A 57,671-nucleotide genomic window follows, 5' to 3' on the forward strand; every position below is an offset into this window, starting at 1 on the left:
GTTCGTCAGTGGGGTTTTCGTGGGCGAAGCGTGCTGCCTGTGGTGCGATGGCCGCTGCGAATGGGCACCCCGGGTCGGTGAGGTCGAATGGTGGCGGGTTGGCTGTGGTGTGCATCAGGTCCCCCTGGGCTGATGTGACAGAGCTAGATGTGACAGAGCTGGTTCAGTTGTGGAGTGAGTGAGTTGATCCCCGTGTTTTCCCGATCAACTCGCTTGCGTGTTCGAGGCTAGTGTGTTTGTGCAGTTCACGCAATAGGAAAATGGAGATTCCTCGAAAAGGCGTGCGAGGGAACTGAATCGAGGGGCGTACGCTCGGGGACATGACATTGAGCCATGACTTCGCCGACGCACTTCCGGAGTTGGCGGTTGAGCAGGTCCCAGAGACTCCGATTGACCCTCAACTGCTGATGCTGAACGAACCCCTGGCCAAGGAACTCGGATTCGATCCTGAGTGGTTGAAGACCGAAGAGGGGGTGTTGTCCCTCCTAGGGCAGAACCTGCCGGAGAACGCAAAGCCAGTTGCCCAAGCCTACGCAGGCCACCAGTTCGGCCAGTTCAACCCCATGATGGGAGACGGCCGTGCGGTCCTTCTTGGAGAGCGCACAGGCACTGACGGGCACCTCTACGATCTGCACCTAAAAGGGTCAGGACCAACGGTGTTCGCCAAGCGCGGCGATGGTCGGGCGCCATTGGGCCCAGTGCTGCGTGAGCACCTAGTCAGTGAGGCGATGCACCATTACGGTGTCCCCACGACCCGTTCCTTGGCTGCCATTTCCACCGGTCACACGGCAATTCGTGAACGCGCTTTGCCTGCGGGGGCGACGGTGCGGGTGGCGCGAAGTCATCTGAGAGTCGGGACCTTGCAACTGGCTTTATCGCGCAACAGCGAAGAAGTGCTCGGCAAGATTGCGGACCATGCGGCGAAACGTTTCGACCTTGATTCAAGGCGGGAGCTGTTCGAGTACACGCTGGATGCGCAGGCCAAGCTTCTGGCGAAATGGATCGGGTTGGGGTTCGTACATGGGGTGATGAATACGGACAATATGTCGTTGTCGGGAGAGACGATTGACTACGGCCCATGTGCGTTCCTCGACGATCACGAGCCGAAGGCGTGCTTCAGCTCCATCGATATTGGCGGCCGGTACGCCTACAACCGCCAGCAAAAAATCGCGCAGTGGAACATGTACCGATTCGCCGAGGCGATGGTCCCGATCCTCACCGATAATCCAGACGACGCCATCGCCTACGCCAGCCCCATCCTCGAGCGCTATGAAGAAAAGCAGAATTCACTGATCATGGCGGAATTTGGGCGCAAACTTGGACTCAATCCTGCCACTGGATTTCAGGAATCAACCACTGAACTCATTAACGAGTGGCGCGCCATACTCGTCGAATTTTCTCCGGATCACACTCAGGTCCACCGCAGCCTTACTGACGGCGACATCTTCGACCATCTCCCGGACAATGAGCGCGTTCGGAACTGGCTGAGCGAATGGAGGAGCATGGACCCGGATGCTGACCTGATGAAGCGAACGAACCCCATCTACATTCCCCGCAATCATCACGTACAGCACGCGGTCGACCGCGCGGTGGAGGGAGACCTAAAAGATTACGAAACGCTTTACGACGTCCTCCTCACCCCCTTCACCCGACGCGCTGGAATGGACCATCTCGAAGGCCCTGGTGCGGGACCAGATGCCACATTCATCACCTTCTGTGGCACCTAAGCCACATTTCGGCGGGTTTTAGGTGAGGACGCGGATCGGCTGACCTGCCATCCAGGCGGCGACATTCTCAACGGCCTGGCTATAGAAGACGGAGTAGGTATCGCGAGTGACGTAACCCAAATGCGGAGTGAGGACCGTGCGTGGTGCCGTGCGCAGGGGATGGTCTGCGGGAACCGGTTCGGTGTCGTAAACGTCGATGCCAGCACCACCGATAGAGCCGGCTTCTAGGGCGTCGATGAGTGCGTCAGTGTCCACGAGGGGGCCACGCGAGGTGTTGATCAGCACTGCAGTGTTTTTCATCAGATCCAGTTCAGCGGCGCCAACGATGCCGCAGCTGCGGTCACTGAGTTTGTAGTGGATGGTCAGGACGTCTGAGGTAGAGAACAACTCCTCCTTCGACACCGCCTGCACCCCCAGCGACTCGGCATCGGCTGGATCCAAGTTCTGACTCCAGGCGACGACATCCATATCGAAGGCCTGACCAATCCTCGCCATCCGACCGCCCAGTCGGCCGAGTCCAATGATTCCCAGCCGATGGCCGGCTAGGTCAGTGCCAACGGTGCTCTGCCAGCCTCCGTCGCGCATCGCCTGGTTCTCTGTAGGTATCGAACGCAGAACCGACAGAATCAGACCCCAGGCCAATTCTGGAGTCGACGAGGCCGGAGACTCCGTGCCACACACAACGATCCCATGGTCACGGGCAGCGTCCAGGTCGATCGAAGCATTTGCTTTGCCCGTACTGACCAGCAGTTTTAATTGCGGAAGCGAAGCCAAAAGAGATCGGGTGAATGGGGTGCGTTCGCGCATGGCGATGATGATGGGGGCGTCGTACAGCAGATCTTTTAGGTCCTTCTCACCGGTCACGTGCCTGGTGACGGTGTGGACCTCGGCGCCCAGCGAATCCCAGTCGGCGAACTCACCGGCGACGTCCTGGTAGTCGTCTAGAACCACAATCTTCATGTAAGGCCCCTTCAGATTGGATGCCGTTGGCTACCGGGGATCGTACGGCCTGAGGCTCTCCAAGAGATGGGCGACACGGCGCATTCGGGCCGAGTCCTCCTGCGAGCGGGCGATATCGACCGCGTCACGCAGGGTGTCCAGGATGTCCTTGTCGACGGGAAGCTTCGGGACCCCATATCCGGTCGGCCGCAAGCGCCAACGCAGATCATCTCCGAGATACGGCTCGAGGCCACGGCCGAACGCGGTATCCCTGAGCTGTTGCTCAGCCTTAGGCACTGAGGTGCAGGTGTCATGCGCGAGGCGAGATGTCGTCGGAGGCGAGTCGATGACAGAGAGGAGGAGGCGGTCGGCGTCGTCGGGATGCCGGTGGCCACGTTGATCTCGGTCTGGTTCAAGGTCTCGTAGGAGCTCACCGATGGTGGTGGACTCGGCTGAACACGTGACCGCGACCCCGCAGAGCACCGAACCGACTGGCAGCATGCCCAAATCCGCAGGCAGATGCAGCACGACATCCCGATCACCGATATGCGAGCGCACCTCATAGCGATGTCCACCCCCGATGCCCTCGGTGAGTTCAACCTCAACCTGGCGCACCGATTCCACTTGGCAGCAGATCGGAAGATGAGTCCCGAACGTCAGCGGCGCCGAGGCGACGGTAGCGATCGAATAGGAGGTCTCGCTGTCGATGTCGAGGCCCCATAAGCTCTCAAGCGTCGCTGCATCGGGCGTGACCACACAGTCGATCGCTGCTAGATGGAGCACCTGATCCTTCATCGGATCGCGGTCGAGGTACACCGCCCAATCCCCGCTAGGCAGGGATCTGGCGACGCTCGCGCCGTCAATGCCTTGCCTCCCGACGGTTACCCGCGTCCCCACCGGAAACAGCACACCGGACTCATCCTCGTCCGTATCGAGATATTCGGTGGTCTCCCAGCCGGCCGAGCGAGGCGCGCCGGAAATCGCCTCCCACACCGCTGCCCCACCGTTGAATCGCAGTCCCAGGCAGGTCGCGATATCAGTATCGATCACCGCGCCGACCGGACCGTGCGTCACCGGCGGCCGCAGATCCGGTTCCTGCCCGCCGACGATCCACAGCGGGTCGGCCAAAACGATCGGATGTGCCTCCGGGGAGAGGAATCTGCCAGTGAGCACGGCGTCACCACTGACGGTGGTGCCGACGGGGTAAGGATTCTCTGGACGCAACACTCCCCTCGCAGCCGGGTGGTGGACCCGGGCAACCTTCATGTCTGGGGCACAAGCGTCGACAACAGACCCGTCCGCGAGCCGGATGGTCAGATACCAGAATGGCGTTCCTACCAGTACGTTCAGATACTTCCGAGCGCTCTCGACGGTGGCAACAACTCGACGGGGTTCACCGTGAGTTGGGCGACCGGTGGGGACCTGGCCGTCAGCGGCAATGATGACGTCGTCAGCAAAAACGACCGTCAGCTGAAGCCGTCCGTCAGCGTCCTTGGCGATGACTCCACCACGCTCATCAGCCGGGGGCCCGACCCACAGCCCCCGCGGATCAGTGACGTGGAATCGCAGGGGAACGGGGACTGTCTCCTTCTTCCCCGGGGAGAAGGAGATCTGGTCTGGTTCAAGATCCGGATTCAGTGCCGATGCCGAGGTCAGAAAACTGACGCCTAGGCCTTCGCTGTTCTGCGGAACGTACGCGGCGCCAGCGGGGATATTAGTACCGCCATCGAAACCGAAGGCCAAGGTATCCGGCCCGATCAGCACGACCGCACCTGAGAAATCCCGCACCCTGCGCACCAACTCCGGGCCGGCTGGCCCCTTCGACACTTCCACTGCCCGATGGTCGCGGAGCACTTCCGAGAATTCTTTGAGCACTCCGCCTGGGGTGGCATCGCCGAAATCGAAGCCGAGGGAGCGCTGGAAGCGGGTCCAGTCGAGGCTCTCGCGGCCATCAGCGAATTCGGTCATGGACACTGAGGTTACGACGGGAATGCCGGTTCCGCATGTCGGGCAATACCGATCACTACTGACAGAGCCTGGAAACTATTTTGGGGGTATCGGGGGTAACCGACGCTACCCACACAGCAAACACTGTAAGCGTGTTGGATACAGCAATCACTACCTAATGACGGGTGGGACCGAAGCCCCCCTTAGCCGCTCTACACCACCGATAGCCCCAGTCGGATCGCCCTCAGGTTTAAGCGGGCGATCCGTTACTCAACGAGTCGACGCAGCTCAACGGACCAAGCCGAATCCACCGAGGCCTGCTATCCAGGGCGCCATCCGCTGACCTACAATCCGTCCGTTATCCACTACCTGCACGTGCGGGGGCCCAACCCTAGCGCCCCGTGCGCCCGCTGACGCCCGACCAGGCACCCCGGCTTCGCGCCACAACTTTCGCTAAGCCTCCGGCCAGCGCCGGACATTGCCGAAAATAGGAATATTTTCAGCAAAACCACACATACCGACGGTTACAGATTTATTAATAGATCTACCGCGTTCCACGAATCGTGGTTCACATCTCATAAACAATCTGCAAGCAAGCCGCAAGCACCCGAATCAGGAGACAAGAGTGCGAATCGGAGTTCCCATAGAACCGGGCGCTGAGCAACCGCTAGTTGCCGCGACACCGGACACCGTGGCCAAGCTGATCAAGCTCGGCTATGACGTTGATGTCCAGACCGGAGCAGGCGCACGCGCCAACTTCCCTGACGCCCAGTTCGAGGCCGCAGGCGCGAACCTCGTAGGCGAAGAGGTTTGGCAGGCGGACATCATCACCACCCTCGACACCCCGCCGGCGGAATACCGCGCGAAGATGCGCTCCGGCGCCACGCTGATCACTCGCATGGCACCGGCCCGCAATGCCGACCTCATCGAAGAGCTTGCCGCATCCGGCATCACCTCGATGGCAATGGACACGGTCCCGCGTATCTCCCGTGCACAGTCGATGGACGTCTTGTCCTCGATGGCCAACATCGCCGGTTACCGCGCGATCATCGAAGCTGCCGGCGCATACGGCCGTCTCTTCACCGGTCAGGTCACCGCCGCCGGCAAGATGCCCCCGGCCACCGTGTACGTCATCGGTGCCGGTGTCGCAGGCCTTGCCGCGATCGGTACCGCAAACTCCATGGGCGCCATCGTCAAGGCAACGGACCTTCGTCCGGAAGCCGGCGAGCAGGTCGAGTCCATGGGTGCAGAGTTCGTCGAGATCCCGGCTGAGACTCAGAAGTCCGAAGACGGCTACGCCAAGGAAATGACCGCCGACCAGGCTGTCGCCGCCGCGAAGCTCTACTCGGAGCAGTCCGCTCTGGCTGACATCGTTGTCACCACCGCGAACATCCCAGGCCGCACCTCCCCGATTCTGCTGACCGCAGCTGACGTCGCGAAGATGAAGCCCGGCTCGGTCATCGTCGATATGGCGGCTGCCAACGGCGGAAACTGTGAGCTCACCGTCGCCGGCGAGACCACCGTTACTGACAACGGCGTGATCATTATCGGTAACACCGACCTGGCCGGCTCGCTGCCGACCCAGGCATCGCAGCTGTACGGCCAGAACGTGGTCAACCTGTTCAAGTTGCTGACCCCGAACAAGGACGGTCAGACGGTTGTCGACTTGGATGACGAGATCATCCGCGGCATCACCGTCACCAACAACGCTGACGGTGCCACCTCAATCCTGTGGCCGCCGCCGCCGGTGAAGGTCTCTGCCGCCCCGGCCGCAGCTGCCCCGGAAGCCGCAGCCGCAGAAGAGGCGGAGGAGAAAAAGAGCAACAGCAAGCTGTGGCTCGGCGTTGCTGCTGTCCTCGGTGTCGCCCTGGTGCTGTTCTCCCCGGTCGCTGTCAGCCCGCTGTACATGGTGCTGATGCTCGCCGTCGTCGTCGGTTTCTACGTCATCACCGCGGTTACGCACTCGCTGCACACCCCGCTGATGTCTGAGACCAACGCCGTCTCCGGAATCATCCTGGTTGGTGCTGTCCTTCAGGTCGGCTCCAGCAATTTGGCGGTGTCGATCTTGGCGTTCATCGCGATCGTTGTCGCGTCCATCAACATCTTCGGTGGCTTCACGGTGACGCACCGGATGCTCCAGATGTTCAAGAAGGAGGCGTAAGCGATGACTACTTTGAATCTCGCTATCGCGGATGTTGTCCTCATCGAGGAGACCTCCCCCCTGCTGGAGTGGACCACCCGCTTCACTAACCTGGCGTACATCGCCGCCGCGCTTCTCTTCATCCTGGCCCTGGCCGGACTGTCGAAGAACGACACTGCACAGCGCGGTAACACCTTCGGTGCGACCGGTATGGCCGTCGCTCTGATTGCCACGATCATTACCGCAGTCGTTCAGTCCATTGAGGACCCGGAGGCCTACCGTTCCGGTTTCGCCACTCTGATCCTCATTGCACTGGCAATGCTCATCGGTGCTGCCATTGGTATCCCGCGTGCCAAGAAGGTCGAAATGACCGGCATGCCGGAGCTCATCGCGATGCTGCACAGCTTCGTGGGTCTGGCCGCAGTCCTCATCGGTTTCAACTCTTACCTCGCAGCGCCTGACTACGGCCTGGATGGATTCCACTCCGGTGAGATCTTCCTCGGTATCTTCATCGGTGCGGTCACCTTCACCGGTTCGATCATCGCCTTCCTGAAGCTCTCAGGCCGCATGGACGGCAAGCCGCTGATGCTCCCGGGTCGCCACCTGCTGAACCTGCTGATCATCGTCAGCTCCGTCGTCCTGATGTTCGTCTTCGCTTTCACGGACAACGTGACCGTCGAGTGGATCTGCCTCGGTGTCATGACTGCTCTGTCGCTGTTCCTGGGCTTCCACCTCGTTGCCGCCATCGGTGGCGGAGACATGCCGGTGGTCGTCTCGATGCTGAACTCCTACTCCGGTTGGGCTGCAGCAGCTGCAGGTTTCATGCTGTCCAACAACCTGCTGATCATCGTCGGTGCCCTCGTTGGTTCTTCCGGTGCGTACCTGTCCTACATCATGTGTAAGGCCATGAACCGCTCGTTCGTGTCCGTCATCCTCGGCGGATTCGGTGGCGACACCCCGTCCGCAGGTTCTGATGACACCGACTACGGCACGCACACCGAGGTCAACATCGCTGAGACCGTCGAGGCTCTCAAGGGTGCTCGCAAGATCATGATCACCCCGGGCTATGGCATGGCCGTTTCCCAGGCGCAGTACCCGGTCGCGAACCTCACCTCGAAGCTGCGTGAAGCCGGCAAGGATGTCACATTCGGAATCCACCCGGTCGCCGGCCGTCTGCCGGGTCACATGAACGTGCTCCTGGCCGAGGCCAAGGTCCCCTACGACCTGGCTCTGGAGATGGACGAGGTCAACGACGACTTCGGTGAGGTCGACGTCGTCCTGGTCATCGGCGCCAACGACACGGTCAACCCGATCGCTGAGCAGCCCGGCTCCCCCATCGCCGGTATGCCGGTGCTGAAGGTCTGGGAGGCTGAGCGCGTGATCGTGTTCAAGCGTTCCATGGCTTCCGGTTACGCCGGTGTTCCCAACCCGTTGTTCTTCAAGGACAACACGGACATGCTCCTCGGTGACGCGAAGGCCACCGTCGAGGAGATCGTCGCGGGTCTGTAAAGACACTCGCTTCCCGACGTCCCCAGCCCCGACCCATCCCACCGGATGTGTCGGGGTTTCGTCGTACGTAAGGAACCACCGCAGCTACGCCTTTACGGGCACTTCTTCCGCACCAACATCGAGGTGACGAGTGACCGAGTTCCTCATCGTGGCGTAGTACAGCAGGCCACCGAGCGTCGCACCGATCAGCCACGCGAATCCGGAGAGACCGTGCAACGCCGGCACCCAGACGGTGCAGATGGCGAAGACTGCAGCAACGCCGACTGCCACCAGCGCCTTGGTATTCCAGCCGTTCTTGTAGTGGTACGGGCTATCGGAGTCCATGGTGAATACGTCCGGGATATGGACCTGCTTCTTGCGGATGAAGTAGTAGTCAACGATCAGCACGCCATACAGCGGAGCAAGGATCGCGCCGAGGGTATCAACGAACGTCGGCAGTCCGATGTCGTTAATGACCGCGACCCACATGCCACCGATGATGAAGCCGAAGACGGCGGTCACGATTCCGCCAGCTTGGAAGCTGAGTTTGGACGGGGACATGTTGGCGACGTCGTAAGCAGCGGGGATGAAGTTCGCCACGAGGTTCACACCGATCGTGGCGACGAGGAACGTTGCTGCAGCGATAAGAGACAGAATGACGGACTCGGTCTGACCGACGATATCCGCCGGATTGTCCATCGGAGTACCTTCACCATTCTGGAACACGACGTACGCGCCTGCAGTGATGAATAGCGACAAGAAGGTGAAGAACGCCAGCGACAGCGGCAACCCGGTGAAGTTGCCGAGCTTCATTGCCTTCTCGGACTTGGTGAACCTGGAGAAGTCACCGAAGTTGATGATGACAGCAGAGAAGTACGCGACCATCGTTCCCACAACTCCAATGAATGCACTGACCGTTGCCCAGCCGGTGACCTCATCATTATTGAAGATGTCGCGCACTGCCGGGAGCATGTCCGAGCCAGCCCGGACCCAGATCACGACCAGCAGGATGATCATCACCACATACACAGCCGGGCCCGCGAAATTGAGGAACTTCGCGATCGCATCGATGCCACGGGTGAACAGGTAGACCTGCAGCGCGGTGACGATCACGTAGGAAATCCAATCGACCATGTTCATGCCGAGGAACGTGCCGGATTCGGGATAACCGAACATGGCGTTGATCGCTAGTGCGACAGCGGTAGAAGCGAAGTATGTCTGTGCGCCGTACCAGAACATCGCGACGATTCCGCGGACCAGCGCAGGGAATCGGGCGCCGAGGACGCCCATCGACATGCGGGCCATCACCGCGTACGGGACGCCGAGTTTCACACCAGGGGCACCGGAGAGATTCACCAGGAAGTTGACGATGATGCCGGCGAGAACAATCGCCGCAAATACATACCAGCCGCTGATGCCAGCACTGATGAATAGGGACGCGGCCAGGGTGTAACCAGCGAGCGACTGGATGTCATTGGTCCAGACGTTGAAGATCTCGAAGGCACCCCACTTCCGATTCTCCTTCGGGACCGGTGCCAGGTCGGGGTTGTACAGGGCTGGATCTGCAGTAGCGGCGAGGTTCGCCGGATTCTCGGACAAGGCGTCCACCGATCTCTAGAAGTGAAAGTTCTTCTGCAGCCTAAACCTTAAATTTGCCTAAATTTCCTGCTAAACAATGTTTTTACGCTTCCCGACGTTCCCCTAACCCACACGATTCCGCCCCGAAACCGGACGTTCACATGCGACTGTCGGAGGCCTGCCTATGCTTGCGGTCATGGACATCACGGTGATCGCCTCAGCTGCTCGGGACCGCTGGCGGGGTTCGGACGTGGACTCGCGTCAGGCCTTCCCTGCCACGGGGAATTTTGACCTCTCTGCGAACGCATTCGGACCGCTGCAGATCCACAATGACGACCGCGTCTCCCCCGGCGCTGGCTTCGACATGCACCACCACCAGGATGCGGAGATCGTCACCTGGGTCGTCGAGGGCAACTTGCGCCACCGCGATTCAGGCGGCGCGGACGTGATCCTTTCCCCCGGGATGGCGCAGGCGATATCTGCGGGCAGCGGGGTGAGCCACGCAGAGGTCAATGCTGCCGGATACACCGGAAAGTCGTTCCTCAGAGTGGTTCAGATGTGGCTACGACCAGACTCTGCAGGAACAGAGCCTCGCCACTGCGAAGGTGACTTCCGAGATCTGATCTCTGAGCCCAATGAACTCCACCTCATCGCCGCCGGGGACAACGTCACCGACGTCCGCGGTCAACTCCCGAGGCCACTGCGGATCGGCACGGACAACTCTCGACTTCGCTACGTGTTGTTGGAGCATGGTTCGGTGCGGCTGCCGCTGTCGGAGTTCACCCACATCTATCTTCTTCGCGGCTCTGCGACTGTCGGCTCCGAGTCTCTCGCAGAGGGTGATCAGGCCCGGATCGTCTCTTCGGTAAGCGAGACCGTCGCGGTATCCGGGGATGACGCAGAACTGCTGATCTGGAGCATGGCGGACTCCCCGAGCATCATCGAAACCGCTCTGGAACTGGCAGTCGAGGCACACCGGCATGATTCGCGCCCGGGTGCCCATGGCGAAGAGGCTTATATTCTCCACCCAGAGCGCATCGCAGCATCCGTCAGGAATGGCGGTGCAGACGAGGAGGTCATTGCTGCGGCGCTTCTTCATGACGTCGCCGAAGACCACCCCTACCTCTGGTCGCTCCACAAAGAGTTGCTGCCGGAGCGGGTGGTGGGGGTCGTCGAGAAGCTCAGTCGAAGAGACGACGAGACGTACGCCCAATTCGTTGACCGTGCGGCGGCGGATCCGGATTCGCTGGTTGTGAAACTCGCGGATGTCAATGACAACTTGGGCAGTCTCGACAATCTCCCCCGAGATACCGACGAGCAGCGCGTGCGGTTCAACAAATTGGAGGCGCGCTACCAAGATGCCCTCGACACACTCCTGGTGAAAACGGACCACACCTTCCGACCGTGAGTGCACTCATGTTTCAGCGAGGTTAATTGGCCTTTGCGGTGGACAGCGCCCATGAAACCCGTTGATATCGTGGCTATCCGTGCACCTTCAGGTTTCGCGTTCGCCAAGCTCGACTGTCGACGCCGTGGGCTTCGGGTCCGGCCGCCGTCGTCTTATCGGCTGGGTTGTCGCACTGGCGGGGCTGTTGATGGTCTCCATCATTGCGAGCCTGATGCTCGGTGCAGTCCGAGTTCCCGCAGGTGACGTGATCCGGATCCTGGCACATCATGTTGCCGGCACTCCTCTTGATGACAGCGCAGCCGGTGAATTTGGCCGCAACGATGCGATCATCTGGACCATCCGTGCACCTCGGGTTGTTCTCTCGGTGGTGGTTGGTGCGGGACTGGCGATCGCGGGCGTCGTCCTGCAGGCAATGGTGCGGAACATGCTTGCCGACCCCTATGTCCTCGGGGTCAGTTCTGGGGCGAGCTGCGGCGCTGCGGCGTCGATCCTCTTCGGCCTCGGCGCCGGCTTCGGCGACTATGCCTTGCAGACCAGTGCCTTTCTCGGAGCACTGGTCGCCACGATGGTCGTGCTGGCGGTGGCCCGCTCGGCGGGAAAGCTCACCTCGATCAGGTTGCTGATGGCTGGAGTTGCCGTGGGGTATGCGCTCTCAGCTCTAACTAGTTTCCTGGTCTTCGCCTCCGACTCTGCTGAATCGAGCCGTTCGGTGATGTTTTGGCTGCTCGGTTCGCTCGGTCTTGCTGCGTGGTCGGGGCCGTTGGGTTTGGCAGTGGGCGTCGTAACGCTTCTTTTTATTGTTTTTCTTGTTCTTTCCCCTCAGATGGATGCGCTTGCCTCTGGCGATGAGACCGCGCTGGCTCTGGGAATCCGCCCGGACCGCATGCGACTGATTCTGCTGGTGATGGTGTGTCTTCTGGTGGGAACGCTTGTGGCAATGGCCGGAGCCATCGGATTCATCGGGCTGATCGTTCCGCACCTGGCCAGGCGCATCGTCGGCGGACGTCATCGGGCGGTGCTGCCGGTGGCCGCTTTCATTGGCGCGATTCTGTTGTGTTGGGCGGACATTGCCTCCCGCACGGTTTTGGCACCGCAAGAGATCCCGATCGGGATTCTCACTGCATTGGTGGGGGCTCCGTTCCTGCTGATACTTGTACGGAAGATGAGGGTGACCGCATGACCATGAACAGCGCACGGGTGGCGGGAACTCTAGGGGCGGCGGCACTGCTCCTGGGCTTGGCTGCATGCGGTGATGCCGCGGACACAGCCTCGTCTGATGCCGTCACCGTAGAGAACTGCGGACAGGACGTCTCCTTCGATGCTCCGCCGGAGCGAGTAACTCTGCTGAAAAGCGCTTCGGTCCCAACCCTGGATCGGCTCGGGGTATTAGACCGTGTCACCGCGCGCGCTGGCGTGTACCCGCCGGAATATTACGACGCCTCCACCCTCGCCCAGCTCGACCAGATCCCCCTGATCACCGATCGCCTCGACGACTCCGGGCATCTGCAGATCTCCCGCGAAGAGGTCACCGCCACTGCTCCTGACCTAGTCCTGGGCGAGACGGACACGGTCAATCGGCAGGTCCTGTCCAGTTCCAACATCCCATTACTCGAAGAACCAGCTCTGTGTGGATCGATCGACGGCCCCGTAACGTGGGAGCATGTGTGGAGTCAGATCGATGTCTACGGCACGGTTTTCGGCCGCCAGGATGAAGCGAGCACGTACATCGCAGAGTTGCGCGAGCGTCTCGCTGCCATCGAAGCCGAGGCCACGGACACCGAGCCGTTCACCGTTGCCGTGTTGTACCCGTCGGTTGGCGGTGGCACGACGTACGCCTATGGAACCGGCTCCATGTCACATCCGGTGATCGACGCCGCCGGTGGCACCAACGTTTTCGCAGACCAAGACCAGCGTGTGTTCGAGGTCTCTAGCGAGGAGATCGTGAACCGGAATCCGGACGTAGTCATTGCCCTGCACTCTTCGGGCACTGCCGCGTCGGTGCGCGATGCAGTCCTCTCACTTCCAGGCTTCGACCGCACCACCGCCGGCCACACCTCAGCCGTCCTGCCGCTCCTGCTCAATTTTGCCGAGCCACCAACTCCGCTCGCCGTTGATGGCGCCGAGAAACTCTCCGACTACATCCGCGGCCGCCATGCCATGGCCGAAAGCGACGCCATATGATCACTGCCGAATCCGTGAGTGTCTTTTTTGGGGAGAAGACTGCCGTCGATCGGGTCAGCCTCACCGTGCCCGACCACGGGACTCTCGGGCTGGTCGGGCCGAACGGCTCAGGCAAAACCACGTTGCTGCGCGCACTGTACGGGTCCGTCGATGCCACCGGCACCGTCCTGCTCGACGGCAAGGACATCACGACAATGCGCCGCCGCGACATCGCCCGATCGGTGTCGGTGGTGTCTCAAGAACGAGATTCCGACATCCCAATCACAGTGGCTGACCTCGTAGAACTGGGGGCGCTTCCCCACCGAGGGCTATTCAGTTTCGCCAATGAAGAGCCGGTGGCTCAGGCGCTGGAATCGGTCGGGATCTTGCACTTGGCGCAGCGCGATGTGTCGGACCTTTCCGGTGGCGAGCACCAGCGTGCGCTCATCGCTCGCGCCCTAGTCCAAGATGCCAAGCACGTGCTTCTCGACGAACCGACAAACCACCTCGACATCCGGTACCAGCACGAGGTTCTCGAGCTCGTCACCGATCTTCCCGGTGGCTCCGTGGTGGTTTTGCACGACCTCAATCTCGCCGCGCGCTACTGCGACCGGATCGCTGTTCTCAAGGAAGGGCGCATCGTTGCCGAAGGCACTCCCGAGGAGGTTCTCATTCCAGAGATCCTCGAGCCCGTCTACGAGATCAAGGTCCGCCGACTGAACCTCGACGGCGAGATCACTCTCGTCTACCCCAGAAAGGCACGCGTATGAAGACGCAGACCACCGCGTCGCGCAACCGTGCGATCGACGACTACTGGTCCGGCCGCGCCCACGCCTACCACCGCCACCAGGTCACCGGTGAGCGCGCCCAACTGGATCGGGAGTTGTGGACCGCCGTCTTCACCGATGCCATTGGGCCTGGCCGTGGCGTTCTTGATGTGGGCACTGGCTCTGGGTACGTCGCAAACCTTCTGGCAGCGAATTTCACGGTCACCGGCATCGACCGCTCCCCCGGCATGATCGAGCAAGCCCGCGGGCATAACGGGAATGCGGAGTTCCTCATTGGAGACGCCGTCAACGTTCGTTCAGCGCTTCCAGAGGATGCTCGCTTCGATGCCATCACCTCCCGTTATCTGCTGTGGACTCTGCCCGACCCGGTGGCTGCGATCCGCGAGTGGATGAGCGTCCTTCGTCCTGGCGGCCGCGTAATCGCTGTGGACGCACCGTGGTTCCCTCATGGCATCGACGATTCCATGCTCGTGGAAACCCCCGATGGTCCCGACGCCTTCCTTCGCACCTACAACCCAGACACACTCGCTACGCTTCCGCTTGCCACCGCGACCGATGCCTCGCCTTACGTCGAGGCGTTTGAAAAAGCAGGGCTTTACGACGTCTCCCTCACGCCACTTCCCCAGGTCACCGACTTAGACCGCACCTTCGGTGTCGCTCCGGGGCATGAGTCACGGCCTCACTTCCTCGTCACCGGAATAGTGCGAGACCCTTCTTAAGTCACCCGTTTTCTGCCTAAACTGGAATGCGTACAGCGATTCATAACACTCACTAAGAGTGGAGGGAATGACCGTGTTCACGTCAGCCTCAAGTCCCACGTCGCGGAGAATTCTTACCGCGGCCATCGCCGGCGCCTCAGCGATTGTGCTCAGCGCGTGCAGCGGAACCGATAACGGAGCCGCGAACCAACCGCAATCGCCAACCGCGACAGTTCCAACGGGAACGACCGACACCGAAACGGTCACCAAGAGCGAATCCCCTGACCCCACCACGGCACCTCCGGAGACCTGCGACGTACCGTACGAAGAGTCCGACTTCGGGGCGGTCACCAGCGGCCGCTCCTTCACCGTCACTGACTACACCGGTGCCAACCTGAGTGGATTCGCATGGTGGGCAGAAGGCGTCGCACTCGACGGCTACGACGCGTGCGAGCCTCTGAGTTACCTTGCCCTCGATGGAATGGTCGGAGATGACAACGGCCCGACCGGAACTGGTGCGAGCATCTCGGAACTGCTGGTTCTCTTCGCCGAAGGCGAGACCGTCAGCAATCCGATCCCGATCCTGTTCGCCTCAGTTGAAGACGTGCAACGAAACTCACCGGAATCCATCACCGTGACATACGGCCACCGCGGCGGTGCGACCGCTGAAGGTGTCAACGAGTTCTACGATGTCACCTACACACTTACTGACGGCCAGGTCGAAGTCGCGCGCGCCAACGTTCCCAATGATGTCTGGGAGGGCTACTACCGAGTGCGCGTGCCCTGATTCTCGTTGTTCAGCGGAACTGTTCCCAGTCAGCCGGTTCGGTGTCGTCGCAAAAGGTGCGGCGCGAATACTCCTTGGTCGCCGTGAGGTCGTAGGCCACCGGTTCCGCTTTTGGTTCCTTAACCTCGACGCTGCCCGGCACCGTAAGTGCCGCGGCTTTTGGTGCCATTGAGTACTGGCGGCGGTTGCGGCGAGCAGAAAGTCTCCACAGTCCGTGGCGACCAAAGCCGTGCGTCGGCAGTTCCTCCCGCATCTGAGGACGAAGCCGTGAACGCAGGTGGTATCGGCGTTCCACTCCACCAGTCACGGTCAGGACGATAACCGCAGCCATGCCTAGTGCCACGACGATCACTAGCGCGTAGGAGGGGTTCGCGAAGGAACCGAGGTACACCTTCGCGCCGAGGAACGATCCTGCTGCAATGCCAACGTTGAACATGCTGGAGTTCAGACCAGCAGCAGTGGTGTACAAGTTGCCGGAGACCTGATGCAGCCACGCTTGTCCGACAACTGGCATCGTGCCGCCGGCCATTCCCCACAAGATGACTGCGAGAATCGCAAGATCCGGTCCAGCCTGTGCGAACAGGACCATTGCAGTAAGCACCAACACCGGCGGCATCATGAGGGTCACCCGCATCGAGCGCCCCGCTGCAATTCCAGCCAGGAAGTTTCCTGCCATGCCGGAGGCACCGTAGAGCAAGAGCATCGCGGACACGCTCGCTAGCGATACTCCACCAAGACTCTGCAAAAGCGGAGAGGCATAGGTGTACGCGGCGAAATGGAAGGTGACTAGGACCAGGGTGTAGATCAGTCCGAACTGGATTCCCGGGCGGGAAAACGCACGCCCGATGTCACCGAAGCGAACAACCTCATTGGACGGCATTTTCGGCAGTCGAATCATCAAGGTCAGCGCCATCAAGGCGCAGAGCATCCCGACGAGCAGATACGACATCCGCCAACCAACCAGATTCCCCAGCGCAGCCGACAGGGGCACACCGAACACGACTGCCGCTGATACTCCGGCGTACGCAATCGAAAGGGCGCGCGCGACGTCCTTCGGAGTCGCCATACGGGCGACCGTGGAGCCGAGCATCGACCAAAATGCACCGAGGCTAAGACCGACAAAGACACGCGAGGCCAGGAAAAATTCCGGAGAGGTCGCGATCGAGGAGAGGATGCCGGATGCCGCCATCAGCACAAGTGCAGTGGTGAAGATCGCGCGACGGTCCAGATGCCCGAGCAATCTGGGCGCTACGAACGCGGTCATGGCCGCCAGGAGCGCTGGAATCGTGACACCGAGTCCGATGGTGCCATTGCTCGTGGCCAGGTCATCGGCCATGAGGGTCATTACTCCGATGGGCAACTCTTCCATCGTCGTCATCGCAAAAATGCCGACGCTCAGAGCAGCAATTGCAGACCACGGGGTCCGCGCTTCATCCCGAACGTCCGGGATAGCCGTACGGGGGAAGTCTTTAACTGTCACCGATCACTCCATTCTCACGTGTCTGGTCCATGTGTGGGCATGCGAAAACCACCGTCCGGGTGCGGACGGTCAGCTCTACTGAGGTTGGGGTGACTCTGTGGGCAGCGATGGTGGCCGCTAAAAACTGTGTTGGCGATCACCCCATGTCAGAGGGCATTTTCACTCTGACCCCGGCCATTCTGGACCCCTCCCCCGATCCGCGCAAGTGCGCAGGTCAGAGCCCAATTCAGCCCCTAGAAGTCGAATCTTTGCCGAACAGCCTTCTCGGAGTGTCACTTCTCCGTCAATATCGTTGCCATTATTGCTTTGTGAAATACACAAGGTCGACTGAGGTCGGAATATTCTAAAGCTTTTATAACGATTAGTGTGATTGCGCACAATTGACCAAATTCACCCCTTGGCCAGCGCCGTTTCTAATTATTCGATGTACAGTTTAGCTGTATCGAGAAATCGCAAGATCTTGTGGTTGACATTCCATTGAGAAGGGAAACCGTGATGACTAACCAGGTCGCCATTGACCCTCAGAACCCATTCAAACTCGCCCGAAGCGTCCTCGCCTTTACTGGTGCTGTAGCTCTGATCCTCGGAATCCTGATTCTGGCGTGGCCGACTGCAACCGGCCGGGTCGTCACCTGGATCATCATCGCCTACGGCCTCTTGGCCGGTGTCGCATACATCGTGGGCGGTTTCATGGCGAAGAGCCGGTCGGGGTGGTCCCGTGCAGGTTCAATCATTGTCGGTCTTATCTTCATCATCGCTGCGATCGTTTTGTTCGGTAATCTCGCCGCGTCCACGGTTGCATTTGCGGTAATCCTCGGAATCGTTATCGGTGTCTCCTGGATTGTCGAGGGCATCTTCGCTTTGATGACCTTGCGCGGTTCCCGGTCCACCGGGTGGAGTCTCTTCTACGGAATTTTGAGCATCATTGCCGGCATCATTTTGGTGACCACTCCGTTCTGGGGAGCTGTCACCCTCTGGTGGCTGTTCGGTGTCTCCCTGGTGATCCTGGGAATCGTCCAGCTGGTCCGCGCCTTCCAGATCGGCAAGGAAGCCGAACTCTGACCAGCCGCACCTGACATGGAGGACCCGCTTCGGCGGGTCCTTTCTGCATAATCGGGACGATGGTGAACTCAGATCACATCCCCCAGGTCACGGTTGTCGCAGACGCACAGGTTTCGGTGCCGGCGACGATCGGAACGCTGGCCGTAGCCGTCGCTGCCAGCGCGACCGACGCCTCCGAGGCGTACTCCCTGCGTAAAGAGGCTGTCCGGACGGTGTCCCCGGTCCTAGCCGCCGCAGATGCACTTGACGTTCGCAATGAACAGGTCACCGAGACCAACGACTCCGACGACCACTTCGGGAACCGCACCGACGACCCCAAGGTCCGTGCCTTCTGGGAATGCCAGGTCATCTGCGACCTGCGGGCCGGCACGCCGGCGCACGAGCAGCTCAGGGACGTTGTCTCTCGCCTCGCCGCGGTCGACCACGTGAAGGTCACGGGTCCCCAATGGAGTCTCGACCCGCAGTCGGCCCAGTCCATTCGGACGCAGGCACAGGCCGAAGCATTGGTCGCCGCCGCCGAGCACGCAACTGCCATGGTCGAGCCGTTCGGCCAAGAGACTGCTGAGGTCCTCGATGCGACCATCAACATCTCAGCCCACAGCGTCTTCGACGGCCCGGAGGCACAGCAGTTCTCCTTGGCACGCGCCGCTTCCGCCGAACCACTTCCCGAGCGAACGCTCGATCTAGAGCTCGCTCCGGCACGGGAAACGGTGACTGCGAATGTGAAAGCAACGTTCCGGCTTAACGACGCCTAGTTCCACATAAAAATCGCTTTACCCCTTCTAGGCAACATTGTTAGCCAGAGTTATCCTCAACCTATGAGCACAATAAGAAGCCTGCTCGAGGAGTCGTCGATCCGTCTCGACGCCCCTGCCGAGAACTGGCAGGAAGCAATCACCGTCGCCGGTGAGATTCTAGAGAAATCAGGGGCCACTGATGCTCCGTACACGCAGTCGATGATCGACAACGTCCTGGAAAATGGCCCGTACATCGTGGTCGCTCCAGGCTTTGCTTTCGCGCACGCGCGCCCGGATGAGTCGGTCCATCGCACGGCGATGTCATGGGTGCGGCTCGCTGAGCCGGTGGAGTTCGGCCACAAGCGCAATGACCCGGTCACCCTGGTTCTGGCGCTCGCGGCCACCGACGCCAAAGCCCACACCCAGGCAATGGGCGAATTGGCTAAGGTCCTGGCCAATCCGCAGAAGCGACAGCAACTCGACACTGCTGCCACGCCCGCGGAAGTCCTCGACATCTTCGGTGCAGTCGAGGCTCAACAGACGAAAGAAGAGGCCGAAGTAGCAGAGGCGAAGAAGGCCCAGAGCACTGAAGATGTGGGGTCCGGTAGTGGGGTTGGGGGTGGGGAGAAGAGGACGTCGGGAAGCACGCGTTCTTCTAAGAACCACATCCTGACCGTGTGCGGCAATGGACTGGGCACGTCACTGTTCCTGAAAAACACGCTGGAGCAGGTGCTCAAGGACTGGGGCTGGGGCTCCTACCTCAGCGTCGAAGCCACCGACACCATCTCCGCGAAGGGCAAAGCCAAGGACGCGGACTTCATCCTCACCTCTGGGGAAATCGCCCGCGCCCTCGGAGATCTGGGAGTTCCGGTCTACGTCATCGAGAACTTCTCAGATCCACTCGAACTCGACACGGCTCTCCGCGAGCTTTACGACGTCTGATCACCGTCCCCACAGAACAGGACTGAACAATGGACTGGCTCATTGCCATCGCGGAGTTCCTCGTCAACGAGATTCTCTCCGTACCCGCATTCCTCATCGGTATTATCACCGCCGTCGGCCTCATGGCCTTGAAGAAATCCACTGGTCAAGTGCTCGGTGGCGCCATCAAGGCGACACTGGGCTTCTTGCTGGTCGGCGCTGGCGCGACACTGGTGGTCAATTCACTTGAACCACTGGGCATCATGATCGAGGGCGCCACCGGCATGCACGGCGTCATCCCCACTAACGAAGCGATCGCCGGTATCGCCCAGGCGCAATACGGCTCGCAAGTCGCCTGGCTGATGATCGCTGGCTTCGCGGTGAGCCTCATTCTTGCCCGGTTTACGCCGCTGAGTTACGTGTTCCTGACCGGCCACCACGTGCTGTTCATGGCCACGATGCTCACGATTATTCTTGCGACCAGCGGTTATGAAGGCTGGGTCACCGTTACCGTCGGCGCGATCGTGCTTGGCGTGATGATGGTGTCGCTGCCGGCACTCGCGCATCCGTGGACCAGGAAAATCACCGGCGACGACTCCATTGCCATCGGACACTTCGGCACTGCCGGGTATATCGCATCCGGTGCGGTCGGCAAGGTCGTGGGCAAAAACTCCCGTTCCACCGAGGACCTGAAACTGCCCGAAGGCCTGCGCTTCCTGCGCGATTCGATGGTCTCAACCGCGCTGTCAATGGTTCTGATGTACCTCGTGCTCGCAATTCTGTTCCTAGTTCGTGCAGGCTCCGACGAGGCTTTTACTGCCTTCGAGGATGGCGCCACTAGCGTTGGTAACTACCTGATGCAGTCCGCGACCCAGGGTCTTGAGTTCGGTGTCGCTGTGGCCGTCATCCTCTTCGGTGTCCGTACCATCCTGGGTGAGCTCGTCCCGGCGTTCCAGGGCATTGCCAAGAAGTTCGTCCCCGGTGCGATTCCGTCGCTGGATGCTCCGATCGTGTTCCCCTTCGCCCAGAACGCCGTGCTCATCGGCTTCGTCTCGTCCTTCATCGGAGGCCTGGCTGGCCTGGTGCTGCTGAGCCTCTGGCTGAACCCGGCCTTTGGTGCAGCCCTGATCCTGCCGGGTCTGGTGCCGCACTTCTTCACCGGTGGTGCCGCAGGTGTCTACGGAAATGCGACCGGTGGCCGCCGAGGTGCCGTGCTTGGTGCCTTCGTCAACGGCATCATCATCACGATTCTTCCGGCGTTCCTCGTGCTGGTCCTTGGCACCTTCGGCGAAGAGAACACCACCTTCGGTGATGCTGACTTCGGTTGGATGGGCATCCTCGTTGGTGTCGGATCCCGGGCCCAGGGTGCAGTTGGCATCGCAATCGTCTTGGCCATCGCTCTGGTGCTATTCCTCCTGGCCGTGCTGGTCCAGAAGAAGCTTGTCGACGGCAACTGGGACCCCGCCCCGGGCCACGGCGCCACGTACGGCGATGACGCCAAGATGGAAGCCATGACCGGTGTCGACGCCGCCGACGGAGGCCGAGGCTCCACCGGCGGTGGACTAGCCACCAAGGCGTACCCGAAGATCGCCCCGCCAAAGGGAGCCCCCACTCCCCCGCCTCCGCCGAGCCGAAACTGATCTGGCGATTTAACCGAGCGGGACTCCACCCACACCCCAGGAGTCCCGCTCGATCTCGTTGATGGTCACCCACACCGAGCTTTCCTTTTTACCGCTGACCTCTGCGTAGACCTTGGTCACCGACTCGATGATGGCTTTCTTCTGCTCGGCGTCGAGGCCCGGAGTCTGGGAAATCTGGATCAGCGGCATGGTGGGTCCTTCCGAAGGTTGCTACCTGGTTCAGGACACCACTGTAGTTCAGGCCGTCACAGCGCTCTGACCAATTCCGCCAGCGCGATTTCATCGCGGTGGTTCAGGCGGGCGACGGTCTTTCGCCTCGCGACGCCCTCCTCCAGACCCAACGCTTCATTGACCTGCACGATCGGATCAATGCCGTCAGTCGGCTCAAGCCCCATCAGGTTCAGGACTTCTTCGGAGCCGTCCAGCCCCTCAATGCGAGCCGGCGCCGGGATCACATCGAAGTCTTCACCGAACTTCAGCCAGACGCGGTCTCCTGCCTCGCAGCCGAGATCTTCCAGGTAGCGGCGGTACGAAGAGACCTGAGCGTTGCTCGATTTCCATGCCACGGTCTGAGTTCCCAATCGACCATCGAGATCCACCGATCCACCATGTGCAAGGCCGTACATCCCAGTTAGCGCCAGTGGAACGGGCATCCCGGAGCCGCGTAGGTTGTCGACATTCACCTTGGTCAGTAGGTGCCACACGCCCTCTCGCATGTACAAGTTTCGGGTGTCCTCGGGAACGGTGTCGCTGGTGACCTCCCCAACGTGGAACTTGACTACGCCGTCCTCAATCTGGAACTCATACCCGCTCGCGTAGCTCCTCATTGAGGATCCGGAGACACCGAACGTCTCCGCTTCTGCCAGGAGCGATTCGAGTGAGACTCCGTCATCGTCGGACTGCTCGATACGGCGCACGATGAGGTCGCGGATTCCAGTCCACTCCTCCATCTCCCATTCGGCCAGAGCCCAAGTGTCGGCTGCGCATCGATAGACACCGTCGTAGATACCAAGCGAATTCGAGAGTGCCCGAACCGAACCGCCCGGCATTAACTCGTGCAGTTCGGCGAGCGTCAGCGGCTGCCCTGCCAGTGACAATTCCGTGGCCGCTCGAGCTCCAATGGTGCTCTGACGGACCAGCACATTGCCACCACGAACCTCATGGCCTAGTTGCTCCGTTAGCCAATCAATGAGCAGGTCAGGGTCTACATCCGTGCCCTCGTGAATCTTCTCTAGTTCGGCGATACCGTATTCGTTTACGGCGTCGGAAACTGCTGACGAGATCGCATCGTCCACTCCGGTCAGCACAACCCAACGGTCGACGATCGACCACCGAGGCTCCCGCTGGAATTTCTCGAGGAACCGCCACAGCGGCACCTCCGTCTCGGGGATGAGATTCTCCACACCAGGATGATGCTCAATCACCATCGACCACTGCTGGAGCTTCCCGACGGTCCCAACGATCTCGTCATGGATCTCTTCAGTATCCAACGATAAAAGCTGGTCTATAAGGGGCTTCTCCAGCTGTCGAACGCGTTCCCTCGTGACTCCGAAGCGGTTGCCGAGTTCATCGAGGGTTTCTCCCCCGATGATTCGGTCAAGGAAAATCCCGCGATAACGATCATCCTGTCCGAGGATCTTCGAGATTTCGAAGGCTGTCTGCCAGTAGATATCGAAATCGTCAGTGACCGGAGGTGCCGCCGGGCGTGGTGCAGGAGCATCCAGCGCTTCTTGAACCACCGCCTCAACGATCGACTGGAGCCGTACCGCCCCGACTCCCCGAATCGCGGAGAGGTCGTCAGCAGATGCGGACAGGACCGGTGCATGGGTGTTGATCCAGCGGCGAACGGGGGCGGATCCGGTGGGGACGCCGTCGGGAAGCTGTGTTGGGTCCAGCACTGGAGACATCGTGTGCAGTGGTGCAGTAGCGAAGTAGGAGACCCAGGTGGCGGCGATGTGTCCGGTGTCGTCGTTATCGAGATCGAACTCTGAAAGCCACGGGAACACCGTGGTCACCGCGGCCGCGGATGTCACCTCGGCGGGAGCATCCACAGACGGCAGATCCTCAGGAGTTACTGGTCTAGCGGTATCTGCCGTTCGTGCCAGAAGCCTTGAGAAAGAGACCTCGTCGATGACGGGCACACCGAGCTCACGTGCCGTCGCAGCGGCTGCACCAATGGGTTCGCCGTGAGCGGTAACGAGACACACCACCTCAACACTGAGGTCTGTACGGAGCAGGCCCGCGGCACTGATCCTGCGATCCCACTCCTCACGCGGATAAGCAGTCGCACCGTGAAAGGCGATGCGGTCATTGCGGTGAAGGGTGATGTCGGAGTGGTCGTCGGATAGCAAAAGCGTGACGACGGTCCCTTCCTCAACCCCTAGCTGCCTCGCCACCGCGAGGAGATGATTGTGCTCAGCCTCGGTGACCCGGCCGTCTTCCCAAGCATCCACGGCGACGCGGCGCACGAAGATGTCGTGGAGGGCACCGGCATCATCGGCGGATACTCCGTGCTCTCGGGCAGTGCGGGCGAGAGCCTCGGATTCACTGCCGTCGAGAATCCCATCGTCAAATGCCTCTCGAAGCAGGCCTAGGTACTCCTCGATGCCCTCTGGTGTCACTGGAGAGCCCTCGGAAACAACCGGTTGCTCAGCGCTGTGGCGAGGGGCTGATGTGGTGTGGCCTCCACCAATCAACGAGGCCAATTCTTCTGCTCGCCCCGCCACATTTTCCTCAGTGAGAAAGTCGTCCAGGTCATCCTCAGCAGAGCCGCCAGCGGAGATGAGCACATCCTCAGCGGTCAGCGCAGACCACTCAATTCCGTTGTCCCGCAGGCTATCCACCAGAACGCTAAGGACCTCTGTGGAGCCGTGGAGGAGCACGCTATGGCCGTCGAGAAGCGACCCGATGCGCTCCACTGCCTGACCAAAATCCTGCACTCCAAGAGTGATCGACTGCGGCTCCCGGCCGACGCGCAGCAGCGCGACATCGGCGAAATACCGGAGGGATCGCTCGGGAACCTCCTCCGCAACGAGGATGACGGTTCGGGGCTCTGCCACAGCGAGACTCACAGGACCTCCAGGTGAGGGCGACTTCAGACAACCGTTCCAGAATAACCCTCGCCCAGGCACGCACAACGCCCCGCCTTCTGAGACCCATGTCACACCGAAACTGAACTATTGTGCAGAGTGACCTAAGTACCTCTTTAGGAGACACCATGACGACACCTTCGTTACCGACGTTCCAGAAGATCCTCGTCGCCAACCGTGGCGAAATCGCCGTCCGTGCTTTCCGCGCGGCCGTGGAAACCGGCGCCAAGACAGTGGCCGTGTACCCGCGTGAGGATCGTTCCTCGTTCCACCGTTCGTTTGCATCACAGGCAGTTCGGATCGGCGAGGAGGGAGCGCCAGTAAAGGCGTACCTGAACGTCAGCGAGATCATCCGTGCCGCAGAGGATTCCGGAGCCGACGCGATCTACCCCGGTTACGGATTTCTCTCGGAGAACGCTGCTCTTGCCCGGGCCTGCGCAGAGCATGGCATCACCTTTATTGGCCCGCGCCCAGAGACCCTGGATCTGACCGGCGACAAAGCCCGTGCTGTCGCCGCCGCTCGAGAAGCCGGCCTGCCGACGCTGTCTGAGACCGCACCGACGAAGGACGTCGACAAACTTGTTGCTGCTGCCGACGGCCAGACCTACCCACTGTTCGTGAAGGCGGTTGCCGGAGGTGGCGGGCGTGGCATGAGGTTCATTCCCAATGTCGAGGAACTGCCGTCTCTGGCCGCGGAGGCATCTCGCGAGGCAGAAGCAGCATTCGGCGACGCCCGTGTCTACATCGAGCGCGCAGTGATCAACCCGCAGCACATCGAGGTACAGATCCTGGGTGACCACGAGGGCAACATCGTGCACCTCTTCGAGCGCGACTGCTCTCTGCAGCGCCGCCACCAGAAGGTCGTGGAAATCGCACCTGCTCAGCACTTGGACCCGAAGCTGCGTGAGCAGATCTGCGCGGACGCCGTGGCTTTCTGTGAGTCGATCAATTATGTCGGCGCCGGCACCGTTGAATTCCTCGTCGACGAAGAAGGCAACCACGTCTTCATCGAAATGAACCCCCGCATCCAGGTCGAGCACACTGTCACTGAAGAGGTCACGCAGGTTGACCTGGTGAAGGCGCAAATGGCCATCGCTGCCGGCGCCACCCTGGCGGATCTGGGGCTGTCCCAGGACACGATCGAGACTTATGGGGCGGCGCTGCAGTGCCGCATCACCACCGAGGATCCCTCCAACGGGTTCCGCCCGGATACCGGCACGATCACTGCGTACCGCTCCCCCGGCGGCGCAGGTGTTCGCCTCGATGGTGCTGCATCCCTCGGCGGCGAGATCACTGCCCACTTCGACTCGATGCTGGTCAAGATGACGTGTCGTGGGCCGGATTTCGCCACTGCCGTGCTGCGCGCACAGCGAGCCCTGGCAGAGTTCACTGTCTCCGGGGTTGCGACCAACATCGGTTTCCTGCGCGCACTACTTCGCGAACCGGACTTCCAAAATGAGCGCATCGCCACCTCTTTCATCGCCGAGCACCCGTGGCTGTTGCAGGCTCCGCCCGCCGATGATGAGCCGAGCCGTCTGCTCGACTACCTCGCCGACGTGACGGTCAACCGCCCCCACGGCGAGCGCCCCAATGTGGCGTCGCCACACCGCAAGCTTCCGGACGTCTCCAGCGACAAACTCCCCCGCGGCTCCCGCGACCTCCTCAAGCAGGTGGGTCCGAAGAAGTTCGCCGAGCACCTGCGCGAGCAGAAGGCTCTTGCTGTCACTGACACGACGTTCCGCGATGCGCACCAGTCACTGCTGGCCACGCGGGTGCGATCGTCTGCGCTTGTCGACGCCGCCTCCGCCGCCGCACGCCTGACTCCGGAACTTCTTTCCGTCGAGGCCTGGGGCGGCGCCACCTACGATGTTGCTCTGCGCTTCCTCCACGAGGACCCGTGGGCGCGCCTGGATGCGATCCGTCAGGCCATGCCGAACATCAACATTCAGATGCTGCTTCGCGGGCGCAATACCGTCGGCTACACGCCGTATCCGGATGTCGTCGCTCGCAGTTTTGTGCGCGAGGCAGCCGACTCCGGCGTCGATATCTTCCGCATCTTCGATGCGCTTAACGACGTCTCCCAGATGCGCACCGCCATCGACGCAGTCCTGGAGACTGACACCACAGTGGCTGAGGTCGCGATGGCCTACTCCGGAAATCTCCTAGATCCGGCCGAGGACCTCTACACGCTGGATTACTACCTGAAGTTGGCAGGGGAAATTGTCGAAACCGGCGCCCACGTCTTGGCTATCAAGGACATGGCAGGTCTGTTGCGTCCGGCAGCAGCCTCGAAGTTGGTCACCGAGTTGCGTCGTAACTTCGATCTGCCGGTACACATCCATACGCACGACACCGCTGGCGGTCAGCTGGCCACCTACCTGGCGGCAGCGAACGCTGGTGCCGACGCCGTCGATGGCGCCTCCGCTCCTCTCTCCGGCACAACCTCTCAGCCTTCACTGTCGGCGATTGTCGCGGCGTTCGCCCACACCTGGCGCGACACCGGGCTGTCGTTGAAGGCTGTTGGTGACATGGAGCCGTACTGGGAGGCGGTCCGTCAGCTCTACGCACCGTTCGAGTCCGGAACTCCGGGTCCGACCGGTCGTGTCTACCGACACGAGATCCCCGGCGGTCAGCTCTCGAACCTGCGCACCCAGGCAGTGGCACTTGGTCTCGACGACCGCTTCGAGTTGATCGAAGACGCCTACGCCGGAGTCAACGAACTGCTCGGACGCCCGACCAAGGTCACTCCGTCGTCCAAGGTCGTCGGCGACTTGGCTCTGCACTTGGTCGGCGCGGGTGTATCCGTCGATGACTTCGCCGCCGACCCACAGCGCTACGACATCCCCGATTCTGTCACCGCCTTCCTGCGCGGTGAACTGGGAACCCCGCCCGGGGGCTGGCCCGAGGAACTTCGCGACAAAGCCCTGGCCGGCCGAGCCGCGGGCGCTCCCCGATTGGTCTCGATTCCGCAGGAGGAGGAAGCCCACCTCATCGGCGATGACAGTGCCAACCGCCGCGCTACCCTGAGCCGTCTACTCTTCCCCAAGCAGGCCGAGGAGTTCGACGAACACCGCCGCCGCTTCGGTGACGTCTCCGTCCTCAACGACCGCAATTTCTTCTATGGACTGCAAGAGGGCGAAGAAAACGTCATCCGCATCGCCGGGGAAACCCCGATGGTGGTCCGCTTGGACGCCGTCGGTGAGCCCGACGACAAGGGAATGCGCCAGGTCGTGGCTAACGTCAATGGTCAGATTCGCCCGATCCGCGTGCGTGATCTCTCCGTCGAATCCGTCACCGCCACCGCAGAAAAGGCCGATCCTTCGGCCAAGGGTCATGTGGCAGCTCCGTTCGCCGGCACCGTCACGGTCAATGTCACCGAAGGCACCGAGGTGGAGGCCGGCGACGCCGTGGCAGTCATCGAAGCCATGAAGATGGAAGCAACGATCACCAGCCCGGTGGCCGGTGTCGTTGACCGCGTAGTTCTTACCCAGCCAACCAAGGTGGAGGGCGGAGATCTGCTGATCTCAGTCAAGCCCTCCTAAAAGCGGGCCCTGGGTCGGTGGTGACGACCTCGCTCGGTGGCAGCGAGTTACCCGGAGTGTTGCAATTTCGACGATTTTTTCCATGGATCTGCCTCTTTGCGAGGAAGTCATTGCAACATAGCGGGTAACTTTTCCCATCCTGACCTGCGCCAATTCGTCACGTGACGAATACTTGTACGGGCCTGGCATAGCATCGCCCCACGAAAAAGCCCGAGGGAACCATAGGAAACTAGGTTCACTCGGGCTTTCATGCTCTCGCCTCCCGACGCCATCTCAGCATCGGCAGCAAAGATCTACCTGGACGAAGCCTCTGCTTCAGCCTCCGGGGACTCTGAACTCCCTGAAGCATCTGTGTCTTCCAACTTCACTGCATCTCGCTGCAGCGGGAAGATCAGGTCAAACACCCACGCGAAGACGAAGGTGTACACGAGGAAGAAGATCAGCAGGCCGATCTCCAAGATGAATGCCTCGTAGATGGACACTCCCAGGATCAGCGCGATCACCGGGACGAGGAACACGACCAGTCCGCCTTCAAAGCCGATGGCGTGAGCCACTCGCCGGCGCAGTGTGCGCTTCTTCGAGGCTTGGCGCATCTCCCACTTCTCAAAGAGGGTGTTGAACGTGAAGTTCCAGATCAGGGCTACCGCCGATGACGCCACCGCCACCAAACCGGCACTATCCCCTGCGTGACCGAGCGACGAAAGCGCAATGGTCACAAAAATAATGGCGATGATCTCGTAAGACACCGCGTAAGTGATTCGCCGGACAACGGGCGACATGGAATCCTCCTCAAACTCAATGCATGGGAAGCCTCTTTCAGGTTCACGTCCATGTCGGGGTATTTCTCGGGCGTCTGGGCACCCTTCCTCAGACGGTAACAATTGACGTTCACACGTTTATTCCGCGCTGGCAGTGGAGTCGCACACGTGTGCCTAAAAGCACGGAGCGAAACGGTTAACCCCGCGTGGAGTGTCGAGGGCGGCGATATTGTGAACACGTCATAGAATTCCGGGGGCAAACTACTGCGGCTCCGCTAGCAACAGCAGAGCCCGCCTGCCATGCCGAATTTTTCCCATTACGCACTTCCCCGCGCCCCAGGCCCAGAGACCCACAGACAAGAGGCACGATGCTCGATTCCAGGCTGTACAACCACGTCGACGTCGAGGTCGGGGACCTCACCGTTTCGGTTTTCCATATGGGCGCCACTAGTTACGCCCTCGCCCACAACCGCATTCCGGTGGTGCCGTTCATCCTTGTGTCGAATGCCAAGACAGCCGAAGGCTCCAGCGAGCCGGCCGAGGTTGTCATCCGTGCCGAGTCCAATGGCACCTTGCTCTTCGACAGCGGTCCGCTAGCGCTGACTCCGTTGGCCCCTGGCAAGCAGGGAATTATCGAACCGTACGACCAGACTCGCGTTCCCGTCACGCTCACGCGAGAAGACTCTCTGGAAGGTCCGGCGGATCTGAGTGTGGAGGTGAGGGTGGGTGAGGAAAACGTCGTGAAGCAAATTGATTTTCGCGTCCTCGCCGATAATGAGTGGTTCAATTCGCCCTCCTACTACGAGTCGCTGGCCGCTTTCGTGCAGCCGAATGCGGCCGCTGTTGTACCGGTGCTGTCTGCAGCAGCAGACATCTTGCAGAAGGAAACCGGCGACGCTTCCCTCAGCGGTTACCAGGCAGGTCCGCAGCGCGTCTTGGAGATCACCGGCGCGGTGTACCAGGCGCTGCAGTCCGCGGACATCCGTTACATCAACCCGCCGGCCTCCTTCGAGAACACCGGTCAGCGCATTAGATCGTCGTCGGATGTCCTGGAGTCGCGGTTCGGTACGTGCATCGATCTTTCCCTGACGTTTGCCGCCGTTGCTGAGCAGTGTGGGCTGCATCCGGTGATCATCATGGTGCCGGGCCACGCGATGGCTGGTGTGCTGATGACGGAGGATCCGTTGCCGGCGCCGGTGTTGCTGGAGGACACCGCGATTAACAACTATCTACGCTCCGGACGCGTGTTGCCGATCGATGCGATGTTCTACAACGACATGGGCTTCCGCCAGGTGGTGGATCGCAGTCGCGCAGCGCTGAAGGACAAGGGTGCTCAGGGCCTCATCGACGTGAAATCAGCACACCGCAATGGCATGCGTCCATTGCCCTATCGCTCCGCGCCAAAGACCGAAGAAGAGAGGCTTATCGACGCCTCCAAATCCACATGGGACCTCCCCGACACCGGACTCATTAGCGATATCAGTGAGACTGCATTCCGCGACGACACTGACGAAAGCCCTGCCCGAGTGCAGGCTTGGAAGCGCGAACTGCTGGATCTGTCACTGCGCAATCGGCTGCTGAACGTGAAGAAGGGGCCGGAGGTTCTGGACTTCCTGCTGCCGGAAGACACGCTTGCTGACCTCGACGACAAGATCCACGCCGGTGAGAAGATCGCGATTCACCCTTCGGACGATGTCAGTGACAACCGCCGAATGCAGGGCATCCACCGCGTCACGCAGTTGCCGAATGAGCAGTTGGCAGGTGACTTGATTGACCGCAATCGCCTGTATGCAGATGTGTCGGGAGCCCGGTACGACACTTACTTCCGGAGCCTGACCCGCTTGGTCCGCACGTACACCGAGGAGACTGGTTCGGCGAACCTGTACCTGACGCTCGGTGCATTGGTACACACGAACACCACCGGCAAGCCCGCGTACTCGCCGTTGTTCCTCATTCCGGTGAAGATCGTCGGAGGAAAGGGGCGGGCCAGGTACCAGATTCAGGTGGATACCTCCGTCGAGGCGAGCCCCAACTACTCCCTGGTGGAGTGGCTGCGCCAGGTGCACGGAGTGACCATCGAAGCGTTGTCGAAACCGAAGCTCGACGACTCAGGCTTGGACATCGAATACGCGTTGTCGCAGATCTCCGAGGCGTTGGTGAAGGCTGAGCTGCCGTTCACCGTGATTGAAAAGTCCCGTCTCATCATCGCGAAGTTCTCGACCTACGGAATGTGGAAGGACCTGCAGAACAACTGGTCGGACTTCATGGGGTCTCCGGTGTTCAATCACATCACCACGAAGGCGGGTGCACAGTTCTCGGACCCAGCGGCAGTTGGGCCGAGTGGTGAAGCCATCGACATTCGTGATGTCCAGGTCAAGGAGGCTGAACTGGCGTTGCCCATCCCCGCCGATGGCGCCCAGTTAAAGGCAATTACAGCTGCCGCGGCGGGGTACAGTTTCGTGCTCGAGGGACCTCCGGGAACTGGTAAGTCCCAGACGATCACTAACCTCATCGCCCACGCCCTGGACAAGGGGAAGAAGGTGCTCTTCGTCGCCGAGAAGCAGGCTGCACTCGACGTGGTGCAGGAGCGTCTAGCCAGGGTTGGTCTGGCACCGTTCACCTTGGATCTGCACGGCGTGGAGCAGAAACCCGCGGCCATCAAAAAGCAGCTCAAGGACTCCATCGACGCTGAGGTCTACTACGGGGCCCATGCCTGGGACACTGCAGTCGCAGATTTGCGCACCAGGCTCGCACCGCTTTCGGACTACCCCGGTCAGATCCACGACCTCAATGGTGTCGACCACTCGTTGTGGTCAGCCACCACCACTTTGATGGACATGGGTGACGGACCAGCCGCCACCGTCCCTGAGTCTTTCGTCGCCGATCCGACGCTGTCTCTCAATGATCTCCGAAACATCGCGGCAGACCTGGCGCCGTTGTCAAAGATCATGGACTTCAGTGCGGTAGACCGGTGGCGACTGGCAGGCTCAGAGATTCGCCCCAGCCTTCTCAAGCGTTGGGAAGAGCTCGAGAAGCAGCGCCGTATTGTCTCCAAGGCCTCGGGGCTCGTCCCCCACTTGGAGCGCGACGACCTCGACGACTTCCTCCGCACCCTCGAGGAAGCCGAGAAGATCCCTGAGGATCAGCGTCTCTCACCAGAGCAGATTGATCGGCTCACCCACACCCCAGAGGCCGTAAAAGCCCTCGCCGCTGAGATCAACAGCCTCGGCCAGGAACTGGCTCAGGCGCAGTCATTGTTCTCTCCGGCCTTCATCCGTTCCGGCGATACCGCACCAATCCTGGAAGCAATCGCAGAGACCCGCCGTGGCATGTTCGGCAAAAAGAAGCGCATGGCGGCCTACGAGCAGGCCCTGCGCATCGCCGTGCCAGCGAATGCCGCCGAACTCGACCTCGACGGGGCCTTCAGCCCGGACCAGATCGAGATCCAGTTGGGCCGACTGCCGCAGCTCCGCGCTGCCGCCGCGGAGCTGCAGGCCAAATTGGAACAGATCCCCGGCGCCGAGCCGATGCACGCCCGCTCAGTCCTCGACCCCGCGCTTCCGGCTGCTCTGTGGCAGTTCGGTGAGGACATAGTCGAAGCGATCGTGATGTCCCGTAAGCATGAAGATGCTCTGCAAATCTTGGATGATCTCAGCTCCTCCGGACTGGCCGACGACATGTCCACCACCCTTCGTGACATTCGGACCGCTTGGCTCGACTGGGTCGTGGCCCTCGGTGCCACCGACGAATCCATCTACAACTGGCGAGGTAACAACAGCTGGGTCATCGCGTGGCTCACCACGGCGAACGCGTGGAAGCGTGACATCGATGCCTCCGGTGCCGAAGCTCCGGCCCGGATCATCCAGTGGTCCACTGCCACGTCCGACCTGCGCAATGCTGGACTGACCGAGTTTGTCGGACAGATCGAGCGTGGAGAGATCCCGCCCAATGACATCGACGTCGCACTGCGCCGGGGCATCGCCCAGGCCTCTGTGACTGAACGCGGCACTCGCTTCCGGCTTGATGACTTCCATCCGGAACTCAAGGACAACGAACTTGCCCAGCTCACCGCAGCCATCGCCAAGGTTCAGGAGGAGTCGGTCCGCGCGCTGCCTGCGAAACTGCTCCGCCAGCGTCCGTTCCGACCAGACCGTCTCGACGGCCGGCCGGCTCTGCTGCGCCGTCAGCTCGACGCCAAGCGAAACGCCAAGTCCTTCCGGAACCTGCTGCAGGAATTCGGTGACGAGATTCTGTCGGTCGCACCGTGCTTCTTCGTCAGCCCCGCATCCCTGGCGACCTACGTTGCCCCGGGTGCCGTCGACTTCGACATCGTCGTATTCGATGAGGCTTCCCAGGTCACCGTCGATCAGGCGATGGGTGCGCTCGGCCGTGGCCGTTCCGCTGTCATCGTTGGTGACTCCAAGCAGATGCCGCCGACCCGCATCGGCAAGGCCGTCGCGACCAACGAAGATGACCCTGATTCTGACGACGACATGGCCGACATCGCGGACCTGGAGTCGATTCTCTCCGAGGCCGTTGAGTCTGGCCTGCCCCAGGTGTGGCTGTCGTGGCATTACCGCTCCAAGGACGAGGCCCTCATCGCCTTCTCTAATGAGCACTACTACGAGGGGAACCTCTCCAGCCTGCCCTCCCCTGGCTTCATCCCAGATGCCGGCGTCTCGGTCACGCGCGTGGACGGCCAGTTCATCCGCGAGCAGAAGCACCCGTTGCTCCGGACGAATCCGGTAGAGGCGGAGGCGATTGTTCAGAGCGTCGTGAAGCGCATTAATAACCCCGTGACCGGCCACGAGTCGATCGGTGTGGTCACCTTCAACATGCCTCAGCGCAACCTCGTCCTGGATCTGCTGGAGCAGTCTGATGACCCGCTGGTGCAGAAGCGCCTGCAGCCGGGTCCGGACAGCATCTTCGTGAAGAACCTGGAGAACGTGCAGGGCGATGAGCGAGACGTGATTCTGTTCTCCACCGCATTCTCGAAGCACGAGAGCGGCAAGGCGATGCCGATGAACTTCGGTCCGCTGTCGCGTGCCGGCGGCGAGCGTCGTCTTAATGTCGCAGTGACTCGTGCGCGCAAGGAGGTCGAGGTTTTCTGTTCCTTCGACCCGAATGAGATCGATGTCTCGCGCACGAAGTCGGTGGGTATGGCGCACTTGCGCGCGTACCTCGAGGCTGCCATTGAAACCCCTTCGCTTCCCGACGCCTCCCTCACTCCCACCGGCCTCAACATCAACCCCGTCCGGGACCACATCGCGGCCCGTTTGCAGGACCGTGGCTGGGTAGTAGAAAAGGACTTCGGCCTTTCGTCCTTCACCCTTGACCTGGTGGTTCGTCCCGCAGACGATGACCGCTGGCACGCCGCAATTCTTACCGACGGCCAGAAGTGGGCTGCCATGCCGACCGTCGCCGACCGTGACCTGACCCCGAACCTCCTGGGCGCCATCATGGAGTGGGCAGCCACCGTGCGCGTCTGGCTGCCAGAGTGGATCAAGAACCCGGATGCGGTCATCGAGCGTATTGAAGCCTCGCTTGCGGACGCCTCCTCGCGAATCAACGACCTCGACCAGCAGCGCGCCGAAGCCCTCGCTGAGGCCGAGAGGGTCCTCGCTGAAGAGCGCAAGCGCATCGAAGACGAGCGCCTCGCCGAAGAGGCAGCCCAAGAACAGGCCCGAGCTGAACTGGAAGCCGAGCAGGCAGAAGAGGCCGAACTTGCCGGGGCCTCCAGCGTTGGGGCCTCCGAGATCGATGCCACCGACGTCGCTGAGCGTACAGAGGAAAACCGGGTCGCGGAGTCTGGTGAGGTTTCATCTGACGAAGATGACGCACCTGCCTGGGTAATCGAGGAAGATTCATGGAATGAAACTGACGAAGCCGACATCGTCATTGTGGCCTCAGACAACCCGTTTGATCCTCCGGGTGCCAAGGCCCAGCCCGCCCCGGTGCCAGCAATAGCGACAGCTCCGGCGAAACCTCGGCAGCAAGACCCTGACCTATTCGATACCTCTAAGTCTCCGGAGGCTGCAGCATTCCGCGAGTCCGCCGGAATGCTCGACATTTCTCTCAGTGACGAGGCGGACACGGCGGACACTTCGCCAGAGGCACCGCCCGCTCTGCCCACTGAAGTTCCTTTTGCCCCGGTCAGCCACGAGATCATCGGCGAGCGAGATGAGTTGGAAGCAGGATTCGAAGGAGAACGCGCAAAGCAGGTCCGCGCCGAGGTGCTCCTGATACTGGAGGACCACGCACCGATGCGCCTAGACACGTTGCAGAGCACCATCGCGAAGCGTTTCGGCCGACAGAAGACCTCTCGGAAGATGAATGAGACGGTAATCAACCCGCTACTTCCTTCGGAACACATCCACGATGAGCACGGAGTCGAGTTCATCTGGCCCACTGCCACAGGTCCAACGGACTGGAACCATTACCGGCGCTCTGAAGGACGCAACATCGTTGACATCTCCATTCACGAGATCGCTAATGCCGCGAAAATCGTTCTGGCAGAACACCCCGATCTCAGCGCCACAGATCCCAATGACAGCAATCAACTGTATCGGCAGATCCTCGCTGTCTTCGGTGTCACCAGACTAACTACCACGGCACGCACTCGGATCTTCGAAGCATTGGAGCTCTTATAGCGTCCAGTTCTTCGAACCCCCGTTCGCCATAAATGAACGGGGCTGTCAGATAAGGTGATTCACTGGTGAAATCATCCATCACATCGTCTTGATTCTCTTGCCGAAATACCCCTGAAAGCGTCTACTCTTGCCTCGCATTTATGACAACCTCTCCGAAGACACCCAGCTGCTTTCCGCTCTAAAAACCTTTGGACCTGCGCCAACTCATTCGATTGACATCGCGACCGGGTACTTCGCGTTACGGGGATGGGCAGCAATTGACACATTGATTGTCGAACATGCCCGCAACCGGGAAATCAATGATTCTATTGGACGACCGGTACTGAGGCTGCTCATCGGCATGGTGCTTCCAAATCAGCACCGTGAGTTAATCGAGTCACTTGATGCCCAAATCAACGGTGTCGGAACTCCGCTGGGGCTTAAAGAACGTCAGCAGAAAGTACGCGCCCAGCTGATACTGCACCTTCGTGAGCAGTTGGCGCGTGGATTCCCAACACCTGAGGATCGCCGATCCTTGGCATCGCTGCGTGAACTCGTCGCAGCCGGCCATGTTGAGGTAAAGGTCTATACCCGTCAGCCAATGCACGGCAAGACCTACGTGTTTCACCGTGATGACCCGACTGCCCCACGGGTGGGAATCCTTGGTTCTTCCAACTTCACCAAAGCAGGCTTGACCGGAAATTTGGAGTTGAACACCGATGTCATGGACCAGTCTGCCGCAAACCAACTTTCTAAGTGGTTCCAGGATCTGTGGGATGACCGGTCATCGCTGAATATTGATGCAGACCTCTTGGGGCTCATTGACGAGAGCTGGGCGAGCCCCAAGCCTCGCTCCCCTTACGATGTTTTCCTCAAGGTCTGTTACACGATGTCCCGCGATGTGCGCGATGGACTGGACGAATACGAGATCGATCCGACGATCGGCAACATCCTGCTCGAGTACCAGACCACAGCGGTGAAAACTCTTGCCCGGCGCATCATGCACCGTCGCGGAACGATGCTCGGTGACGTTGTGGGTCTGGGGAAAACCCTCTCTGCAGTTGCGGTGGCAATGATGCTTCGCGACGAACACGGGTTCCAGCCCCTCATCATCTGCCCAAAGAACCTGGTAGAGATGTGGGAGTGGCACTTGACGGAGTACAACCTCAACGGCCGGGTCGTTCCGTATTCGATGGCGCACAAGATCCTTCCGAAGCTGCCACGTCACCGGTTCGTCATCGTCGATGAATCCCATACCCTGCGCAATGAGGGAACCCAGGCTTACCACGCAATCCACCAATACCTGCATGTGAATGACTCGCACGTTCTGCTGTTGACCGCTACTCCGTACAACCTCCGTTACAGCGATGTGGCGAATCAGTTGGCGCTGTACCTCGACGAGGATGAGGATCTCGGGCTGTCGCCGTCCATCGCTTTAGAACAGAACCCGCGGCTAGCGGACAAGCTGGAGTTCGGCGAGTCAACGCTTGCTGCGTTCCGGAAGTCGGAAGAGCCTGGCGACTGGAAGCGACTGATGGGCGAGCACCTCATCCGCCGTACCCGGTCGTTCGTCATCAAGAATTACACCGAAATCGATGACAACGGTGTGCGCTACATGCAGTACAAAAACGCCGACGGATCCCCTAGTGATCGGTTCACTTTCCCGAAGCGCACTGCCATACCCGTCTCGCTTGGATTCGATGATGATGATCCTGCCTCGATGATGACAGATGACGAAACACTGGACATGATCCAGAACCTCAAGCTGGCTCGATATGACCTGGCGAAATACATCAACGCCGATGCCAGGCGCCGCGCATCAGCCGATGAAGAAAAGATCCTTACAGACTTCGAGAACTCCCGTGGCCAGGTAGCCGGTTTCGTTCGAACCAACTTCTACAAGCGTTTATCCTCCTGTGGTCATTCGTTCCGGCAGTCTTTGCTCCGTCACCTTCGCCGCAACGAGCTGTTCCTTTATGCGATCGAGAATGGCAAAGACCTTCCTGCAGGAACGCTCGATCCGGCGACGTTGAGTGAGGATGAGTCCGATCTTGAGATGCTCCAGCGCGCGGAAACTCCTGGAGATTCCTTCTTCGGCATTGCGGGCGACTACACCATTATCGAGGCCGAGCAGCCGAAGGGGATCAACTGGGTTCGCCCTGGACTGTTCACACCGGAGCTGCACCAGAATCTCATTGAGGACACCGAGGCTATCCGGAAGCAACTTCACCGGTACGGACAGTGGGTTATCGAGGATGACACGAAGCTCCGTGAACTGGCGTGTCTGCTGATGGAGGAGCATCCCGATGACAAGGTCCTCATCTTCTCTGAATATAAAGACACGGCAATTTATTTGGCCGATGCGCTCCAAAAATTAGACTTTGACAAGGTTGCAGCGGCTACCGGCGAAACCTCAAATCCGACTGAGCTTGCCCGTAGGTTTTCTCCTCGCACCAACAAGGGCGGAGAACCGGTGGATCCGGAGGATGAGCTCCGGATTCTGGTTGCGACCGATGTCCTCAGTGAAGGACAGAACCTCCAGGACTCCCACGTCATCATCAACTTCGATCTGCCGTGGGCAATCATCAAGCTGATTCAGAGGGCCGGCCGCGTCGACCGCGTCGGCCAGGAATCAGATGAAGTCCTCATTTACTCATTGATGCACGACAGCATCGAAGAGGTTTTGGGTCTGCGCTCGCGTATCCATACGCGACTTTCCCAAAACGCAGAGACCTTTGGTTCCGATGAACAGTTTTTCGGTACAGACGCCGAGGTCAGCACAATCAGCGAGCTGTTCAACGGGGAGCTGTCTGATGTCGACGTTGGCGATGATGTCGATGCTGGCTCCCTCGCTTTCGAAATCTGGCACAAGGCAACAAAAGACGATGAGGAGCTGCGGAACCGCATCATCGCGCTGCCGGATCTCATCGATGCCACGAGGCCGACGAACTCTGCGATCACTGACCGAGACAAGCCTGGCGTTGTGTGTTTCACCTCTACAGAGTCTGGTCTCGAAGCCTACGGATTCATTTCTGAGTCTGGACGAACCAAGCTTCTGACCGGTCACGAAGCCCTGGAGAAGTTCGAGTCGTCCCCGCAAACACCGGGAGTAGAGATGCTCGAGAACCACGATTCCCTCGTCGAGAAGCTCGTGACTGATTCCCTGGTACCTACCGTGAACACTGCCGGACGGTTACGAGGCGAACGCAAGATCATCTGGAACCGGTTAGGCGCCCAACCTCGACTCTGGGAGAAACCGGAACAACGGCAGGCACTGGACTCACTGTACGAGCGACCTCTGACGTCAACGGCCACAAACGTGCTACGCCGCGCCCGCCGCAACCAAGCAACTGATGTCGAATTGCTGACACTTCTGACTCACATGCACGCCGAAAACAAGCTGACCTCTTCCACAGACAAAGCGGCCGAACCGGTCCACATCGTGGCCTCAATGGGAGTGAAATAATGCTCGACTACATGACATTCGTTGACTCCGGCCGATTCTCCGAGCTGTTTGAGGAACTCGGCTGGGGCGGAGTCCCAGGCGTCCTGCAGGCTGTCTCTGCAGAAGGTGCAGAAGGAGGTCAACTCACCGCCCGTCCTATCGCCGACCAATACGGACTGCGAGTGTGGGTGGTGGAGTGCGACCGTATTCCGAATCGCACCGACCAGCGGGCAATTGATTCAGCGGTCCAGAGGACTTCCTCCGAGCGACTATTGATCTTCACTGACGGAGTCCGCCAAGTGTGGTCGTGGCCTCGAAGTGGCGCGACCGCTGCCACGAACCACCGGCTGCTGAACCACCGCTACGAGATCGGTGACGAAGAGCAGCGGGAGGATCTCCTTCGTCGGCTGAAAGTCATCGATCTGATGGAAGACGCTGAGGGGATTTCCGATACCGGAATCACCTCAATTCAGCAGCGCATGGTGCGGGCTTTCAATGAAGAAGCCATCAAGCGTTCGCAGCAAGCGTCCGGCCACATGAAGGTGATGAACCAGACGCTTCTCGACGCAGGCTGTGACACCGACACCGCTTCTTCCTTACTGGCGCGGCTCTTGTTCCTTTTCTTCGGCGATGACACCGGTATGTGGGATCAAAACACCTTCCAGAACTGGGTGCAGGACCATACGAACTCCGAGAATATCCACGAAAAGATCACTGAACTCTTCGATGTCCTCTGCGACCCTGAACTGGATAAAGCCGGGCCTCACGGCGTTGACGGTGGCGGAGAGTTCCAGGGAACTGAGTTCGAGCGTTTCCGTCGGATCGATGGCATGTACAAGGAAAAGCTCGATCTTCCATCGCTGAATGGCGATTTCCGCGTTCAGGTTCTCAGGGCCGGAGATTTCGACTGGTCCAAGGTCAACCCAGACATCTTCGGCGCAATGTTCCAACAGCTCGTCGACCCGGCCCAGCTCCGTCAGATGGGTGAGCATTACACGTCTGAAGAGAACATCCAGAAGGTCATCGATCCGATGTTCCTCGATCAACTACGGGAAAAGTTCGAGGCTGCCAAAGGCGACCGCAAGGCTCTTCTCTCTCTTCAGGATGAGATCGCATCGCTTCAGTTCCTCGATCCTGCCTGCGGTTGCGGCAACTTTTTGATCCAGGCGTACAAGCACTTGCGCTCTCTGGAATTTGAGATCATCCGTGCCGCTGACGCAATCAGAGCAGGAGAAATCCGCGAAGAACTCGATGGTCGCGAGCGCAAAACCGAGGCATACAAGCGACTTATAGCGGAACTCCAGGAGATCGAGCAGGGATCGATGCAGCTTGGCACGAAGGCGTTGCAGCGCTCGAAAATGTCGATGCAGCAGTTCTTCGGTATCGAAATTAACCGGTGGCCGGCGGCGGTGGCGTCTACCGCCATGCTTCTGGTGGACCACCTGTGCAACCAAGCATGGGGCGAGAACGCGGTGCGACTTCCGATCGAGGAAACGCCGAACATCGTCTGCGCGAACGCGCTGCGAACTGACTGGGAAGAAGTCGTTCCAGATACAGAGAAGTACACGTATGTGTTTGGAAATCCGCCCTTCATTGGCAAAGTAGGAAAATCCAAAATACAAATCCAGGAAATGAAAGATGTCTGGGGGAATAATTATGATGGATACCTTGATTACGTTACCGCCTGGCATGCGAAGTCAAAGGGATTCCTCGCAGACCGGCCCGGAGAGTTCGCCTTTGTCACCACCAATTCCATCACACAAGGACAACCCGTCCCCAAGCTATTCGGCCCGCTGCTCAAGGCAGGATGGCACATCAAGTTCGCACACAGGACCTTCCCTTGGGAGTCCGATGCCCCAGGACGCGCTGTAGTGCATTGTGCAATAATAGGATTCACAAACAATATGACCACTCAAAGGCTTTGGGAATACGACATTAAATCTAAAACCCACGAGGAGATTCGAGTCACACACGGAGTCAATCCATATTTGATTGATGGCCCAAATCTGACCATCACAAGGGAAATGCAACCGCTCTCCCCGGAAATTCGTTCGGCAGTTTGTGGCTGCCAACCCACAGACAATGGAAATCTTATCGTAGACGCCGGCGCCTACGATGAAGTTTCCGCTGACAAAATCGCAAAGCGGTATCTGCGTCCCTTCACAGGGTCCAGGGAGCTAACTCAGGGCATCAAGAGGTGGTGTCTATGGCTTGAAGATTGCACTCAAGAAGAAATTCAATCCTCGCCCATCTTGAGATACCGAGTCGAAGCAAACAGGGAATTTAGAGAAGGCTCCAAAGAAGGAAGCGAAGCCTGGAAGATTCGACGAACGCCCCACCTCTTTCGAATCAATTCCCTTAGACCAACTGCGGATTACCTTTGCATTCCCAGCGTTGTCAGCGCTAACCGCAAATATTTTACCGCCCAGCAGTTTCCTGGAGAAACAATTTCCAGCAATCTGGCATTCAATATTGAGGACCCGACGGGCCTTTCCTTTAGCCTCGTCTCTTCTTCGATGTTCATCACCTGGCAGCGAGCAATCGGTGGACGCATGAAATCGGATCTCCGCTTCGCTTCAACCCTCACTTGGAACACCTTTCCCGTCCCAGAACTCGACGATGACGCACGCCAGGAGATCATCGAGGCAGGCAAGGGCATTTTGGCCGCGCGCGAGCTATTTCCCGATCGCAGCCTCGCAGAGCACTACCGCCCTGGCGCCGAAGATCCACAGTTGTTGGCAGCACATGATGTGTTGGATGTGGCCGTCGATAAGGCTTTTGGTGCAGAGGGACCCCTGACAGCCGAACGGGAACGCCTGGAAATCCTCTTCGCCCGCTATGCGGAAATGACCGGCCAGTAGCCCAACAGCGTCCCGAAAGCTCGTTCTACTTTGCGGGAGTAGCCGTCGCTCCGGTGAATATGGTGACAGTTACGCCCACAAAGAATTTGCACGATTAGTACCGAAAGGACTCGCCGAAGCACCGTGTCTGCCCACATTTCGATCTCCGAAACCCTGCAGTTCCTAGCTGAACGCCTCGACCCGATCATCCAGGACCGTCTTGAACCGGACCTCGGGGGGATTGAGTGGACGGTTGTTCTAACAGAAATAGACCGTGCCAAGGGACGCACCCCGCGGAACTACTCGCGCACGGACCTGCAGTCACAGCTGCGCATCTTGACCGAACGTCTCGGCTCGCTTGGGTTTCCTTTCGACGATCACCTGCGCACTGTCAGCACCCTCGGCGGAGAGTTGCGCATCATGCGAAACCGCTGGGCACACAATGATCCGCTAACGAATTTGGACGCGGTTCGTACCGCGGATTTCGCCGCTCGCCTGCTCAAGGTTTTCTCTGATGTCGACGGCGCGGAATACTGCCGTCAACTCCACGACCAGGCTTTCCTCGTGTACGCAGAGGCCAAGGACCTCATCACTTTCGAGTCTGACGACACCCAGCCTGCTCCTGAGCTAATTCAGGACGAGAACACCGAACTCGATCAGTCTGATTGCGAAGAATCCACGGGACCGGACGAAGAAGAGATGTCACGCGGTGGCCTTGCCGCCGACACTCCCACGATTGGAGACGGGCGCTTTTCCTTCGACCCGTGGACACTTGTCGTTGCCGGAGACAAATCTGTGCTGGACGAGCTACCGAAGAAGGCTGCAAAAATGCAGGTCCGTGCAGTAGCCGCCGAAATTGCAGAATTTGAAGGCCCAATTCACATCGAACGACTCATACGCCTAACAGCCCGTTCGTTCGAGATGAATCGAGTGAGCAAGGCCAAGTCCGCGCAGTTGCGTAGGCAGTTGAAGCAGCTAGATCTATTGGTTGATGAGGACGGGTTTATCTGGCCAAGTGACATCGACCCAGACAACTGGGACGAATTCCGCCCGAACGACAGTTCCGTCAACCGACCATTCACCGACATCAGTCCGGTAGAGATCGCCAACGCCTACCGGAGCATCGCGGCGCGACGACCGGATCTGGATGACGATGACCTCGATTCCGCTGTCCTGCGCACCTTCGGCCGTAAGCGGAAAACCAGGGAGTGCGCGGCACACCTGGACAGGGCGCGGGTCGACGCCACAGCATAGACGCCAGCCCCGAGCCCTGCTAGACTGAATCACCTAAGATATATTGATTCAGGAGGTGTTAGACATGGATGCAACAACGATCGGAGCGGCCATCACAAGGGCCCAGGGAGCAGCAGGCCTATCCCAGCGCACGCTTGCAACTAGGACCGGGATCTCTCAGTCCACCCTGAGCCGGATCACCTCCGGAGACCGTATCCCGAAAGTCCCCGAACTCATCAAGATTGCCGAAGCGACTGGGCATACCGTGGCACAACTAACTGGTTCAGACGCAGCTGCGCGCGTTCATTACGCTGCTAGATCCACGAACGGTTCGGCCATGGAGGAGATGCGACAGCGTCTTCTTGGGTTCGTTGAACTTGATGCATACCTTAGCGACCAGGCAATACCTCGAACCTAACCGGAGGCCCCGTGAACGCCGAAGCAGAAGGCCGTGCGGCCGCCGACAAATTCCGAAGTACCCACAAACTCGGCACCCAGCCCTTGGGCGACCTACTCTCGCTTATTGAGCGAACAACGGGCCACGACATCGCTGTGCTGGATGTTCATGCCGACGAACACGGACTGACCATTCATGATCCAGCAAATGGCGCAGTCTTCATTGGAATCGCTCGCACACCGAACCCCATGCGCCAGAGAAGTACCATCGCACATGAACTGGCGCACGTGATCTTCGAAGACTGGAAAGATGAAGGATTCCTGGGAGACCATTGTCCAGAAGAGACACGCGCAAACTCCTTCGCACGCCATCTACTTGTCCCACAAGACGGACTTCGAGACCTGCTTCGAGACAGGACAAACCTCACCGATAAGGACCTATCCGAAGTTGTACAGACATTCCTCGTGTCACCCGCCATCGCGGCAATAGCACTGAAGCAGGGCGGCTATATAGACGCGAGCACCAAAGAATCATGGATGAAGTTGACTACGCCTCGCCTCGCGACAAAATTCGGCTGGCCCGACTTGTACCAGGCGTTCCAATCTGACTCCAACAGAACACGCGCCCCACAAAAGCTTTTGGCGCGGGCGATCTACGGATACGAATACGGCGTAATCGACGCTCAAAAAATCGCCACTCTCAGGGGAATCAGCAGAGACGACGCTCTCCGGGAGCTCGAGGAAGCCGGCATCACGGCGAACGTTCCGTCCTTTCCTGTTGTCGAAGCCTCAGCCCTCCCCTCCATCGACATCGACTTATCAATCCTGGACGACCCCCGGGAGGCTACTGAGCCGTGACTCCCCGTCCCATCATAGATGCAGGACCCGGTCTGAATTTCTTCTCCTTAAACAAGGAGCGGCTATTGTTCAACACCCTCGGACCGTTATCGACGCCAGAAACTGTCCGAGACGAAATCCTCAGGAAATCAACCCAGGATCAACGCTTTTCCGCCGCGTCTACAGTCTTGAACAAGCTCCCTCAAAAGCTGTTTGAAATTCTGCCCGATGACCTGACGGACGACCTTGAACGGGCTGTGTCGAGAATCGGAAGAATTCCGGCGTGCAATAGAATGGGGGCCAGCAAAGATCTCGGCGAACTTATGGTCATTGCTCATGCTGTCATCTCGGCAGAATCTGGCCATAGCATGTTAGTCCTCATCGATGACGGGGAGGGCCGATCGTTAGCTTCTTCCGAGGCCCAGCGTCTTAAGCGACTCCGTAAATCGGGAGCTTCAGTTGGAGCACTTTCGGTAGTAGGAACAACGACAGTTTTGGAACGTGCGGCCGGAACTAAGTTCATTCCCGGCCGCGAAGAGATGCGGAAACTGTATGACCGTCTGCGCAGTATCGACGATGGCCTTGTCCCAATTGAATCTACGAATCTCATGCACTTGGGTTGTTGGGAATAAGGTCCGCCACCTGATTCCCGGGAGAATCTACGAACGCGCAGATTCTCCGGTACCAGAGGGTACCGACGAGACGCTTCAAACATTCAGCAGCTGAGGCTAATCGGTTACACCCCAGCCTCCTCGATCCGTTCCAGTGGGTAGCGAGAAACCTCTCGTACTCGATGCCCCAGCCGCGGACATCTCCTGCACCCAGGAAGAGTTCCTTCGCCCTCCTCAGCAGTTGTGTGACCGCCCGATACTTCTTCGCGTTCGCTTGAGCCGCGAGGCTACCGGCTTCTGCGACAACGAGGTGTCCCACGCGGGTCGGATGCGTCGTAGGAGTCTTCTCAAGGAGCCATCGCCTGAGAGCCCCATCATTTCTCCAGCCTGAGCCGGATGAGTCCTGCAGGAGATGCTTCTCATCAACTGCTGCCCAGGCTGCGTCGTCGGTAAGCCGATCAACAGCATCGTCGATGTTGAGCCAGAATTCATTGGTACGGCGGACAGAAAGGTGTCCAGCATCCATGATCCGGCGCATCATATCCCTCGCCTCACGTGTTCGGCCGGCCTCTTCCAGCCTCAGCATTGCGGCTGACATCTGGAGCACCTGCAGAGTCCAATGAATTGAACTTCACGATCCGCGTAGTCAGGTCCTGATCCTGTATCTGAACATGTCCAACGAGATCTTCTCCCCGATTCACGATGTGAGGCTCGGCAAGATCAGCGGAGTGGATGACAAACTACAGTGACTTAATTTTGCATAGGAAGTGCAACTTATCGCGTTTATCGCAACCGGTGAGTTTATCGTATTTATCGCGTTTATCGTCCAGTCGGCCTACCCTGGGACCATGACAGCTCCGCACAACCCGTTCCGTCCCGGCTTCGGCGAATCTCCGACCGTGTGGGCTGGTCGTGCCCCGATCTTAGACTCTTATCGCAGGTCAATCGAGGCCCAAACAGGCAGTTCGGGTCGGATGATTCTGATCAGCGGTGCCAGGGGCATCGGCAAGACCACGCTGATCAACGAACTGGAGGACATCGCCACTAGCAATGGCTGGATCAGCCTGCGGGCTGCCAGTCACAGCGGCATGCTCGATGACCTCATTCAGACCACGATTCCCCAGGCAATGAACAGCCTGCGGGGAACGCCCCGGACCAAAGTCACTGGTGCCTCGATAGCTGGCATAGGGTCGATTTCAACCGAGTCCGGAGATCTTCCAGCGGTGGCGCCGACCCTGACGTCCCAATTGCGGTCACTCACCGACATCATCGAGCCCGGCGGATCCGGCATTCAGATCACCGTCGATGAGATCCAGGCCGCGGACCCCGAGCACGTGAACATTTTAGCCACCGCGATCCAAGATCTCGTGCGTGATGATATGCCGATCAGTTTCATCGGGGCCGGCCTCACTCGTGGGATTCAGAGTCTGCTCGATAACCCGGGGACAACATTCTTACGCAGAAGCCTGCGGTATCAGTTGGCACCGCTCCAGCTTCCCGACGCTCACCGACTCCTCATCGACACCGCCCTCAACACCGGACGCGAGTTCGACTCTTCCGCGGCCAAAGAAGCTGCCATTGCATCGCACGGCTACCCATACTTGCTCCAGTTGATCGGAGCGATGTCGTGGGAATCCAGCCGGGTAGGCGGAGAGGAGGCGATAGGCCGTAACCATGTCGCACCGGCAATTGGCGATGCGATCGCTGTTTTGGGAAATCAGGTCCACCAGCCGGAACTTGCCGGTCTTCCCGGCTCCCAGGTGGGGTTTCTTCACGCCATGGCGTCAGTGATGTCAGAGGACTCCGAGTCCGTCCGTACCAGTGAGATTGCGGCTGAACTCGGACGGTCGGTGACGTCGGTGTCTGCAGCGAGAGCCTCGCTTATTGAACGGGATGTCGTCTACTCGCCGAGGTGGGGGCAGCTGGCGTTCCGACTCCCCTACCTCAAGGAATTCCTCGAGAGCCCTGGCGGTCCGCTCGAGGTTTCTTGACGGGCTACCGGGCCGGAGCGTCTGCGCCGAAGTCCAGTCCTTCGGAGACGCTGAGGTCTTCCTGGCGCCAGACCTTGGTTGCCCGGACGTAGACCTCGTCGCCTTCGCGCAGGTGTAGAGCGGAGGCGTCGCCACGAGTGACCTGTGCGGAGAACGGCACTCCTGAGGACAGGTCGCGCAGTTCGACTCGGACCTCGAAGCCGAGGACAGCCACTCGGTCAACGATGGCATGTCGAAGTTGTGTACCGACACCGTCGAGGCCATTGAGACCGTTGGGGCCAACAGCCATGTCGGGGGTGAGGCCGATGCGGATGTCGTGTGGTCGGACCAGTTCGCCGTCCAGGCGAGTTACCTGGCCGAGGAAGGACAGGACGAACTCGTTCTCGGGATTGTCGTAAAGCTGAGTTGGCGAGCCGACCTGTTCGATGCGGCCCTTATTGAGGACAGCGATGCGATCGGCGACGTCGAGGGCTTCTTCCTGGTCGTGGGTGACGAGAATGGTCGTGATGGTGAATTCCTCGTGGAGGTTCCTGAGCCAAACGCGGAGGTTCTCGCGGACCTTGGCGTCGAGGGCGCCGAAGGGTTCGTCGAGAAGCAAGACCTTGGGGTTCACTGCAAGGGCGCGGGCCAGTGCCAGGCGCTGGCGCTGACCACCAGAGAGCTGAGCTGGATACCGGTTCTGGTAGCCGGCCAGGCCAACGATCTCGAGTAGTTCGTCGACGCGCTTGTCGATTTCGTGGGAAGGCTTCTTCCGAATGGAGAGTCCGAAACCGACGTTGTCGCGGACAGTCATGTGCTTAAAGGCCGCGTAGTGCTGGAAGACAAACCCGATGCCGCGGTCCTGCGGTGCAAGTGCGGTCACGTCCTGGCCATTGAAGATGACCTGACCCGAATCCGGCTGATCTAGTCCCGCGATCGTTCGGAGCAGAGTCGATTTACCCGAACCCGACGGTCCGAGGAGGGCTGTGAGGGAGCCTTGGGGGATGTGGAGGGAGACGTCGTCAAGCGCTTTGAAGTCCCCGTACTTCTTGTTGGCGTTCTTCACCTGGATGGTCATGAGAATTCCTTTCGGTTGCGTTCGAGCAGAGTCATCGCGAGAAGCACGAGGAGTGCGATGAACATCAGGAGGGTGGCTGCGGCGTAAGCACCGTAGACGTTGTGGTCGTCGATGTAGCGAGCGTGGACAAGGAGGGTGAGCGTTTGGGAGCCGCCGGCGAGTCCGGAGGAGACCATGATCACCGCGCCGAATTCACCGAGGGCACGAGCGACGGTGAGGACCACTCCGTACGCGACACCCCACTTGATGGATGGGAGGGTGATGCGCCAGAAGGTCTGCCAGGCATTCGCGCCGAGAGTGGCCGCAGCCTGCTCCTGTTCGGTGCCGATTTCTTCGAGAACCGGCTCGACCTCACGGACGACGAACGGGAGGGTGACAAAGATGGTGGCGATGACCATGCCGGTCAGTCCGAAGATCACTCGGAACCCGAGCGACTCCACTCCCCCGAACCAGCCGCCGTGGCCCCACAGGAGAATGAGGGAAACGCCAACGATGATCGGAGAGACAGCGAAGGGAAGGTCCACAATCGCTTGGATCAGACCCTTCGCCTTGAGGTTGCCTCGGACGAGCGCCAGGGAAACGACGATGCCGAAGACGACATTCACCGGCACCGTAATCAGGACAATGATGATGGAGACCTGAAGCGCGGAGATCGCCGCCGGCGTCGTGATCCACTCCCAGAACTGGCCGAAGCTGGGCTGGAAGGTACGGAACAAGATGGTTCCGACCGGAACAACAATCAGCAGGAATAGGTATCCGAGCGCCAGACTGCGCAGGGTGAGTGTGGTTTTCCGTGCAAGTTTCACAACGCCTTCTCCTGCTTCCGGGCCAGGCGGCCCGAGTAGAAGCGGAGCGCCACGAGCACTACCGCAGTGATGGTGAGCAGCGCGACGGAAACCGCAGCGGCAGCCGCCGGGACGTCAGACTCGATCTGCTCCTGGATGTACTGAGAGGCCACCTGCGTGTGACCGGGGATGTTGCCGCCGATGAGGACGACTGAGCCGTATTCACCAATCGCTCGGGCGAAGGCAAGGCCCGCACCGGAGAGGATCGCCGGGGACAGAGAAGGCAGAACGATGCGTCGGAAGATGGTCCAGTTATCTGCGCCAAGGGAAGCCGCGGCTTCCTCGACTTCCTGGTCCAATTCGATCAGCACCGGCTGCACCGAGCGGACGACGAACGGGAGCGTCACGAAGGCCAAAGCGACCACGAGGGCAGGTTGGGTCGCGTTGAACGTCAGGCCGATGGGACTGCCCGGGCCGTAGAGGCTGAGCAACACCAGGGAGGCGACGATCGTCGGCAGTGCGAAGGGCAGGTCGATCAGCGCGTTGACTGCTCGCTTGCCTGGGAGATCATCACGGACCAGCACCCAAGCGATGAGCGTGCCGACGACAGCGTTGATCACTGCCACGATCAGCGAGACCGTCACGGTAATCCGCAGCGCCGCGACTGCTCCTTCAGAGGTGATGGAGTCCCAGAAGCCGGCGAAGCCATCGACGGAGAACGCCTGCACCGCAACTGCCGCCAGTGGCAGCAGCACGATGATGGATAGCCATAGCCCGGCGACGCCTAAGCCGAGCCCGCGCAGCCCAAAACGACGGGCGGGAGTCGGAGTGTGCTCTGGTGCGGAGAGGTGGTCCGGGGTAATTATCGAAGTCATGTCGGTCTCCTACACCTGCTGGTAGATCTCGGTAATGGCGCCATTGGGGTCTCCGCTGCCGGGGTCAGACCTGGCAAAGAGAAGAGCGTCGACGATGGACCAGCCGGTTTTGGGATCGCCGTTGTCGTCGAGAAGCCCGTACTTTTGCGCCAGTTGTGGGTTCTGCTGGGCAAGTGCAGAGAATGCCTGGGAGAGGTCATCGATGGAGTACAGATCCTCGCAACCGGAGAAGGCATCGCGTTCCTCAGCTGGGAGCGAGTCGATCACCGGGGTGGAGCCGTCGGGGGTGAATAGGTCGCTGCCGGGGCGGAATCCTTCAGAGGCCCAGAGTTTCTCGGCATCTTCGGTGAAGAGGTAGTCACGGAAGGACTCAGCCTGCTCGGGATCCTCGGTGGTGTTGACCACGGCGACGGGGTTCTCAATGCGGAAGGTCTGCGGCGGGTTGAGGTAATCGATGGCGCTACCAGAACGATCGAGCAAAATCGCCTCGTTCTCGTAGGACAACAACACGTCGCCCTGGCCCTGCTCGAAAGTAGAAGTCGCCTCTCGGCCGGACTTCGGGCGGACGTTGAAGTGCTCGCCAACGAGCAGGGAGACCTTGTTCAGGGCCTTTTCGTGGGCGGCGGTGTAGTTCTTGGCGTCGCCCTGCTCCTCTAATGCCGAGTAGAACCACGCCGAGTACGGCGCAAGTAGGTTCCATTTCGCTGAGCCTGAGCTCGCTGGGTTGGGACTAATGACCTGGATGCCAGGCTGCAGGAGGTCATCCCAGGTCTCTAGGCCCTTGGGGTTGCCCTCACGGGTGACGAAGGAAACCACGGATCCGAATGGGACCGAGGTGCCGCTCTCGTCTCCAGGGACGTTGTCCTTCCAGTCCTCGTCGACGATGCCCTCCTTCACCAAGCGGGTGATGTCCGGCTCGACGGAGAAGTTCACCAGGTCTGCTGGGACGCGTCGGGCGACCTTGCGGGACTGGTCGCCGGAGGCACCATAGGACTGAGCGAAGCCGGTGTCGGCGCCCTCTGCGGTCTCGCGGTAGCCGGGGATAATCACGTCGAAGCCGGGCTTGGGCACCGCGTAGGCCACGATGTCTAGGCGGTGGTCGCCGCTAGAGATGTCGACCCCTCCCGGTTCATCTGTGGTTCCACCTGGAAGGGCGAGGATGCCCCCGACGCCCACTACCGCCGCTACTCCCACCAGCGCGGTGAGTTTGGGAATGTCTGCCATGAGTGTGTCTTTCTTCGTCCAGGTACAGACCGATCTGTCTGTTCCCGGCAATAAAACCACCCACCGACCGAACCCCAAAGGCTTTAAATCACCGTGAAATTAATGATTGCCGGACCCTCGACCGATACTCTGAATCAACCGGTACTTTTGCCTACTGAACAGGGGACCCGACAATGCTCCAGACGATGCGCCCGTTCGGCGATCGCGTGCTCGGCGCGGATATCGCGCCGATAGGAGGGCTTTACGACGTTGTCGTCATCGGCGGCGGCATCTCCGGAATCCAAATCGCTCGACATGCTGCGGGCCGTGGGCTCCGCACCATCTTGTTGGAGAAAGACGATTACGGCGGAGGCACCTCGTCGGCAACGACGAAACTTCTGCACGGGGGGTTGCGGTACTTGGAGCAGTACGACTTCCCGGTGGTCGCGGAGTCGATTGCTGAGCGTCGGTACCTGGGGATCGCAGCGCCACACTTGGTGCAGCCGCGCTCGTTCCTTTTGACCGCATTCGATTGGTCGGAGCCGAAGGCCCCCATCCTCGGTGCCGGAGTTGCCTTATACGAGTCCATGGCCGGACACCGAAACTCCAAGATCCCGAAGGACCTGCATTCGCGGCGATTCCGTTGGGTGAAGAAAGACGCGCTGCTCAAGCAGGTTCCATGGCTGCAACCGGAGGGCCTGGTCGGCGCCTGGCGTCACGATGACACCCTCAACGTCCACCCCGAAAGGCTCCTCCTCTCCATCCTTGGTTCCTATGTTCAGACCGGGGGCACAGCGGTGAACCATGCCGAGGTCACCGAGGCCCACCGCGATGAGAATGGCCGCGTCGATGGGGTCACCGCGAAGGATCGATTGAACGGTCAGGAACACCGCATCCGCGGCACAGTCACCATCAATGCCGCCGGCCCCTGGGTCGAGGAAGTGCTCGGAGAGCTGTCCGGAAAGGTCGGCGTGAAGGTCCGCCAGGCCAAGGGTGTGCACCTGCTGATGAAGAACCTGGGCAACAAGGATGGCGTGTTCGTGCGCGGGCGCAATGGCCGGCACATCATGGTCAATCCGTGGGAGGGTCGCTCCCTGATTGGGCCGACAGACACACCTACCGACGGTTCGGCCGACGAGGCGAAGGCCACTGAGGAAGACGTCGAGCTGATCTTGGAGACGATCGACTCCGTTGCCGCGAAACCACTGGACCGTGATGCCATCATGACGACCCTCGTTGGCGTGCGCCCCTTGGTCGACGATGGTTCAGACACCTACCGCGCTTCCCGACGCTTCGATATCTTCGACCACTCCGGCGCCAACGTCCCGGGCATTTACACCGTCACCGGCGGCAAATGGACTACCGGACGGGCCATGGGCGCCAGGGTCATCGACATCTTGGTGGAAAAGGAAAAGCTCCCGCCAACCAGGAAGTTCGATTCCAGGTACCAGCCGGTGGCAGGGGCCTTTGGTGACTTCGACACTGTCGGGCACGCCTTTGAATCAGCGCTGAGCCGCTTCCGGAATCTGCCGGTTCCGAAGGCATGCCGGATGCACCTGGCCCGGTTGTATGGCACTGCCCACGAAGCGGTGCTCGGGCTGGTCGCAGCCGACCCGTCACTGGGTGAGCGGATCAGCCCGGACACCGACTGCCTCGATATCAAAGCCCAGATCGTCTACGCCGTCGAAGCCGAAGCGGCCCGGACCTTCCGGGACATCCTTGATCGCCGACTAGTCCTGGGAACCATGGGGCCGGTGTCTGAAGTGGCGATGGGGAATGTTGTGGATGTGGTCGTCGGGAAGCTGGGTTGGGATCGCGACGAGGCGAAGGCCGAGGCGGACGCCTACCTGGCAGAGCAGGAGGCGGTCCTGGCCGTGGTGCGGCAGTTCCAGAAGTAACTACCGCACCTTGGTCATGTTCACGGAGACGAACATCTCCGAGCCGGAGCCACCGGAGAACATCCCGCGCAGGGGCACCACGTCGTTGTATTCGCGGCCTTGACCGACCATGACGTGGTGCTCGCCAGGGATGCAGTCATTGGTCGGGTCGTAGCTGAACCAGTCGCCGTTGAACCACTGCACCCATGCGTGGGACTCACCAGAGACGGTCTCCCCTACCTGCACCTCCTTCCGCGGCATCACATAACCGGAGACATACCGCGCCGGAATGCCCAGGTAACGCAGGGCCCCGACGACCAAGTGCGAATAGTCCTGGCAGACGCCCTGCCTGTTCTCCCAAGCATCGGAGGCCACGCTGGAGACCTCCGTCGCGCCCGGTGAGTACGTCATGTCCTCGTAGATCATTGAGCAGATCCGCAGTGCAATCTCGTCGACGGTGGCCGAGTTCGCCGCGATGCTGGCCGCGCGTTGGGCCAGATCATCGCCTGGATCTACGGTGCGCGAGAGCTCGAGAAACTCATTCCAGCGGTCGTGGAATTCGGTGACTTCCTCCAGGGTCATGGTGGTCTGCTCGGAGACGGATGCCTCCACGTCAAGAGTCGTACTCACCCGGACCAACAACTGGTCATGTGGCTCGTGCAGCTCAAACGCAGTGACATGCGTACCCCAATAATCGATGTACTCAGTCGACCAGGGCCGCGGAGTGATGCTGACATTGCGCTCGCGGATGAGCTGCTGAGGCGTATACAGCGGGCTCATCCGGATCTCATTAAACGAGTCAGACACCAAGTTCGAGTACGTAAAACCCGTGTTGTGCACGATGCGGAGAGTTGTAGTCATCGCTTCTACCTTTCGTGCCATTCGGCGGGCAGTGCACCCTCGAAGTAGCGGGCGGTCAGAGCCTGCGTCGCCTGGGCGCCGGATTCTTGGACCTGCTGCATGAGTTCACCGAGGTTCTCCAGTGACTCGTTGGTCTGCATGTACTCGATCTTTGCCCGCAGGCTGCCGAGAATACGCTGCGTATCGCCGTCGAAACCACTACGCAGTGGTTCCGGATCGAGAGCCTGGAGCGAATCCAGCGCGCCGGTGAGGCAGAAGTAGATCGAGCGCGGGGTCAGCCGGTCTCGTAGGAGGAAGTCCACTGCGGCAACCAGGCTGTCCTCCCGGCCGCGGGTACGCACGAATGATTGTTGGGCGCCACAGGACTGGAGGACCAGGTGTCGGTGCGTCGGGATGGTCGGCGCCACGACCGTGGAGTAAATGATGCGGGACATCATGTCGATGCGTTCGATATACCGGCCGAGCATGAGGAAGTGCCACGCTTGATCGCGGGGCATCGTTGCATGCAGCGTGCCGATGATCATCGCGCACCGGTCCTGCACTTCGCGGCAGGCCAATGAGGGCCTGAGCAGTGTCAAACGTCCGGACGAGGTCATTCGGTAGGCGCGGTTGATCGCCTCCCAGGTGGACATCGAGAGGATCTCTCGCGCCCGGCGCGCGCTGTCGCGGCAGTTGCCGAGCGCGGTCACCATTGACTGGTTGGAGTCGGCCTCCGTTCCCAGCAGCGCCCAGGCCTCTTCAGGCCCGGCATCAGTGCTTACCGACGCCCCCATCGACCTACACAGATCCACCCCAAACGTGTCTGAGTCTGTCTCTGTGTTGTGCTCCAGATAGACCGAGAGGACCCGGGCCTGGTCGTCGGCTCGCTCGATGTACCTGCCGATCCAGAACAGGGATTCGCCGATACGGCTCAGCATGCTTCACCTCCGGTGGTCTCGGTCGTGGCGTCGGCTGCCTGACTCTGTTGTTGTTGCTGTTGTTGTTGGGCGGCGTCTTCGTCATCGCGCTCGTCCAGTTTCGAGGTCTCCAGCCGGTCGAGGGCTTCTGCTTCGCCGCCGACATCCGGGATCTCGTGGCGGGTTTCCGACTCCGGTCCGCTGACTCCCGCGGAGATAACCCACGTGTCCTTCGAGCCACCGCCCTGCGAGGAGTTCACGATCATTTCGCCCTCCGTCAGAGCGACTCGGGTCAGGCCACCTGGGGTGACCCACATGTCTTCGCCGTCATTAACGATGAAGGGACGCAGGTCGACGTGCCGGGGCTGCAGGCCCTTCTCAGTCATCGTTGGCACCGTCGAGAGCTGCACCAACGGCTGCGCGATCCATCCGCGCGGATCGGCGATGATCCGCTGGCGAGCCAGGTCCAGTTCTTCCTTGGAACACATCGGGCCCATCACGATGCCCTTGCCTCCCGAGCCATCCACCGGCTTGACCACCAGTTCATCCATCCGGTCGAGGACTTCTTCCCGGTGGGCAGGGTCCTCCAGACGCCAGGTATCGACGTTCGGAATCAGCGGCTCCTCCCCCAGGTAATACCGGATCAGTTCCGGGACGTAGGAGTAGATGAGCTTGTCGTCGGCCACACCATTACCGATGGCATTGGCGATAGTCAGGGTGCCGTTGCGCTGCGCTGACATCAGGCCGGCGCAACCGAGCACCGAATCCGGACGGAAGGCCACCGGGTCACAGAACTCGTCGTCGACTCGTCGGTAGATCACGTGGACCTGCTCTAGGCCCTTCGTCGTTCGCAGGTATGCAACGCCCTGCCTCACGACGAGGTCTCGTCCCTCCACCAGCGGCACACCCATCGTGCGCGCGATCATGGCGTGCTCGAAGTAGGCCGAGTTGTAGACACCCGGCGTGAGCACCACGATCTTCGGATCTGCCACTCCGGGAGGAGCCGCATTTGCCAAGGCTGCGCGGAGTTGGGCGGGGTAATCGTCGACACGCGAGATGTTGTAGCGCGACACCGCTTCCGGCAGCGCCGCAATGGTCGCCTGCCGGTTCGTCAGAACGTATGAGACTCCCGACGGAATCCTCGCATTATCCTCGAGCACCCGCAGCGTGCCGTCACCATCACGAATCAGGTCTGTTCCCGCCACGTGGATCCGCACTCCGTTCGGCGGCCGGTATCCGGCGACGGCCCGGCAGAAGTGCTTCGAGGTAGTGACAACCGCTCGCGGGACTACTCCATCGGCGAAGACTCGCCCTGAGGTGTAGACGTCATCGAGGAAGGCTTCCAACGCCCGGACCCGCTGCTTCAGTCCACGTTCGGTTCGGGTGAACTCGGCCTTCGCAATCAGGCGTGGCACGATGTCCAGCGGGAAGGGCTCCTCCTCTCCAGAGAAGTCGAAGGTCACGCCGGTATCGAGGTACCGGGAACTCAAGTACGAGACGCGCGACTCCAGTTCGCTGCCATCCATCTCGCTATATACCCGCGACAATCGCTGGTAGAGAGGGCGAATCCCCTCCGCTGACGCCGACTCATCGAAGATCAGGTCCTCGATCGGATAATCGGATTTCACGTTCACCGCCTTGGGTCGAAATCACTGACCCCAAAAGCATTTCGCAGCCATGTTTCCCAATGGTTTCGGCGACCTCACAAGAACGATGAACTCTCGACCTTGCCGGCCACCGCTCCCACTGCGGCCCCAAAGGCAGGAGTAGGAGGTGCCCCTGTCGCACGTTGTCACCTGCACGTGCCAGCGTTTTCGGATTTTCCCGGCACTTATAAGTGTCAACGCCGTGAGAGCACTCCTTCTCCACCAGCCGTTCAGACCCCAACACGACACCGGATAACGCCGTTACCTGCAGTTACTTGCCACACGTAAAGAATTGACCAAGGGGAACTATAATTGGAGGGCATGACGACTCTCGTTTGGTTCCGAAATGACCTTCGCGTCCGCGATCATCGCGCACTCGCCCAGGCTCAGGATCAGGGTGACGCCGTCGCCGTGTATATCCACGAGGACGACGCCAAACCTCTCGGTGGCGCCTCGCGCTGGTGGCTCCACCACAGTCTGCACGCCCATGCCAAGCGGTTGGCGGACCTGGGAATCCCCTTTCTCGTAGAGCAAGGAGACCCCCTCGAGATCATCCCCGCACTCGCCGCACGGCTCGGAGCCAACGCAGTGACGTGGCAGCGCCGCTACGACGCGCCCGGAATCGAGGTGGACACACAGCTAAAAGCAATGCTTCCTGACGCCAACATCCACCCCACGTCCCACCCCGGCTCCCTTCTCCTAGAGCCGTGGGAAATCTCCACTTCCACCGGCGGGCCCTACCGCGTCTACTCCCCTTTCGCGAAGGCCGCGAAGAAGTTGATCGATGATGTCGAGCCGGTCGCAGAGCCTCGCCCACAGACCGGTCTGACGATCCTCGATCCAAGCGATTCCATCAATTCGCTCGGATTGCTGCCGAAGCATCGTGGTGAACCGGACTGGTCCGGCGGACTCGACGATGAATGGACACCGGGTGAATGCGGTGCACACGATCGCCTCACCGACTTCCTCGACGAGCTCGAACTTGGCACCGACTACTCAGAGGACCGCGACTTCCCTGCCCGTCACGCCACCAGCCGGCTATCGCCGCACTTCCGGTTTGGAGAGATCAGCCCACGACAGGCGTGGGATGCCTGTGAGGACAGCGTTTTCCGGAATGAACTGCTCTGGCGCGAATTCGCCTGGCACCGGTTCCACCACCTGCCGGATCTGGCGACGGTGAACGTCCGCAGCGAGTTCGACCACTATGACTGGTCCTACAACGACCCTGCCGCCGCTGATTCCCTGCGCAATTGGCAGAACGGAACCACGGGGATTCCCCTCGTTGATGCGGGCATGCGGGAACTGCGAGAGACCGGGTACATGCACAATCGGGTCCGCATGGTCGTCGGGTCCTTCCTCACAAAGAACCTCGGTATCCACTGGCGCCATGGCGAGGAGTGGTTCTGGGACAACTTGGTCGATGCTGACCTAGCCAGCAATGCTTTCAACTGGCAGTGGGTTGCCGGCAGTGGTGATGATGCCTCCCCGTTCTTCCGCATTTTCAATCCCGAGACGCAGGCCAATAAGTTCGATCCCAATGGCACGTACATCAAGCGGTGGAGTCTGGATTCGCCTCGTCAGCCCGAGCCTGAGCCGATCA

39 protein-coding genes (1 of these 39 running past the window's edge) are annotated in these 57,671 nt (G+C 60.2%); 24 read left to right on the top strand and 15 right to left on the bottom strand.

The genetic code is table 11. From position 1 onward, the window contains the following. Positions 1 to 320: 320 nt before the first annotated feature. Positions 321 to 1,727 carry a protein adenylyltransferase SelO gene (locus YWU_RS0101165; RefSeq protein ID WP_027019036.1) on the top strand — a complete coding sequence of 469 codons (1,407 nt, stop codon included), beginning with the start codon at positions 321 to 323 and terminating at the stop codon, positions 1,725 to 1,727. Positions 1,728 to 1,745: 18 nt separating this feature from the next. On the opposite strand, the gene YWU_RS0101170 is transcribed toward YWU_RS0101165, so the two are convergent. Both YWU_RS0101170 and YWU_RS0101175 read right to left on the bottom strand, forming a co-directional pair. Continuing rightward, positions 1,746 to 2,687, bottom strand: coding sequence for a D-2-hydroxyacid dehydrogenase family protein (locus YWU_RS0101170; protein ID WP_027019037.1), 942 nt, complete (start codon positions 2,685 to 2,687; stop codon positions 1,746 to 1,748). Positions 2,688 to 2,717: 30 nt separating this feature from the next. Continuing rightward, positions 2,718 to 4,634 (bottom strand): hypothetical protein, encoded by a 1,917-nt coding sequence (locus tag YWU_RS0101175; RefSeq protein ID WP_027019038.1) that lies wholly within the window; start codon positions 4,632 to 4,634, stop codon positions 2,718 to 2,720. A gap of 604 nt (positions 4,635 to 5,238) precedes the next feature. On the opposite strand from YWU_RS0101175, the gene YWU_RS0101180 reads away from it, so the two are divergent. After that, a complete protein-coding gene (locus YWU_RS0101180; protein WP_027019039.1) occupies positions 5,239 to 6,774 on the top strand; it encodes a Re/Si-specific NAD(P)(+) transhydrogenase subunit alpha in 1,536 nt (511 codons plus the stop codon). Between the two features lie 3 nt (positions 6,775 to 6,777). After that, a complete protein-coding gene (gene pntB / locus YWU_RS0101185) occupies positions 6,778 to 8,262 on the top strand; it encodes a Re/Si-specific NAD(P)(+) transhydrogenase subunit beta (RefSeq protein ID WP_051259860.1) in 1,485 nt (494 codons plus the stop codon). A gap of 84 nt (positions 8,263 to 8,346) precedes the next feature. Here pntB and YWU_RS14405 read toward each other — a convergent pair whose 3' ends face one another. Next, complete coding sequence (locus tag YWU_RS14405) at positions 8,347 to 9,840, bottom strand: NCS1 family nucleobase:cation symporter-1 (protein ID WP_051259907.1); 1,494 nt, start codon at positions 9,838 to 9,840, stop codon at positions 8,347 to 8,349. Positions 9,841 to 10,015: 175 nt separating this feature from the next. On the opposite strand from YWU_RS14405, the gene YWU_RS17285 reads away from it, so the two are divergent. The 6 genes from YWU_RS17285 to YWU_RS17290 all read left to right on the top strand — a co-directional run bounded on the left by YWU_RS17285 (position 10,016) and on the right by YWU_RS17290 (position 15,660). Continuing rightward, positions 10,016 to 11,227, top strand: a complete 1,212-nt coding sequence (locus YWU_RS17285) for a pirin family protein (protein ID WP_169718864.1) — start codon at positions 10,016 to 10,018, stop codon at positions 11,225 to 11,227. Between the two features lie 79 nt (positions 11,228 to 11,306). Continuing rightward, positions 11,307 to 12,407 (top strand): FecCD family ABC transporter permease, encoded by a 1,101-nt coding sequence (locus tag YWU_RS0101200; protein WP_027019041.1) that lies wholly within the window; start codon positions 11,307 to 11,309, stop codon positions 12,405 to 12,407. Continuing rightward, positions 12,404 to 13,408 carry an ABC transporter substrate-binding protein gene (locus tag YWU_RS14415; RefSeq protein WP_034646656.1) on the top strand — a complete coding sequence of 335 codons (1,005 nt, stop codon included), beginning with the start codon at positions 12,404 to 12,406 and terminating at the stop codon, positions 13,406 to 13,408. The genes YWU_RS0101200 and YWU_RS14415 overlap by 4 nt, the downstream gene beginning before the upstream one ends. Next, positions 13,405 to 14,157, top strand: coding sequence for an ABC transporter ATP-binding protein (locus tag YWU_RS0101210; protein ID WP_027019042.1), 753 nt, complete (start codon positions 13,405 to 13,407; stop codon positions 14,155 to 14,157). Before YWU_RS14415 ends, YWU_RS0101210 begins: the two co-directional genes overlap by 4 nt. Then, positions 14,154 to 14,894, top strand: coding sequence for a class I SAM-dependent methyltransferase (locus tag YWU_RS0101215; protein ID WP_051259862.1), 741 nt, complete (start codon positions 14,154 to 14,156; stop codon positions 14,892 to 14,894). The genes YWU_RS0101210 and YWU_RS0101215 overlap by 4 nt, the downstream gene beginning before the upstream one ends. Before the next feature lie 67 nt (positions 14,895 to 14,961). After that, positions 14,962 to 15,660 (top strand): LppP/LprE family lipoprotein, encoded by a 699-nt coding sequence (locus YWU_RS17290; RefSeq protein WP_051259863.1) that lies wholly within the window; start codon positions 14,962 to 14,964, stop codon positions 15,658 to 15,660. Positions 15,661 to 15,670: 10 nt separating this feature from the next. Here YWU_RS17290 and YWU_RS14425 read toward each other — a convergent pair whose 3' ends face one another. After that, positions 15,671 to 17,140, bottom strand: coding sequence for an MFS transporter (locus YWU_RS14425; protein ID WP_051259864.1), 1,470 nt, complete (start codon positions 17,138 to 17,140; stop codon positions 15,671 to 15,673). A 495-nt stretch (positions 17,141 to 17,635) separates the two neighbouring features. Here YWU_RS14425 and YWU_RS0101235 point away from each other — a divergent pair, with 495 nt between their 5' ends. The 4 genes from YWU_RS0101235 (at position 17,636) to YWU_RS0101250 (ending at position 21,500) form a co-directional block, all read left to right on the top strand. Further along, positions 17,636 to 18,202, top strand: coding sequence for an HdeD family acid-resistance protein (locus tag YWU_RS0101235; protein WP_027019045.1), 567 nt, complete (start codon positions 17,636 to 17,638; stop codon positions 18,200 to 18,202). A gap of 59 nt (positions 18,203 to 18,261) precedes the next feature. Beyond that, a complete protein-coding gene (locus tag YWU_RS17295; RefSeq protein ID WP_051259865.1) occupies positions 18,262 to 18,957 on the top strand; it encodes an SIMPL domain-containing protein in 696 nt (231 codons plus the stop codon). A 63-nt stretch (positions 18,958 to 19,020) separates the two neighbouring features. Next, positions 19,021 to 19,881, top strand: a complete 861-nt coding sequence (locus YWU_RS0101245; RefSeq protein ID WP_027019046.1) for a PTS sugar transporter subunit IIA — start codon at positions 19,021 to 19,023, stop codon at positions 19,879 to 19,881. A 29-nt stretch (positions 19,882 to 19,910) separates the two neighbouring features. Beyond that, on the top strand, positions 19,911 to 21,500 hold the full coding sequence (locus YWU_RS0101250) for a PTS ascorbate transporter subunit IIC (protein ID WP_027019047.1): 1,590 nt from the start codon (positions 19,911 to 19,913) through the stop codon (positions 21,498 to 21,500). A gap of 9 nt (positions 21,501 to 21,509) precedes the next feature. Here YWU_RS0101250 and YWU_RS0101255 read toward each other — a convergent pair whose 3' ends face one another. Next, positions 21,510 to 21,689: a tautomerase family protein gene (locus YWU_RS0101255; RefSeq protein ID WP_027019048.1), complete on the bottom strand. Its 180-nt coding sequence runs from the start codon at positions 21,687 to 21,689 to the stop codon at positions 21,510 to 21,512. Positions 21,690 to 21,745: 56 nt separating this feature from the next. Beyond that, complete coding sequence (locus tag YWU_RS0101260) at positions 21,746 to 24,571, bottom strand: sigma factor-like helix-turn-helix DNA-binding protein (protein ID WP_027019049.1); 2,826 nt, start codon at positions 24,569 to 24,571, stop codon at positions 21,746 to 21,748. Between the two features lie 146 nt (positions 24,572 to 24,717). On the opposite strand from YWU_RS0101260, the gene YWU_RS0101265 reads away from it, so the two are divergent. Continuing rightward, a complete protein-coding gene (locus YWU_RS0101265; RefSeq protein WP_027019050.1) occupies positions 24,718 to 28,131 on the top strand; it encodes a pyruvate carboxylase in 3,414 nt (1,137 codons plus the stop codon). Between the two features lie 293 nt (positions 28,132 to 28,424). On the opposite strand, the gene YWU_RS14435 is transcribed toward YWU_RS0101265, so the two are convergent. Beyond that, complete coding sequence (locus YWU_RS14435) at positions 28,425 to 28,910, bottom strand: PACE efflux transporter (protein WP_084141501.1); 486 nt, start codon at positions 28,908 to 28,910, stop codon at positions 28,425 to 28,427. Positions 28,911 to 29,257: 347 nt separating this feature from the next. Here YWU_RS14435 and YWU_RS14440 point away from each other — a divergent pair, with 347 nt between their 5' ends. The 7 genes from YWU_RS14440 (at position 29,258) to YWU_RS17775 (ending at position 44,901) form a co-directional block, all read left to right on the top strand. Continuing rightward, positions 29,258 to 35,539 carry a DUF4011 domain-containing protein gene (locus YWU_RS14440; protein WP_051259866.1) on the top strand — a complete coding sequence of 2,094 codons (6,282 nt, stop codon included), beginning with the start codon at positions 29,258 to 29,260 and terminating at the stop codon, positions 35,537 to 35,539. Between the two features lie 127 nt (positions 35,540 to 35,666). Continuing rightward, positions 35,667 to 38,984 carry a helicase-related protein gene (locus YWU_RS0101280; protein ID WP_027019051.1) on the top strand — a complete coding sequence of 1,106 codons (3,318 nt, stop codon included), beginning with the start codon at positions 35,667 to 35,669 and terminating at the stop codon, positions 38,982 to 38,984. 11 nt (positions 38,985 to 38,995) lie between these two features. Continuing rightward, complete coding sequence (locus tag YWU_RS14445) at positions 38,996 to 41,824, top strand: SAM-dependent DNA methyltransferase (protein WP_205618271.1); 2,829 nt, start codon at positions 38,996 to 38,998, stop codon at positions 41,822 to 41,824. 123 nt (positions 41,825 to 41,947) lie between these two features. Continuing rightward, positions 41,948 to 43,057, top strand: coding sequence for a Swt1 family HEPN domain-containing protein (locus tag YWU_RS0101290; protein WP_027019052.1), 1,110 nt, complete (start codon positions 41,948 to 41,950; stop codon positions 43,055 to 43,057). A gap of 64 nt (positions 43,058 to 43,121) precedes the next feature. Beyond that, positions 43,122 to 43,454, top strand: a complete 333-nt coding sequence (locus tag YWU_RS0101295; RefSeq protein ID WP_027019053.1) for a helix-turn-helix domain-containing protein — start codon at positions 43,122 to 43,124, stop codon at positions 43,452 to 43,454. 11 nt (positions 43,455 to 43,465) lie between these two features. Continuing rightward, a complete protein-coding gene (locus tag YWU_RS0101300; RefSeq protein WP_027019054.1) occupies positions 43,466 to 44,290 on the top strand; it encodes an ImmA/IrrE family metallo-endopeptidase in 825 nt (274 codons plus the stop codon). Further along, entirely contained in the window at positions 44,287 to 44,901 is a 615-nt protein-coding gene (locus tag YWU_RS17775; protein WP_084141504.1) for a PIN domain-containing protein, read from the top strand. Before YWU_RS0101300 ends, YWU_RS17775 begins: the two co-directional genes overlap by 4 nt. On the opposite strand, the gene YWU_RS0101310 is transcribed toward YWU_RS17775, so the two are convergent. Continuing rightward, positions 44,876 to 45,478, bottom strand: coding sequence for a hypothetical protein (locus YWU_RS0101310; protein ID WP_027019056.1), 603 nt, complete (start codon positions 45,476 to 45,478; stop codon positions 44,876 to 44,878). The genes YWU_RS17775 and YWU_RS0101310 overlap by 26 nt on opposite strands. A 250-nt stretch (positions 45,479 to 45,728) precedes the next feature. Between YWU_RS0101310 and YWU_RS0101315 the strand changes: the two genes are divergently transcribed. Next, entirely contained in the window at positions 45,729 to 46,871 is a 1,143-nt protein-coding gene (locus YWU_RS0101315; RefSeq protein WP_027019057.1) for an ATP-binding protein, read from the top strand. Positions 46,872 to 46,875: 4 nt separating this feature from the next. On the opposite strand, the gene YWU_RS0101320 is transcribed toward YWU_RS0101315, so the two are convergent. From YWU_RS0101320 to YWU_RS0101335, 4 genes are read right to left on the bottom strand one after another with little or no spacing between them, the layout of a single operon-like run. Continuing rightward, on the bottom strand, positions 46,876 to 47,928 hold the full coding sequence (locus YWU_RS0101320) for a sulfate/molybdate ABC transporter ATP-binding protein (RefSeq protein ID WP_027019058.1): 1,053 nt from the start codon (positions 47,926 to 47,928) through the stop codon (positions 46,876 to 46,878). Beyond that, positions 47,925 to 48,734 (bottom strand): sulfate ABC transporter permease, encoded by an 810-nt coding sequence (locus YWU_RS0101325; RefSeq protein WP_027019059.1) that lies wholly within the window; start codon positions 48,732 to 48,734, stop codon positions 47,925 to 47,927. Before YWU_RS0101325 ends, YWU_RS0101320 begins: the two co-directional genes overlap by 4 nt. Further along, positions 48,731 to 49,588 (bottom strand): sulfate ABC transporter permease subunit CysT, encoded by an 858-nt coding sequence (cysT, locus tag YWU_RS0101330; protein WP_027019060.1) that lies wholly within the window; start codon positions 49,586 to 49,588, stop codon positions 48,731 to 48,733. The genes YWU_RS0101325 and cysT overlap by 4 nt, the downstream gene beginning before the upstream one ends. A gap of 9 nt (positions 49,589 to 49,597) precedes the next feature. After that, complete coding sequence (locus tag YWU_RS0101335) at positions 49,598 to 50,812, bottom strand: extracellular solute-binding protein (RefSeq protein WP_027019061.1); 1,215 nt, start codon at positions 50,810 to 50,812, stop codon at positions 49,598 to 49,600. A gap of 173 nt (positions 50,813 to 50,985) precedes the next feature. Between YWU_RS0101335 and YWU_RS0101340 the strand changes: the two genes are divergently transcribed. Further along, positions 50,986 to 52,689 carry a glycerol-3-phosphate dehydrogenase/oxidase gene (locus YWU_RS0101340; protein ID WP_240484025.1) on the top strand — a complete coding sequence of 568 codons (1,704 nt, stop codon included), beginning with the start codon at positions 50,986 to 50,988 and terminating at the stop codon, positions 52,687 to 52,689. On the opposite strand, the gene YWU_RS0101345 is transcribed toward YWU_RS0101340, so the two are convergent. The 3 genes from YWU_RS0101345 to YWU_RS0101355 are packed head-to-tail and all read right to left on the bottom strand — an operon-like array spanning position 52,690 to position 56,053. Continuing rightward, complete coding sequence (locus tag YWU_RS0101345) at positions 52,690 to 53,529, bottom strand: transglutaminase family protein (RefSeq protein ID WP_027019063.1); 840 nt, start codon at positions 53,527 to 53,529, stop codon at positions 52,690 to 52,692. Positions 53,530 to 53,534: 5 nt separating this feature from the next. Beyond that, entirely contained in the window at positions 53,535 to 54,446 is a 912-nt protein-coding gene (locus tag YWU_RS0101350; RefSeq protein ID WP_027019064.1) for an alpha-E domain-containing protein, read from the bottom strand. Continuing rightward, the gene (locus YWU_RS0101355; protein WP_027019065.1) at positions 54,440 to 56,053 is read right to left on the bottom strand and encodes a circularly permuted type 2 ATP-grasp protein; all 1,614 of its coding nucleotides are present in this window, start codon (positions 56,051 to 56,053) and stop codon (positions 54,440 to 54,442) included. Before YWU_RS0101355 ends, YWU_RS0101350 begins: the two co-directional genes overlap by 7 nt. A 339-nt stretch (positions 56,054 to 56,392) precedes the next feature. On the opposite strand from YWU_RS0101355, the gene YWU_RS0101360 reads away from it, so the two are divergent. After that, positions 56,393 to 57,671, top strand: partial view of a cryptochrome/photolyase family protein gene (locus tag YWU_RS0101360; RefSeq protein WP_027019066.1) — the 5' portion only. The gene runs 59 nt beyond the window's last position; only the first 1,279 of its 1,338 coding nucleotides appear in the window; its start codon is at positions 56,393 to 56,395; its stop codon lies off the right edge, out of view.

Source organism: Corynebacterium sputi DSM 45148 (assembly GCF_000427865.1).
GTDB lineage: Bacteria > Actinomycetota > Actinomycetes > Mycobacteriales > Mycobacteriaceae > Corynebacterium > Corynebacterium sputi.

Bases quoted from the DNA above. Each gene is read 5' to 3' on its own strand.
- YWU_RS0101165 (WP_027019036.1), top strand. From the start codon at position 321: ATGACATTGAGCCATGACTTCGCCGACGCACTTCCGGAGTTGGCGGTT.
- YWU_RS14435 (WP_084141501.1), bottom strand. From the start codon at position 28,910: ATGTCGCCCGTTGTCCGGCGAATCACTTACGCGGTGTCTTACGAGATC.
- YWU_RS0101215 (WP_051259862.1), top strand. From the start codon at position 14,154: ATGAAGACGCAGACCACCGCGTCGCGCAACCGTGCGATCGACGACTAC.
- YWU_RS0101315 (WP_027019057.1), top strand. From the start codon at position 45,729: ATGACAGCTCCGCACAACCCGTTCCGTCCCGGCTTCGGCGAATCTCCG.
- pntB (WP_051259860.1), top strand. From the start codon at position 6,778: ATGACTACTTTGAATCTCGCTATCGCGGATGTTGTCCTCATCGAGGAG.
- YWU_RS14445 (WP_205618271.1), top strand. From the start codon at position 38,996: ATGACATTCGTTGACTCCGGCCGATTCTCCGAGCTGTTTGAGGAACTC.
- cysT (WP_027019060.1), bottom strand. From the start codon at position 49,588: ATGACTTCGATAATTACCCCGGACCACCTCTCCGCACCAGAGCACACT.
- YWU_RS14440 (WP_051259866.1), top strand. From the start codon at position 29,258: ATGCTCGATTCCAGGCTGTACAACCACGTCGACGTCGAGGTCGGGGAC.
- YWU_RS0101345 (WP_027019063.1), bottom strand. From the start codon at position 53,529: ATGACTACAACTCTCCGCATCGTGCACAACACGGGTTTTACGTACTCG.
- YWU_RS17290 (WP_051259863.1), top strand. From the start codon at position 14,962: ATGACCGTGTTCACGTCAGCCTCAAGTCCCACGTCGCGGAGAATTCTT.
- YWU_RS0101340 (WP_240484025.1), top strand. From the start codon at position 50,986: ATGCTCCAGACGATGCGCCCGTTCGGCGATCGCGTGCTCGGCGCGGAT.
- YWU_RS0101210 (WP_027019042.1), top strand. From the start codon at position 13,405: ATGATCACTGCCGAATCCGTGAGTGTCTTTTTTGGGGAGAAGACTGCC.
- YWU_RS0101250 (WP_027019047.1), top strand. From the start codon at position 19,911: ATGGACTGGCTCATTGCCATCGCGGAGTTCCTCGTCAACGAGATTCTC.
- YWU_RS0101265 (WP_027019050.1), top strand. From the start codon at position 24,718: ATGACGACACCTTCGTTACCGACGTTCCAGAAGATCCTCGTCGCCAAC.
- YWU_RS0101175 (WP_027019038.1), bottom strand. From the start codon at position 4,634: ATGACCGAATTCGCTGATGGCCGCGAGAGCCTCGACTGGACCCGCTTC.
- YWU_RS0101235 (WP_027019045.1), top strand. From the start codon at position 17,636: ATGACTAACCAGGTCGCCATTGACCCTCAGAACCCATTCAAACTCGCC.
- YWU_RS0101295 (WP_027019053.1), top strand. From the start codon at position 43,122: ATGGATGCAACAACGATCGGAGCGGCCATCACAAGGGCCCAGGGAGCA.
- YWU_RS14415 (WP_034646656.1), top strand. From the start codon at position 12,404: ATGACCATGAACAGCGCACGGGTGGCGGGAACTCTAGGGGCGGCGGCA.
- YWU_RS0101310 (WP_027019056.1), bottom strand. From the start codon at position 45,478: ATGTCAGCCGCAATGCTGAGGCTGGAAGAGGCCGGCCGAACACGTGAG.
- YWU_RS17285 (WP_169718864.1), top strand. From the start codon at position 10,016: ATGGACATCACGGTGATCGCCTCAGCTGCTCGGGACCGCTGGCGGGGT.
- YWU_RS0101320 (WP_027019058.1), bottom strand. From the start codon at position 47,928: ATGACCATCCAGGTGAAGAACGCCAACAAGAAGTACGGGGACTTCAAA.
- YWU_RS0101350 (WP_027019064.1), bottom strand. From the start codon at position 54,446: ATGCTGAGCCGTATCGGCGAATCCCTGTTCTGGATCGGCAGGTACATC.
- YWU_RS0101245 (WP_027019046.1), top strand. From the start codon at position 19,021: ATGAGCACAATAAGAAGCCTGCTCGAGGAGTCGTCGATCCGTCTCGAC.
- YWU_RS0101255 (WP_027019048.1), bottom strand. From the start codon at position 21,689: ATGCCGCTGATCCAGATTTCCCAGACTCCGGGCCTCGACGCCGAGCAG.
- YWU_RS0101335 (WP_027019061.1), bottom strand. From the start codon at position 50,812: ATGGCAGACATTCCCAAACTCACCGCGCTGGTGGGAGTAGCGGCGGTA.
- YWU_RS17295 (WP_051259865.1), top strand. From the start codon at position 18,262: ATGGTGAACTCAGATCACATCCCCCAGGTCACGGTTGTCGCAGACGCA.
- YWU_RS0101170 (WP_027019037.1), bottom strand. From the start codon at position 2,687: ATGAAGATTGTGGTTCTAGACGACTACCAGGACGTCGCCGGTGAGTTC.